Source organism: Aquirufa sp. Wall-65K1, from assembly GCF_054558475.1.
Map to the genome: position 1 here is coordinate 66,564 of NZ_JBPXKD010000008.1, position 57,671 is coordinate 124,234.

At 39.2% G+C, this 57,671-nt stretch carries 46 protein-coding genes and 1 tRNA gene (1 of these 47 only partly in view); 27 read left to right on the forward strand and 20 right to left on the reverse strand.

Translation table 11 applies throughout. The features are described 5' to 3' along the window. Positions 1-307 precede the first annotated feature (307 nt). The 9 genes from ACST15_RS11645 to ACST15_RS11685 all read right to left on the reverse strand — a co-directional run bounded on the left by ACST15_RS11645 (position 308) and on the right by ACST15_RS11685 (position 8,385). On the reverse strand, positions 308-514 hold the full coding sequence (locus ACST15_RS11645) for a DUF6132 family protein (RefSeq protein WP_459454830.1): 207 nt from the start codon (positions 512-514) through the stop codon (positions 308-310). Next, on the reverse strand, positions 492-740 hold the full coding sequence (locus ACST15_RS11650; protein WP_459454831.1) for a hypothetical protein: 249 nt from the start codon (positions 738-740) through the stop codon (positions 492-494). The genes ACST15_RS11645 and ACST15_RS11650 overlap by 23 nt, the downstream gene beginning before the upstream one ends. 4 nt (positions 741-744) lie before the next feature. Next, positions 745-1,026 carry a rhodanese-like domain-containing protein gene (locus tag ACST15_RS11655; RefSeq protein ID WP_459454832.1) on the reverse strand — a complete coding sequence of 94 codons (282 nt, stop codon included), beginning with the start codon at positions 1,024-1,026 and terminating at the stop codon, positions 745-747. 2 nt (positions 1,027-1,028) lie between these two features. Further along, positions 1,029-2,447 (reverse strand): MBL fold metallo-hydrolase, encoded by a 1,419-nt coding sequence (locus ACST15_RS11660; protein ID WP_459454833.1) that lies wholly within the window; start codon positions 2,445-2,447, stop codon positions 1,029-1,031. Between the two features lie 48 nt (positions 2,448-2,495). After that, positions 2,496-3,317, reverse strand: a complete 822-nt coding sequence (locus ACST15_RS11665) for a sulfite exporter TauE/SafE family protein (protein WP_459454834.1) — start codon at positions 3,315-3,317, stop codon at positions 2,496-2,498. A 202-nt stretch (positions 3,318-3,519) separates the two neighbouring features. Continuing rightward, the gene (locus ACST15_RS11670) at positions 3,520-4,905 is read right to left on the reverse strand and encodes an OprD family outer membrane porin (RefSeq protein WP_459454835.1); all 1,386 of its coding nucleotides are present in this window, start codon (positions 4,903-4,905) and stop codon (positions 3,520-3,522) included. 100 nt (positions 4,906-5,005) lie between these two features. Next, the gene (locus tag ACST15_RS11675; RefSeq protein ID WP_459454836.1) at positions 5,006-5,647 is read right to left on the reverse strand and encodes a Crp/Fnr family transcriptional regulator; all 642 of its coding nucleotides are present in this window, start codon (positions 5,645-5,647) and stop codon (positions 5,006-5,008) included. Between the two features lie 6 nt (positions 5,648-5,653). Beyond that, the gene (locus tag ACST15_RS11680) at positions 5,654-6,700 is read right to left on the reverse strand and encodes a Gfo/Idh/MocA family oxidoreductase (protein ID WP_459454837.1); all 1,047 of its coding nucleotides are present in this window, start codon (positions 6,698-6,700) and stop codon (positions 5,654-5,656) included. Between the two features lie 38 nt (positions 6,701-6,738). Next, positions 6,739-8,385 carry a carboxylesterase/lipase family protein gene (locus ACST15_RS11685; RefSeq protein WP_459454838.1) on the reverse strand — a complete coding sequence of 549 codons (1,647 nt, stop codon included), beginning with the start codon at positions 8,383-8,385 and terminating at the stop codon, positions 6,739-6,741. Positions 8,386-8,492: 107 nt separating this feature from the next. Between ACST15_RS11685 and ACST15_RS11690 the strand changes: the two genes are divergently transcribed. After that, positions 8,493-9,326 (forward strand): NAD(P)H-hydrate dehydratase, encoded by an 834-nt coding sequence (locus tag ACST15_RS11690; protein ID WP_459454839.1) that lies wholly within the window; start codon positions 8,493-8,495, stop codon positions 9,324-9,326. A gap of 76 nt (positions 9,327-9,402) precedes the next feature. On the opposite strand, the gene ACST15_RS11695 is transcribed toward ACST15_RS11690, so the two are convergent. Further along, positions 9,403-10,431, reverse strand: coding sequence for a sugar phosphate isomerase/epimerase family protein (locus ACST15_RS11695; protein ID WP_459454840.1), 1,029 nt, complete (start codon positions 10,429-10,431; stop codon positions 9,403-9,405). Between the two features lie 126 nt (positions 10,432-10,557). Then, the gene (locus ACST15_RS11700; RefSeq protein ID WP_459454841.1) at positions 10,558-12,099 is read right to left on the reverse strand and encodes a serine hydrolase domain-containing protein; all 1,542 of its coding nucleotides are present in this window, start codon (positions 12,097-12,099) and stop codon (positions 10,558-10,560) included. Between the two features lie 133 nt (positions 12,100-12,232). On the opposite strand from ACST15_RS11700, the gene ACST15_RS11705 reads away from it, so the two are divergent. From ACST15_RS11705 to ACST15_RS11720, 4 genes are read left to right on the forward strand one after another with little or no spacing between them, the layout of a single operon-like run. Continuing rightward, positions 12,233-13,825 carry an MFS transporter gene (locus ACST15_RS11705; protein WP_459454842.1) on the forward strand — a complete coding sequence of 531 codons (1,593 nt, stop codon included), beginning with the start codon at positions 12,233-12,235 and terminating at the stop codon, positions 13,823-13,825. Between the two features lies 1 nt (position 13,826). Further along, positions 13,827-14,045, forward strand: a complete 219-nt coding sequence (locus ACST15_RS11710) for a DUF6814 family protein (RefSeq protein WP_459454843.1) — start codon at positions 13,827-13,829, stop codon at positions 14,043-14,045. A 26-nt stretch (positions 14,046-14,071) separates the two neighbouring features. Further along, the gene (gene acs / locus ACST15_RS11715) at positions 14,072-15,979 is read left to right on the forward strand and encodes an acetate--CoA ligase (protein ID WP_459454844.1); all 1,908 of its coding nucleotides are present in this window, start codon (positions 14,072-14,074) and stop codon (positions 15,977-15,979) included. Position 15,980: 1 nt separating this feature from the next. Further along, positions 15,981-17,411, forward strand: coding sequence for an ATP-binding cassette domain-containing protein (locus tag ACST15_RS11720; RefSeq protein ID WP_459454845.1), 1,431 nt, complete (start codon positions 15,981-15,983; stop codon positions 17,409-17,411). A 129-nt stretch (positions 17,412-17,540) separates the two neighbouring features. Here ACST15_RS11720 and ACST15_RS11725 read toward each other — a convergent pair whose 3' ends face one another. Next, entirely contained in the window at positions 17,541-18,770 is a 1,230-nt protein-coding gene (locus tag ACST15_RS11725; protein WP_459454846.1) for a M24 family metallopeptidase, read from the reverse strand. Positions 18,771-19,119: 349 nt separating this feature from the next. Between ACST15_RS11725 and ACST15_RS11730 the strand changes: the two genes are divergently transcribed. From ACST15_RS11730 to ACST15_RS11815, 18 genes are all read left to right on the forward strand, one after another. After that, complete coding sequence (locus ACST15_RS11730) at positions 19,120-22,227, forward strand: SusC/RagA family TonB-linked outer membrane protein (RefSeq protein ID WP_459454847.1); 3,108 nt, start codon at positions 19,120-19,122, stop codon at positions 22,225-22,227. A 33-nt stretch (positions 22,228-22,260) separates the two neighbouring features. Next, entirely contained in the window at positions 22,261-23,772 is a 1,512-nt protein-coding gene (locus ACST15_RS11735; protein ID WP_459454848.1) for a RagB/SusD family nutrient uptake outer membrane protein, read from the forward strand. A 63-nt stretch (positions 23,773-23,835) separates the two neighbouring features. Next, positions 23,836-25,041 (forward strand): FG-GAP repeat domain-containing protein, encoded by a 1,206-nt coding sequence (locus ACST15_RS11740; RefSeq protein WP_459454849.1) that lies wholly within the window; start codon positions 23,836-23,838, stop codon positions 25,039-25,041. 105 nt (positions 25,042-25,146) lie between these two features. Further along, positions 25,147-25,890: a 3-keto-disaccharide hydrolase gene (locus ACST15_RS11745; RefSeq protein ID WP_459454892.1), complete on the forward strand. Its 744-nt coding sequence runs from the start codon at positions 25,147-25,149 to the stop codon at positions 25,888-25,890. 15 nt (positions 25,891-25,905) lie between these two features. After that, positions 25,906-28,644: a c-type cytochrome gene (locus ACST15_RS11750; protein ID WP_459454850.1), complete on the forward strand. Its 2,739-nt coding sequence runs from the start codon at positions 25,906-25,908 to the stop codon at positions 28,642-28,644. A gap of 14 nt (positions 28,645-28,658) precedes the next feature. Beyond that, complete coding sequence (locus ACST15_RS11755; protein WP_459454851.1) at positions 28,659-29,720, forward strand: aldose 1-epimerase family protein; 1,062 nt, start codon at positions 28,659-28,661, stop codon at positions 29,718-29,720. Positions 29,721-29,736: 16 nt separating this feature from the next. Next, positions 29,737-30,945, forward strand: a complete 1,209-nt coding sequence (locus ACST15_RS11760) for a class I mannose-6-phosphate isomerase (RefSeq protein ID WP_459454852.1) — start codon at positions 29,737-29,739, stop codon at positions 30,943-30,945. A gap of 22 nt (positions 30,946-30,967) precedes the next feature. After that, on the forward strand, positions 30,968-31,999 hold the full coding sequence (locus tag ACST15_RS11765) for a sugar phosphate isomerase/epimerase family protein (RefSeq protein WP_459454853.1): 1,032 nt from the start codon (positions 30,968-30,970) through the stop codon (positions 31,997-31,999). 21 nt (positions 32,000-32,020) lie between these two features. Next, positions 32,021-33,178, forward strand: a complete 1,158-nt coding sequence (locus tag ACST15_RS11770; RefSeq protein ID WP_459454854.1) for a Gfo/Idh/MocA family protein — start codon at positions 32,021-32,023, stop codon at positions 33,176-33,178. Between the two features lie 20 nt (positions 33,179-33,198). Then, on the forward strand, positions 33,199-34,692 hold the full coding sequence (locus ACST15_RS11775; RefSeq protein ID WP_459454855.1) for a sugar ABC transporter ATP-binding protein: 1,494 nt from the start codon (positions 33,199-33,201) through the stop codon (positions 34,690-34,692). 7 nt (positions 34,693-34,699) lie between these two features. Beyond that, positions 34,700-35,647: an ABC transporter permease gene (locus tag ACST15_RS11780; protein WP_459454856.1), complete on the forward strand. Its 948-nt coding sequence runs from the start codon at positions 34,700-34,702 to the stop codon at positions 35,645-35,647. Position 35,648: 1 nt separating this feature from the next. After that, positions 35,649-36,557, forward strand: coding sequence for a substrate-binding domain-containing protein (locus ACST15_RS11785; RefSeq protein WP_459454857.1), 909 nt, complete (start codon positions 35,649-35,651; stop codon positions 36,555-36,557). Between the two features lie 27 nt (positions 36,558-36,584). Continuing rightward, a complete protein-coding gene (locus ACST15_RS11790; RefSeq protein ID WP_459454858.1) occupies positions 36,585-37,838 on the forward strand; it encodes a glucuronyl esterase domain-containing protein in 1,254 nt (417 codons plus the stop codon). 54 nt (positions 37,839-37,892) lie between these two features. Beyond that, complete coding sequence (locus tag ACST15_RS11795) at positions 37,893-38,258, forward strand: hypothetical protein (RefSeq protein WP_459454859.1); 366 nt, start codon at positions 37,893-37,895, stop codon at positions 38,256-38,258. A 131-nt stretch (positions 38,259-38,389) separates the two neighbouring features. After that, positions 38,390-39,277 (forward strand): hypothetical protein, encoded by an 888-nt coding sequence (locus tag ACST15_RS11800; protein WP_459454860.1) that lies wholly within the window; start codon positions 38,390-38,392, stop codon positions 39,275-39,277. Positions 39,278-39,298: 21 nt separating this feature from the next. After that, positions 39,299-40,726 carry an amidohydrolase gene (locus ACST15_RS11805; protein ID WP_459454893.1) on the forward strand — a complete coding sequence of 476 codons (1,428 nt, stop codon included), beginning with the start codon at positions 39,299-39,301 and terminating at the stop codon, positions 40,724-40,726. An 11-nt stretch (positions 40,727-40,737) separates the two neighbouring features. Next, positions 40,738-41,262 carry a hypothetical protein gene (locus ACST15_RS11810; RefSeq protein ID WP_459454861.1) on the forward strand — a complete coding sequence of 175 codons (525 nt, stop codon included), beginning with the start codon at positions 40,738-40,740 and terminating at the stop codon, positions 41,260-41,262. A 191-nt stretch (positions 41,263-41,453) separates the two neighbouring features. Next, complete coding sequence (locus ACST15_RS11815) at positions 41,454-42,125, forward strand: TetR/AcrR family transcriptional regulator (RefSeq protein WP_459454862.1); 672 nt, start codon at positions 41,454-41,456, stop codon at positions 42,123-42,125. A 330-nt stretch (positions 42,126-42,455) separates the two neighbouring features. Here the strand turns inward: ACST15_RS11815 and ACST15_RS11820 are convergent, their stop codons facing one another. Next, positions 42,456-44,840 carry a zinc-dependent metalloprotease gene (locus tag ACST15_RS11820; protein WP_459454863.1) on the reverse strand — a complete coding sequence of 795 codons (2,385 nt, stop codon included), beginning with the start codon at positions 44,838-44,840 and terminating at the stop codon, positions 42,456-42,458. A gap of 159 nt (positions 44,841-44,999) precedes the next feature. Then, a complete protein-coding gene (locus ACST15_RS11825) occupies positions 45,000-45,317 on the reverse strand; it encodes a hypothetical protein (protein WP_459454864.1) in 318 nt (105 codons plus the stop codon). 368 nt (positions 45,318-45,685) lie between these two features. Here ACST15_RS11825 and ACST15_RS11830 point away from each other — a divergent pair, with 368 nt between their 5' ends. After that, a complete protein-coding gene (locus ACST15_RS11830; RefSeq protein ID WP_459454865.1) occupies positions 45,686-46,771 on the forward strand; it encodes a helix-turn-helix transcriptional regulator in 1,086 nt (361 codons plus the stop codon). A gap of 221 nt (positions 46,772-46,992) precedes the next feature. Here the strand turns inward: ACST15_RS11830 and ACST15_RS11835 are convergent. The 3 genes from ACST15_RS11835 to ACST15_RS11845 form a co-directional block, all read right to left on the reverse strand. Next, positions 46,993-47,065 (reverse strand) — tRNA-Thr (locus tag ACST15_RS11835). Positions 47,066-47,138: 73 nt separating this feature from the next. After that, positions 47,139-49,055, reverse strand: coding sequence for a DUF349 domain-containing protein (locus ACST15_RS11840; protein ID WP_459454866.1), 1,917 nt, complete (start codon positions 49,053-49,055; stop codon positions 47,139-47,141). A 20-nt stretch (positions 49,056-49,075) separates the two neighbouring features. Beyond that, positions 49,076-50,557 carry a glycine--tRNA ligase gene (locus ACST15_RS11845; protein WP_459454867.1) on the reverse strand — a complete coding sequence of 494 codons (1,482 nt, stop codon included), beginning with the start codon at positions 50,555-50,557 and terminating at the stop codon, positions 49,076-49,078. Positions 50,558-50,653: 96 nt separating this feature from the next. Here ACST15_RS11845 and ACST15_RS11850 point away from each other — a divergent pair, with 96 nt between their 5' ends. Both ACST15_RS11850 and ACST15_RS11855 read left to right on the forward strand, forming a co-directional pair. Beyond that, positions 50,654-51,619: a glycosyltransferase family 9 protein gene (locus ACST15_RS11850; protein WP_459454868.1), complete on the forward strand. Its 966-nt coding sequence runs from the start codon at positions 50,654-50,656 to the stop codon at positions 51,617-51,619. Beyond that, the gene (locus ACST15_RS11855) at positions 51,616-52,482 is read left to right on the forward strand and encodes a carbon-nitrogen hydrolase (protein WP_459454869.1); all 867 of its coding nucleotides are present in this window, start codon (positions 51,616-51,618) and stop codon (positions 52,480-52,482) included. The genes ACST15_RS11850 and ACST15_RS11855 overlap by 4 nt, the downstream gene beginning before the upstream one ends. A 196-nt stretch (positions 52,483-52,678) precedes the next feature. Here ACST15_RS11855 and ACST15_RS11860 read toward each other — a convergent pair whose 3' ends face one another. Then, positions 52,679-53,671, reverse strand: a complete 993-nt coding sequence (locus ACST15_RS11860) for a glycosyltransferase family 2 protein (protein WP_459454870.1) — start codon at positions 53,669-53,671, stop codon at positions 52,679-52,681. A 10-nt stretch (positions 53,672-53,681) separates the two neighbouring features. Continuing rightward, complete coding sequence (polA, locus tag ACST15_RS11865; RefSeq protein ID WP_459454871.1) at positions 53,682-56,534, reverse strand: DNA polymerase I; 2,853 nt, start codon at positions 56,532-56,534, stop codon at positions 53,682-53,684. A gap of 65 nt (positions 56,535-56,599) precedes the next feature. Between polA and pdxH the strand changes: the two genes are divergently transcribed. Then, positions 56,600-57,232, forward strand: coding sequence for a pyridoxamine 5'-phosphate oxidase (gene pdxH / locus ACST15_RS11870; protein ID WP_459454872.1), 633 nt, complete (start codon positions 56,600-56,602; stop codon positions 57,230-57,232). 165 nt (positions 57,233-57,397) lie between these two features. Here the strand turns inward: pdxH and ACST15_RS11875 are convergent, their stop codons facing one another. After that, on the reverse strand, positions 57,398-57,671 hold the 3' portion of the coding sequence (locus ACST15_RS11875) for a four helix bundle protein (RefSeq protein ID WP_459454873.1). The gene runs 80 nt beyond the window's last position; only the last 274 of its 354 coding nucleotides appear in the window; the start codon falls outside the window, past its right edge — the gene reads right to left on this strand; the stop codon is at positions 57,398-57,400.

The following is a 57,671-nucleotide window of genomic DNA, read 5'->3' on the forward strand; positions in this document are numbered from 1 at the left end:
ATAGAGTTTAGTTATTAGAGTTTAGTTATTAGAGTTTAGTTATTAGAGTTTAGTTATTAGAGTTTAGTTATTAGAGTTTAGTTATTAGAGTTTAGTTATTAGAGTTTAGTTATTAGAGTTTAGTTATTAGAGTTTAGTTATTACTATTAAATACTAAGTAATCAGTTTAAACTGTCTATTTTTTAAAAGAACTGAATGCACTAGCTGATTTGTTCTTTTTAATGTCCAGTGTTTAATTACATTTCTTTGTGTTTTGATTTTTATCATCTAACCACTCCACTAACCACTAATCACTAAACACTAACCACTATTCCTCTGCTGTTTTTTTGTTGGTAAAAAATCCACTAAAAATATAACCTAAGAAGGCAAAATACAAGGTACTGTTCAAAGGCTTGGATGTTAAAGGGCAAGTCCCCGTACTACATCCAATTTGTTGCCAATAGAAATACCCTGCAATTCCACCCAATAGGGAACCTAAAAGGGCTAATCGATTATTTTGAATGAACTTCTTCATATTCCGTTTCTTCGGTGTTTTTAGCGTTTGATTTTTTTGAATATGTCGGAACATTACATCCTTGAGCACCACAGCCCCAATTAAATACAGCTTGTATCAAAAGGACGCCAGCTAATAATCCTAAAAAGATTTCTCTGGTTTGGATGGATTCATATAGCGCATAGCCCCCCATAGTCAGGCGAGCTATACGCATTAAATCCCACGGTTGTTTGAGTGCGCTCCACATGGGCTTAGTTATTAGAATAAACCAACATATCTTGTAGGGCACCTCCATTGTATACGTCTTGGTAGCCCATTTGCTTAAGCATGGTCTGGGCTAAGCCTGAGCGATTTCCGCTTCGACAATACACAATGATGGGACCTTCCATACTTTTGAATTTTTCCAATTGATTTGGAATCGTTCCTAAAGGGATATTGATAGCTCCTTCATAATGCCCTTGCATGAACTCTCCAATTTCACGTACGTCAATGATATTGGTCTTGGGGTTTTGTATCAATTCTTGAATATTCATGATTACAATAAGGTTGATGGACAAACATAGTCCGTGATATGAAACTTCTCTGATTCTTTGATGGCTTTAAAGCCTCCATTAACATCCACTAAATTGTGGTATCCACGAGCTCTAAGGGTAGAATTGAAAATCATAGAACGATAGCCCCCTGCGCAGTGCACAAAGTAAGTTTTGTTTTTGTCGATCTTCAACATACTTTCATTGATGAAGTCCAAAGGTGCATTTTCCGCTTCTTTGACATGCTCGCTCAAATATTCTGAGTTCTTGCGGACGTCTAAAATCTCACCCTCACCAGCTGCAAAACGTTTTGCCACTTCTTCTGCTGTGATGGATTCAATGCTATCCACTTCTTTTCCTGCTGCTTTCCAAGCCTCAAATCCACCCTTCAAATAGCCAATGGTAAAATCATATCCCACACGGGCTAAACGGGTAATAACCTCTTCTTCACGTCCTTCATCCGTAATCAACAAGATTTCTTGCTTGATGTCTGGAATCATGGCACCTACCCAAGGAGCAAAGGAACCATCGATTCCGATGTTGATGGCATTTGGTACAAATCCTTTAGTAAATGTCTGAGGATCACGTGTATCTAAAATTAAAGCGCCTGTCTCATTGGCTGCTGCTTCAAAAGCCTCAGGAGATAAAGCATGTTGACCTCTTTCCAATACCTTATCTATACTGTCATATCCTTGGATATTCATCAATACATTCAAAGGGAAATAGGATGGAGGAGCCACTAAACCGGTTAAAACTTCTTTTTTGAATTGTTCTTTGGTCAATTCAGGATTCAAAGCATAGTTTGTCTTCTTTTGGTTACCCAAAGTATCCGTGGTTTCCTTACTCATGTTTTTTCCACATGCTGAACCCGCGCCATGCGCTGGGTAAACGATGATATCATCGGCTAATGGCATGATTTTATTTCGTAAAGAATCGAATAAATGACCCGCTAAAATATCTTCTGTTAAATCTGCCTTTACTTTTTGTGCTAGATCTGGCCGACCTACATCACCAATGAATAAAGTATCACCCGAGAACAAACTAGTTTCTTTGCCATGCTCATCAATCAATAAAAAGCAAGTACTTTCCATGGTATGTCCTGGTGTATGTATCACTCGGATAGTAGCATTTCCTAGAGGGAATTCTTGTCCGTCCGTAGCCGAAATACAATCAAAGGCACAGGCAGCATTGGGACCATAAACAATGGGAGCACCTGTTTTAGCAGATAAGTCAATGTGGCCAGAAACAAAATCCGCATGGAAGTGAGTTTCAAAAACGTATTTGATTTTAGCACCATTGCGCTCTGCCTTTTGGATATAAGGTTCAACCTCACGTAAAGGATCAATGATGGCTGCTTCGCCGTTATTTTCAATGTAATAGGCACCTTGTGCTAAACATCCGGTATAAATTTGTTCTACTTTCATTTCTTTAATAGTATGTTGTTTTGCTAATGTTTTCAATTAATTAATGACTTATTTTAAGGGGAAGGCTAATTGTTGAATGAGAATATATACACCCATAATTAACACGAACCATCCAAAGCCTCTTTTTAGTTTATCACTGTCTACTTTCTTACTGAATTTATCTCCAACAAATATGCCTGCTATGGCTAATGCTGTGATGGTTAACAGCAGGTTCCAATTGATTTCTTGATGTCCTAAATCACCGGTGAAACCAATCAGTGATTTCATAGCAATGATAAGTAATGAAGTTCCTACGGCCTGTTTCATGGGTAGTTTGGAGAGAACAACTAAAGCAGGAATAATCAAGAATCCACCACCAGCACCTACTAATCCGGTTAATAAGCCAACTACGCTACCTTCCAAAATAATCACTGGATAATTAAACGTTTGTTCTTTTAGTTCTAGTTCCTCTGTTCCTTCTTTTCCACAATTTTCACATTTGCCACGTATCATGGATATGGAAGCGGCAACCATTAAAATGGCAAAGAGCACCATCATTAAAATGGATTTGGTAATCAATAAATCCCCTATTTGAAATATATCTGTTGGAATTAATGGTACGATGAATTTGCGCGTGGCATAAACCGAAACAATAGAAGGAATACCAAAAATAATAGCCGTCTTTAGATTCACTAAACCTTGTTGGTATTTAGGAAAAGCTCCTACTAAGCTACTTGCTCCTACAATGAATAGGGAATAGGCCGTTGCTAATACAGGATTAATACCGAACAAGTAGACCAAAACTGGTACTGTTAAAATGGATCCACCTCCTCCAATGAGTCCCAACGAGATTCCAATGAGTAATGAGGCAAAGTATCCGATTATTTCCATGACTTATTTTTTCTTTTTTGTTGATACAAATGTCAGGCTATATTTTGGCCTTATTCGTGATTTTTATCACAGCAATGAAAATTATTTACCATTGAATTGGGAGCTTGATTAAGGTATGATAGAAGAAGGTGAAATCAGCATTATATGATTCATTATCAATGGATTATACATGGCTGTTGCCTTATGCTTATTGGTCCACAATTTACAAGGTATAATTTAAAATAACATTGATGTGACTCATGTTCACTTTGTTAATTTCGAATTTGTCAGCCAATTTACTTTCGTCTATTTGATTTTTGAGAACATAAATTAATGAAAGGGTCATTCCTTTCCACTTACCTTGGGGTTCAAAATTTAATTCCAAATTTGTTTGAGCGTAAGAAGGTAAAGCATATTTATTTAAGACAAAATCTTGTGTAGGAGGTAAATAAAAATATCCTCGTGCTAATTGTGTTCTTAGAGGAATTTTCTTCCATTGATAGGCCATTTTGGCTACAAAGGCATGGACATTTCCAAAACCTTCGTTTCTTTCCCTTGGTAAAAAGGTATAAAATGGATCTTTGCCCCATTCTCTTGGCATTAAATATCGTCCTTCGTTGGTGATTTGATTAAAATTGATGGATGTTTTCCATTGTTTATTTTCCCAACCAAATCTTGCCCCCCACGATCTTGACATAGATCCAGCTGTCATATATGTTTTAGATGGATCTGGATTTCCTCCTTGTTCAAGGGCATGTTGTTCTAAATATTGTATCCCACCTACCCATCGGCCTTTTAGATTAGAGGGCCATTGCCCATCTGCTTGTAGCATGTGAGTATTCATTACCCTGTCAACATACATATTCCAAAATTGAAAGTTGATGGTTTTTAGTTGTTTTAAAGTGATTCCTAGCATGGCAATTCCCTTTGATTCTATGTTGCCATAATAATTTGATTTATTTCCATCAGGATTAACCCCTTGTGGGTAAATACCCATGCTCTCTCCGATGCTAAACCATTGTGTCGTACCTCTGGGAGAAATGGCGCCCAGATAGCCCAATTCAATTTTTGTTTTCGATATTTCATTCCAATCTAACCAAATTCCAGAAAGCATCGTTGGCCTTAAACGCCCATCTTGCGCATTTACAAAAGGGCTATTGATGATTTGTCGGCCAATTTTTATATTCGATTTCTGGTAGGTATAATTCAAGTATAACTTTTCCAAACGAGATAGTATGTTGGTAGACAGCGGATTAAGTACATCAAATAGCCCAATTTCGTAGCGATTTAAAATTGGGAATTTAGGGTCTGGGCTTAAAGAACTTGAACCCAAATTGTACATCCATTGGCTACTAATTCCAAAACTAAAATTTTTCCATGCTTTGGTTTCGTACGAAATACCCATATTTAATCCATGTGCAAAGGCGTCATAATTGTCCCCAGAATTGTCTGTATTCATATAAAAATAGCGAACATTGGTGTGTATACTACCAGAGCTCAGTACTTTCCAAATACTTGTGGTATCTGTAGCTTCAGAATAAAATGAGGCATTCATTTTCCATGAAAAACTGAAAAATACGATGATGGTAATGAGGTATTTGTATGGCATATATTTAGTTTATGCCAACAAATTTCGATGTATTAACTCAGTAGGGGCGTGATAATAATCACTTTTAAAATTTGAATTAAAAGTTATATTATTATTAAAATTACATTTCTAATTTCAATATCTCCACCTCATTTTTATGCAATTTAACTAGGCCCTTTTCGGCTAATTTTTTCATGAGACGAGAGATTACTTCTCGTGAAGAGTTAAGCTCCAAGGCGATATCGGTAAAAGATGTTTTGATGAAATTACTTTTTAAGCTCTTTTGATGCTGCTTTAAATACCAAAGAAGCCTTTCATCTAGGTTGCGGAAGGCAATGTGATCGAGCGTATCTAAGAGCTCTTCAAAACGGGAGCGATACGTTTCTAAGACAAATTGGTACCAGGAACGGTATTTTAGGGCCCATTCGTCCATTAATTCAATGGGTATAGCCAAAACCTCCGTGTCTACTAAGGCTTTGGCCATAATCTGACTAGAAAGTTGTCTAGCCGCACAAGTCATAGAAATGGCACATGCCTCCCCTGGGTGTAAATTGTACATAAATACTTCATTTCCCTCATCATCCTCTCTGAAGACTTTAACGACACCATTTAAAACCAATACCGCCGAACGGATTTGTTGGCCCGTTTGCATCAAATAATCCTCTGCTTTAAACTTACGCACCAATCCTACCTGTTGTACTTTCTTGAGTAATTCAGGTTCAAATTGTTGAAATAATTGCTGGGTGGTAGAAGCAGTTGCCATGGTTTATTAGGAAAGCGAGATGATAGCTTGTTGACGATTACTCTCATAGGCAGCGTCTATAATGCGCATACTACGAATTCCATCTTCAACAGAAACGGCCGGCTTTTCGTTCCCAGCTAGGGTTTGATACACATTTTCAAAGAAGGCCATGTAGTCACCTGCTTCAGACGTTATGGTGCGTGGACTTTCTTCTCCATCCACCCAAATTTGGCCAAAATCCTTTTCCGAATCCTGACCCCAATTAGGAGTATTGGGTAAAATTGCTAATTGCAAATCAGCCTCTTGTCTATCCGAACGGGTTTTTAAGAAACTGCCTTGTTTTCCATGCAGTTGGAAGGATGGGACAGGCAGTTTTACGAAATAACCCGCCTTTAAGCGCACTCTTAAATCCGGATAATACAGTAGAATCTCAAAGTAATCATCTACTTGAGTGTTTTTTCTTGTTTTACGTAAATCCGCAAAAACGCGTTCAGGCATGCCAAATAAGGAAATTGCTTGGTCTATGATGTGTGGTCCTAGGTCGGTAACTACACCAACTCCTACTCCTGGGGTTTCTTTATGGGCTTTATAGGAAAGGTTACCATCAAAGCGGTCATAGTGAAATTCTGCTTCCACTAATTCGCCCAAAACACCTGATTCTTTTACTTTTTTTACGGTCAAAAAGTCGGAGTCCCATCGACGATTTTGAAAGACAAATAAATGCTTACCGGCTTTCTCTTTGGCAGCTTTTAACTGAATGGCTTCCTCAGCTGTGCGAGTAAAGCACTTTTCAACTAATACATGTTTCCCTGCTTCCAAACATGCCAAAGTATAATCAAAGTGAGTAGCGATGGGAGTGTTGACCACCACCAATTCAATTTGATCATTGGCCAAAATTTCTTCCAATGAATCATAGCTGGCTACTTCGGGATACCTTACTTGAATGTTTTTTTGAGATCTTTCCCAGCATCCGACTAATTTAAATCCTGGATGAGTAGCTAGGAATGGGGCATGAAAAACACGGCCAGACATTCCGTAAGAAAGTATGGCCGAGTGAAATATGTTCGATTGCATGAGATAGGTTTACGTTAGACTAGGTAAAAATAAGCAATTTATTTTTTACCTGAATCTTGATCTAAAAATTCATATCGGGCATCTTTTTCACCACGAATGACTTTAGACTCAACATCCAACAACATCAATTCTGGCTTAGCTTCGTTTTTTGCAGCTGGCCAGTTAGCTAAATTTGCTCCATTCGGATTCCATGTTTTGATGAAATTGGCAAAATACTCTTGCATGACCTGAGATACTTTATAATCTTCTGGTGTCCAAGCGTAGGTTAAATTAGTGGATAAATTCCCCAAGGCATATTCAATCTCCGCAGAGTGAACGGCTCCTTTGGGTTTGGGGGCTTTTGGTGCATTAGGGTCTCTTTTTACCACTCCACCCGCTAAGGCAGCTTCTACATCTTTTTGAACCATATCGGGTCTAGGACGGGCAAAATAATAGCGATATACGGGTTGTTGGCTATGCTTACGATGTAAATCAAACCATTTCCAAGTTGAATATCCAAGGAAGCGATCACCTGATAAGTCAGTAGCTGACTGTTCTGCTTCCTCAGCTGTTTTGGCCGGGTATAATTGTAAAACTTGATCTGCCTTTTCTTTGTAAAGTTCTTTAACTACTTCAGTGAAAACCTCTGGGCTAGCAGCTTTTCCTTTGGTAATAGCTCGGTAATTCATTTCTTCTGAATTCCAGCCAAGTAACAAAGGAACTTGAGCTTGTTCGCCGGCCTCAAATATTTCACGAACCGTTTTTGGCATAAAATACCCATCAATATTACCTGGGAAGCTTAAGGTCTTAGAATCAACCATTTTTTGATATAATTCATAAGTTGACATGGCTCTCAATTCTTTTAGCGAATTAGCGCCAATTTTTTTTGCCCAATCGGCACCAAATTTTTCGGAATCTTTTAAACTCATAGGGGCTAAGGTATTACTTAACCATCCTCCACTTTCACCGATGGCTCCTTGGAATAAGCCCTTTGAAAGGGGAGAAGCCATCTGAGCAGAAACGGCAATGGAACCTGCTGACTCTCCTGCAATGGTCACGTGGTTAGGGTCTCCACCGAATTGAGCGATATTAGCTTTCACCCATTTTAAAGCAGCTACCATATCCATGTGGCCATAGTTTCCTGATGCTTTATTGGGAGATTCTTGGGTCAATTCAGGATGAGAAAAGAAACCGAATAGGTTTAAACGGTAATTAATTGTTACCGAAACTATTCCTTTTTTTGCCATGGATTCTCCGTCATAACGTGGTTCAGAACCATCTCCTGCCATAAAACCTCCTCCATAGAAATAAACTAATACGGGTAATTTTGCTCCTGATTCAGGTTTTGGAGTCCATACATTTAGGTATAAACAATCTTCACTCATGCCATTACTTCGGAAACCCATGTCACCAAAAATGGGTGTTTGTACCGCTTTTGGACCAAATTGCTTAGCTTGCAAAACACCGTTCCAAGATTTGGGTTCTTGAGGAGCCTTCCAGCGTAAATCTCCTACGGGAGCTTGAGCAAAAGGAATACCTTTAAAACTTACAATTTTTGATCGAGTATCAAGTTCGCCTTCGACGATTCCGTTTTTGGTTTTAACTTGTACATCGATACTATAAGAGTTCTTGGGGCCTTGTGCATTCATAGTCAACAGGGATAGGCTGAAAAGGCAGCCTGCAGCTAGTTGTAAGATTCTTTTCATGTGATTAATTTCTTTATTGTATCAGTTTGTTACAATAGTAGTTCTCGATTACTAGAATTACAAATTTGGCTATAAATTTTATTATTTGAAGATAAAATAGAATAAATATGCTCAAGATTATTCAAGAAGATTGGGTGGAAAGTCACCGAAAAAATAGAGCCACGGATGGACATAAAAAAACCTTTGGTCATGTATGGGTTTTTGCTGGCAGCGAAGGCAAATTAGGCGCTTCTATTTTATGTTCTCGGGCTGCCTTGCGTGCTGGTTGTGGATTGGTAACGGCCATTATTCCTTCTGAAGGAATAATTCCGCTATTGTCGGCAAGTCCAGAAATCATGTATGAAGTCAACGAGGGTACACGGGTCTTTAAAAAACTGTCCATAGAGGCCAGTGGCTCTGCCATTGTTTTTGGGCCGGGCATTGGTGTAAGTGATGAGTCTGCTGAGCTACTACATTATTTATTGGAGCATGTTCAGGTTCCTTTGGTGATTGATGCAGATGGATTGACCATACTAGCTCAGCATCCGTCATGGTATGCCTTACTTCGGGAAAACCATATCTTAACGCCTCATTTGGGAGAGCTAAGTCGGATTTTAGGAAAAACAGTAGATGCGGATAGCGCTTTGGATGAAGCTGAAAAGTTTGTCAAGCATTATCCCGTTCAATTAGTCGTAAAGGGTAAAAACTCCCATATTTTCACTTCAGATGGAAATAAATTTATGAACAGTACGGGGAATGATGGCATGGCCACAGCTGGCAGTGGGGATGTATTATCAGGAATTATCGCATCCTTAGCGGCTCAGTCTTATCCTTGCTGGCTCGCTGCAAGCTTGGGTGTTTATTACCATGGGTTAGCAGGAGATCTCTATGCCAGCTCGTATTCGAAATCAAGTTTAGTCGCTGGAGATTTGGTGGAAATGCTCAAGCAAATTAACATGTAAAAATTTGTCGGTGGTATAAAACAAAAAACCCTGAATTTCAGGGCTTTTTGTAATGTATAAGTAGATTTGGGGTATATTATCCAACTAAAATGTTTTTCGCATAAGCGACACATTTTTTAACTTCTGAAACTGGGTCAGAACCTGCAGGGATATCATATTCTAATTCGATCGTAGCAGGGAATTTGTATTTCTTTTCCTTCATCAAAGTAAGAATCTCTTTTAAAGGAGTATTTCCTAGGCCCCAAACTTGATTTTGACCACCATTTTCTTTGTTCTTTCTGTCCTTGATGTGCATCGACGTAATGCGATCCGATTTTGATTCAATCAATTTCAATAAGCTTGCTGTCGTGTTATTGCCACCCGCTGCGATGTAGTGACCGCAATCCAAGTTCATGGAATTGTATGGCGACTGTGCTAAAGCTACGTCCCAAGCTGTATCAGTAGCCGTGGTGTGTAGGTGGTATCCAATGTACATTTTGTGCTTAGCACCCAAATCACCTAAGCGTTGTGATTGAGCTGGGTCAGTTGGTAATTCAATTGTCACCGACTTAGCGCCTAAGGCTTTAGCTGCTTTTAGTGCATATTCAACCTCCGCATCGGTATTATTTGGTCCTAGTGCGTTAGGTTTGAAGGCATAAATGCTAATACCTGCTTTGTCAAACATTTGTTTTACTTCTTTGAACTTATCCATGGATACAGAAGCTCTCCATTCTGCTACTTCTTTTTGGTAAGCAGCCATTTTAGCTCTTTGCTCATCCGTCATTTGTGGACGAGGTTGGCCAGGAGCTGGTGGGCCCATCATCGGTCTAGGATTTGGGTTTTTAGGCTTTCCTGCAAAATCTTCAGCAGCATCACCCATCAATTCAATAGCAGAAATATTACTGTCGATGCAATATTGCAATATTTGCTCTATGCTTCCTGGTAAACTACGGTATGAATAAGTGATAGCTCCGATCTGTACCCCAGCAAATTTTGAATCTGGTTTCGCAGCTAATAAAAGAGAAGAAGCATTGGCTTTTCCCGCCAAAAATAGGCCCATGGTAGCCAAGGATCCCGAAAGTAAAAATTGACGACGAGATGAGTTTTTTGGTAAATGAGTTGACATAGATATATGATTTAAATAAAATGTATGCTAAATGGGCAATAAATTGCTTTTGTACAATGTTAGAAAAAGTTTTCAATATTCTTATACGGCATACCCAAATTTGCGACGAGTAGCGGATTATGTGGGTTAAAGTTTTACATTACCACCTACTTTGATGGTATTTAGCCGATCAAAGGAGTTTTTCACCTCCATGGTAAATTGTCCATTTTCATATTGACAATTCCATACCCAATGATGCGGGCTTTCAAAAAAGCGTAAGGTGATTTCCAAAGAATTTTGACCTGTCCATCGATACGAGGAAGCTACCTTAAAAGGAGATTGTCCTTCCAGATTAGCCTTGGCGGCTCTTAATAAATAGGGGCCAGGCATTTCAGTACTACTCATCGCCCAGGTTGCATGTCCTACTGGAATTAGGTGCTTTTGTTGTTTGTTATCGATTAATTGAAGATTCAATTTTTCTCCTATCCACTCAAAGCCTATTTGCTCTAGGTTTAGCGCATTTTTCCCAAGTTGAATGCTTGGATTTTTCCATGAAGGGACTTGGATGGATTTGTCTTGGGCAGGCGCAGCTAATTGTAATTGCTTAAGTTTAGCTTGTAAATGCTTATGGGCTGAAGGATTGGCGGCTAACTTATTTTTCTCAAAGGCAGGTAAAAGATGTTTCCAAACCATGTTCAGGTCATCTTGTAAATCATGTGATTCTGAGGTGATGACCACAACAGCATCTTGCTCTGGCATCATGACAATGTATTGCCCATAGGCTCCATCGGCTCTAAATGCGCCATTTCTACAACGCCAAAACTGATAGCCATAGCCTTGCAACCAATCGGAATTGGCTTTTTTCTCTGCACTGGCACTGGGATCTTGTTCGATGTGTTTAGACGTAGCCTCATCTACCCAAGCAGCTGGTAAGATTTGTTTGCCATTCCATTGTCCATGTTGGAGGTATAATTGACCTAATTTGGCCATATCCTCTGTTTTTACGCGGATTCCCCAGCCTCCTGTGTTGATTCCTTTAGGGTCAACTTCCCAGTCTACCCCTTGAATTCCCAAGGGTTTAAAGAGACGCGGTCCAAGATAATCTACCACTTTTTGTCCGGTAACTTTTTGTATGATGGCCGATAGCATGTAGGTTGCTAGGGTATTGTATAAGAATTTTGTGCCGGGCTTATAGCTAATATTGGCTGAAAGAAAACCTTTTACCCAATCAGTTTGGGTAGCTACAACCCCACGTAGAGGCTCAACTTCGTGACCAACCGACATGGTCAATAGGTTTTGTATGGTCAAATCCTGTATGAATGGTTTATTGGCTAGTTCTTGATATTCAGGAAAATAGCTCATGACTTTATCGCTAACTTGGATTTTTTTCTCTGCCACGGCAAATCCGATGGCAGTGGATGTCCAGCTTTTCGATACAGAATACATGCTATGTTTTAAATTAGCTGCATAGGGTTTCCACCAAGCTTCTGCAATGACTTTTCCATGACGCAGTACCATGACAGAATGGAGTTCATGTTTTTTGGCATCAAATGAATCCACAAATTGCTCAATGGCAGCTGAGGAAACACCCTCGGCTTCAGGTGTGCTTCTTACTAAGTTTTGGGCTAGTAGGGAGGAGCTGAGGCATAAAATCCATGCCAGGGAAAAGAGAATTGATATTTTTTTCATAGTCTACTGTTGATATGCTAGTTTTTTGCAATTCTATTGTCTAAAGATTTCTAAAAATAATGAAATTATCAGTAATTTAGACTTTCGTGTCTGGAGGAGAAGGTTAGCGGAGATTAGGCATGCTTATCAACCTATGAAAACAACTATGTTACAAAATGAAGTAAGCGAAGGCTTTGATGAAAAGAAATTGCGCAAAGTTATTGCGGCATCTTCGGTAGGCACCTTGATTGAGTGGTATGATTTTTATATTTTCGGAAGCTTATCGGTCATTATTGCTACCAAGTTTTTCCCTTCAGATAACCCTACAGCCGCTTTTTTATCTACCTTAGCTACTTTCGCTGCTGGTTTTGTGGTGCGCCCTTTTGGAGCTCTTTTCTTTGGTCGTTTAGGGGATTTGTTGGGAAGGAAATATACCTTTTTGGTTACTTTATTAATCATGGGTTTTTCCACGTTTGCCATAGGTTTAATTCCATCCTATTCGAGTATTGGTTTTCTAGCACCCATTTTGGTTTTAACCTTACGCTTGTTGCAAGGACTGGCCTTAGGGGGTGAATATGGAGGAGCAGCAACTTATGTCGCAGAACATGCTGAACCTAATAAAAGGGGCCTACGAACAGCTTGGATTCAAACTACGGCTTCATTGGGTTTATTTATTTCTTTGTTGGTTATTTTAGCTACTAAGAAGTCGATGAGTCTTGAAGCCTTTAACGATTGGGGCTGGCGAATTCCTTTTTTGATTTCCATCGTCATGGTAGGAATATCTTATTTCATCCGTAAAAATATGGATGAGTCTCCTTTGTTTGCTCAGGCAAAAGAAGAAGGAAAGATTGTGGCGAATCCATTGAAGGAATCCTTTGGGAAGAAATTGAATTTTAAGTTTGTGCTCTTGGCGCTGTTTGGAGCTACCATGGGGCAGGGTGTTGTTTGGTATACCGGACAATTTTATGCCCTTTCATTTCTTCAAAAGGTGGCTAATATTGAATTTGAACAAAGTAATTATATCATTGCCATTTCTTTGGCAGCGGGTACTGGATTCTTTATCTTTTTTGGGTGGTTATCGGATAAAATTGGTCGTAAAGGAATTATGTTAGCCGGTATGTTGCTGGCTATATGTACCTATCGCCCGATATATCAGGCTATGTATGAACTAGCTGATGTTAATTTAAAGACAGAAAAACCTAATTCTCGACAAGTAAGGGCGGATTACCACATGATTGATGCTTCGGTGAATTTATCCAAAGTAACAAGAACGATTTATTCTTATACGGATGGTACTCAATTATTGGAGGAAAAAACAGAGAAAGTTTCACATATTCCATCTGTTCAAAGGGAAAAAGCAGTGTTGAAAAAAACGGTACATGTGGGGCAACATGCTTTTTGGATGTTGATTTTATTGGTATTTATACAAGTCATTTATGTGACGATGGTGTATGGACCCATTGCGGCCTTTTTAGTTGAAATGTTTCCTACGGCTATTCGTTATACATCCATGTCTTTACCTTACCATATTGGTAATGGTATTTTTGGAGGTTTACTTCCTGCAGTAGCGACTTACCTGGCCGCAAAAGCTAACTCAGCCAATGAAGTAGCCATGGCTGCTGGACAGGCAATTCCTTATGATAAACCTTATTTAGAGGGTTTATGGTATCCCATCATCATAGGTGGGGTCTGTTTTGTGATTGGATTATTATACATTAACGGTAAAGATCGGGAGATCAACGATTAGGATGAATAACATTAGACGCATTGCTGGAGCTATTTGGATTATTTTGGGTTTGGCAGCAGCCTATTTTTTGATTGTTGAACAAGCCATCCCTTTGTTTGCCAAAGGAGATATGGAAAGTTTGGTGCCTGCGATTATTTACACCTTTATTTTGTCGCCCATCATTACAGGAGGAATGTGTGTATTTGGCCTGTATGCCTTACAGAAAGAATATGACTTATAGAGTATTAGATTAAAAACAAAATCCGCATGAAATTTACGATAGAAAACTTTGAAGATTACGAGAAAGCGTACCAATACAGCGTAGAGAACCCAGAAGGCTTTTGGGGAGATTTGGCTGAAAATTTTGTTTGGAAGAAAAAATGGGATAAAGTTCTGGATTGGAACTTCAAAGACCCTAAGATAGCCTGGTACCAAGGAGCCACCTTGAATATCACGGAAAATTGCCTTGATCGTCATTTAGCAGACAAAGCCAATCAAGCGGCCATTGTTTGGGAATCCAATGACCCTCATGAGGAAAATCGTACCTATACCTATCAAGAATTATATACGGAGGTTTGCACATTTGCTAATGTGTTGAAGCAGAATGGAGCAAAGAAAGGGGATAGGATTTGTCTTTACATGCCTATGGTACCTGAATTAGCCATTGCGGTATTGGCTTGTGCTCGTATTGGCGCTATACATTCGGTAGTTTTTGGTGGTTTTTCTGCTCAGTCCATTGCCGACAGAATTCAAGATGCTCAATGTTCCATGGTTGTGACAGCAGATGGTTCACATCGTGGAAATAAAGAAATATTTTTAAAGCATATCATGGATGAGGCTATCATTACTTGTCCATGTGTCAAAAAAGTGATTGTGCTTGAGCGGTCTAAGTCGGCAGTTAGCATGATCAAAGGCCGAGATCTTTTCTGGAGCGCAGAAATGGATCGTATGAGAAGCCTTGGTCTGACTGAATGTCCGGCAGAAGAAATGAATGCCGAGGATCCTTTATTTATTTTATATACTTCAGGTTCAACAGGTAAGCCTAAAGGTGTGGTTCATACCTGTGGAGGTTATATGGTCTTTACGGCTTATACTTTTCAAAACATATTTCAATACCAAGCTGGTGAAATGTATTTCTGTACAGCAGATATTGGCTGGATTACGGGTCACTCTTACATAGTTTATGGGCCTTTAATTCAAGGAGCCACTAGTTTGATATTTGAGGGAATTCCTACCTTCCCGGATGCGGGGCGTTTTTGGGATATTGTAGACAAACATCAGGTTAATATATTATATACTGCGCCTACAGCGATTCGTTCCTTGATGCAATTTGGCTTAGATTATGTCAAAGACAAGGATTTAAGCAGTTTAAGGGTATTGGGTTCCGTAGGAGAACCTATTAATGAGGAGGCCTGGAATTGGTATAATGAACATATTGGTAAAGGGAAATGTCCGATTGTTGACACATGGTGGCAAACCGAAACAGGTGGTATTTTAATATCACCTTTAGCAGGAATCACGAAAACCAAACCTTGTTTTGCCACTCTTCCATTACCTGGGGTTCAACCCATGTTGGTGGATGAAAAAGGAGAGGAGATCACTGGAAATGGTGTTTCTGGTAATTTATGTATCAAGTTTCCATGGCCAGGTATTTTAAGAACGACCTATGGCGATCACGAGCGTTGTCGAACTAATTATTTCGCAACCTATGAAAACTTATATTTTACCGGTGATGGCTGTATGCGGGATGAGGATGGTTATTATCGTATTACGGGTAGGGTAGATGATGTGATGAACATTTCAGGGCACCGAATTGGAACAGCAGAGGTAGAGAATGCCATCAATATGTTCACGGATGTAATTGAATCGGCCGTCGTTGGTTATCCGCATGATATAAAAGGACAAGGTATCTATGCATACGTGATTATGGCTTCCACGCCTAAAGACCCTGTGATGGCACGAAAAGACATAGCTGCCACGGTTAGTCAGATTATTGGAGCTATCGCCAGACCAGATAAAATTCAATTTGTAACAGGTTTACCTAAGACTCGTTCTGGTAAAATTATGCGCCGAATTTTACGAAAAATAGCCGAGGGTGATATCAATAATTTGGGGGATACCTCCACTTTGTTAGATCCATCGGTTGTGGATAAAATCAAGGAAGAGCGATTGTAATATGGCAAAAAAATTGGCCGATATCCAACACTTGAGTGCTTCTTATGGGAGTACTCAGGTGTTGGATGATATTAGCTTTCAAGTACTTGAGGGGCAAAATTGGGCCGTTGTAGGTTCCATGGGTTCTGGAAAAACTAGCTTAGCAAAAGCCTTGACGGGGCGTTTGTTTAGGAAAGGTCAAGTTAGCTTTTTCCAAGATGAGGAAACCACTTCTAAGGTTTATTGGATAGAACAGCAGCATCGATTTAAGAATCGAAGTAATGTAAGTGATTTTTATTTGCAGCAACGTTTTAATTCACAAGATTCTGAAGATGCCTACACGATATTGGAGGAATTAGCGGAGGAGGATTCAGTAGCCATTCAATCTTGGCTAGAGGTATTTCATTTAAAGGCCCTGGAAAATAAACCATTGATTCAATTGTCTAATGGTGAAAATAAGCGATTACAGCTAGTTAAAGCCTTATTAAAGCAACCGGATTGGTTGATTCTTGATAATCCATTTTTAGGATTAGATGTAGAGGGTAGAGCTATTTTAAGTCAATGCTTGGCCAAATTACATGCTTTAGGTATTCAATTCATACTTATTAGTTCTGCGGTAGTTTTACCGGAAAGTATTACTCATGTGATGGTATTGGAGGCTGGAAAAGCGGTTTGGCAAGGAGATAAAACGACCTATGAACAAAAGAAGTCACACTTTATTACGGAAAGAGATCCCGGTTGGAAAGAGAAATTAAAGGATTTGATAGCCACTAAGGAGCGCTTTCCTCATTTTGAATGGGCCATTCAGATGAAAGATGTGCAGGTTAAATATGGGGAAAAAGTGGTTTTGTCTGGGTTCAATTGGGAGGTAAAGCAGGGCGAAAAATGGTTGATTTATGGTCCTAATGGCGCAGGTAAATCTACTATGCTCAGTCTGATTTCGGCGGATAATCCCCAAGCCTATGCGCAAAATTTGGTTTTGTTTGATCGAAAGCGTGGTAGTGGAGAAAGTATTTGGGATATTAAAAAACGCATGGGCTATGTAAGTCCCGAATTACATTTATATTTTAGAGCTCCTGGTACCGTTAGAGAAGTCATTTCGTCGGGTTTGTTTGATATCATGGGTTTAGGCAAAAGAATGAGTGTAGATCAAAGTGGACGAGTTCAGACCTGGATGGAAATTATGGGTTTATCGCATCTTTCTGAGAGGAATTTTCAACAAATTTCCACGGGCGAACAGCGAATGGTGTTATTAACTCGGGCTTTGGTGAAAAATCCACCTTTATTAATTTTAGATGAGCCCTGCCAGGGCCTAGATGAAGATCAAATACAGCATGTTAAATCCTTGTTAGACTTCATGTCGGAAACAGATGATTTTACCTTACTCTACGTTTCGCACTATGAAAGCGATGTACCTAGTTGTGTCACACAAAGAAAGAGTATGACCTGTTGATTATCAGGTTGTTGGGGATTTATTTGGCTTTTTTCCCTTAGATTTGTCAACTTTGGGAAAGTTGACAAATCTCTATGGAGTAGTGTGTGTGTGGAGGGGCGGATTTAGTATTATTAGAAATTTGTCTAATTATTGAAATGCTTGTTCAATGGATGGGCTAGGTTGAGAAAACCAGCGTGGGCCATCGGCAGTCATGTAAACGCAATCTTCTAAGCGAATGCCAAATTCTCCCGGAATAGCAATGGTCGGTTCTATACTAAAGCACATTCCTACTTGTAAAGGATCTTTATTCCCCTTTACCATATTTCCCCATTCATGTCCATTCATTCCGATTCCATGTCCTGTTCGATGCGGTAGACCAGGAAGGCGATATCCAGGTCCGAAGCCCGCATCTTCCAATACTTTTCGCGAAGCACGATCCACTTCCTCGCATTGTCTACCTAATTTAGCTGCGGCAAATCCTGCAGCTTGAGATTTTTTCTCTAAATCCCAAATTCTTCTTTGTTTGTCATTGGCTTTACCAAATACGATGGTTCGCGTGATGTCAGAACTATATCCACCTACCACACAGCCTACATCCAATAAAACCACATCTCCTTCTTTTAATATTTGAGCTTTATTACTCCCATGTGGAAAAGAAGTAGCTACACCCATGTTGACCAAAGCGAAATCATGCTGCGCACCTTGGCTTCGGTGGTATTGCGCTATCTTAGCTGAAACATCAGCAGGGGTCATGCCTTCCTTTAAACTGGCAATTCCAACTTTGATAGCCTCTACCGTAATATCATTCGCTTTTTGCATCAGGGCTATTTCGGCCTTTGATTTAATAATCCGACAAGGAATGCTAATCGGGTCGCCGCTTACCCATTGGAAAGCTGGCCCTGCTTTTCTTAAACCATCGAATATAAAAAAGCGGGTTCTTTCTTCCACTGCTATTTTTCCAGAACGAATCCCTTGGTCTTTTAGAAGCTGAATGGTCATGGTAAATGGATTTTCGTGTTCCTCCCAGGTTTGAACACGTTTACTCATGAGATTTATTTCACTAAATCTATCCTCTTCAAAAGTGGGGCAAATAAAACTCAGTTCCCCTTGGTCAGGAATGATAGCTAAAAGTGATCTTTCACTAGGATACCATTTTACCCCCGTGAAATATTCCATAGTGGTTCCCGCATCTAAAATGAGCGCCCTCATTTTATTCTTTAACAATAAGCTCTGCGCCTTCTCAATTCTTTGTTTTCTTTCTTCTAAACTAATGGGAATAATGGGTGAAGACTCTGGTATAGCTGTGGAGGCATTCGATATACTTGGAACAAGTAAGCCTAGGGTCGTGGATTGAAGAAATTGTCGTCGATGCATCATGTATTACTTGTCTAATTATGTTCTTTATGACTTTTTTTTAAAATAAAGGACAAAGATGCTAAGATTTTCATTCTGTGTCAGGGTAACAAAGCTTAAAATTTAAAGAGTCGGAAATTTTAAAGAAAATGCAGTTAAAGTACTATTTGGCGCATTTTTAATTACCACTAAATACATGAAATTGTACTTTTCTGATGAAATCTAGAAATTTTTTATTTTTTTCATAAGGATAGATAAGGACGGTTAGGGTATTGCTATATTCTAAATTTCGATAGTTATTAATCATGTTGCTTTAAAACTCAGCTTCTGAATTAATCTAAATCACACATTTTTAACCTTTAATTTTTTCTCTATGAAAAACAAATTTTACGATCTACGAATGGGAAATCGGACTGGAGGCTTGCTTCTAGCGCTGATTTTCTTTTTGTCCTCGGTAGCAATGGCACAGGCCCAGAATCTACGAGGTAAAGTAAGTGGTTCCGACGGGGAGCCTTTGATCGGTGCTGCCGTTACTATAGTTGGTACTACTCGTGGAGCTTCCACAGATGGTTCAGGTAACTTTGCCATCGATGTTAAAAACAATGAAACTTTACGTTTTAGTTCGGTTGGTTTTATATCCAAAGATGTAGTTTATTCAGGCCAAAAGACCTTGAATATTTCTTTAGCTGCGGACAATAAGACTTTGAACGAAATCGTAGTAGTAGGTTACGGTAGCCAGGTGAAAAAAGAAATCACAGGTGCCGTTCAAACAATTTCGTACAAAGAATTAAAAGATTTACCTGTAACTCAAATTGCACAGAAATTACAGGGTCAATTAGCTGGTGTTCAAATTAACCAAACAACAGGTAAGCCAGGAACGGGTATGAACGTACGTATTCGTGGTCAATTATCCGTATCTGCTGGTTCTGATCCATTATATGTAGTAGATGGTTTCCCTATTACAGGTAATATTGGTGCAATGAACCCAGATGAGATTGAAGATATTTCGATATTGAAAGACGCTTCTTCTACTTCGCTTTATGGTTCTCGTGCTGCGAATGGTGTGGTTTTGATTACTACGAAGAAAGGCAAAGGTGCTGGAATGACAGTAAGTTTTAATGCTTTTGCAGGAACTCAAAATGTGCCTATGAAAGGACGTCTTGATATGATGAATGCAGAGGAGTTTGCTACCTTCAAAAAGGAGTCTTATGAAGATGCAAAGCAGCCAGTGCCAGTTGAATTTCAAAATCCTGCTCAATACAGGGATAAAAATAATGACTGGTATGATGCTTTATTGAACAAAGATGCCCCTATTTCAAGTTATAATTTATCCATTACTTCCAATAAAGAAAAATCTAGAACCTCTTTAGTGGCTGGAGTATTACAACAAAAAGGTGTGGTTCGCAACACAGATTATCAACGTTATTCCTTGCGATTAAATTCAACATATGATATTTCTGATAAGGTAACCATTGGTTTCAACCTAGCTCCACAGATGGTTTATGATAATACACCTAGAACTGATGGTGACCGTGGTACAGGTATCTTATTCAATGCATTACATACTTGGCCAATCATGCCTATTTATGAGGCTGACGGTAAGACCTTAACTAAATTCAATCGTTTCCCAGCTAGTACAGGTAATATTTTTGCATATGCCAACTGGGTACGTTCGGCTGATGAATTAATTAATGAAACAACAACCACCAATTTGTTATCAAACGCATTTATTGAGTTTGAACCGATCAAAGGTTTGAAATTTAAATCTTCAATGAATGGTGAGATTTTAAGAACGAAGTTTTTCTACTTTAATCCATCGACTGCAACTTCTGCGATTAATGTGCCAATTCCAACCACGGCTTCATCCATTCGTGAGAACTTTGAAAATTTATCTTGGTTGAATGAAAATACAATAACATACTCCAAGACTATCAATGAAGATCATAAAGTGGAGTTATTAGGTGGTTATACCAACCAATATTTCCGTCAAGAGTCAACTCGTATCCAGGCGGATACCTATGCGGATGATCGTCTTCCAACTATTCAAGGTGCGATTAATATTGCAAGAGGAGGTACCAACTCTGGAGTTCAAGAGTGGTCATTAACTTCTTATTTGGCACGTTTGAATTACAATTACAAAGGCAAGTATTTATTTAATGCCGCTATTCGTAGTGATGGTTCATCTCGTTTTGGTGCTAACAACCGTTGGGGAACTTTCCCATCAGTAGGTGCTGGTTGGGTTGTTTCTGATGAAGCTTTTATGTCTGATTTACCAGTTGTATCATTCTTAAAGTTAAGAGGTAGCTGGGGTATTATTGGAAATAATAACTTAGGTAACTATACTTCTTATGCATTGATTAATAATACAGTCAATGGTGTATTTGGAAATACAGTTGCAACAGGTGCTGCAGTAAGTTCATTAGCCAATCCAAACTTAGGTTGGGAAACTACTCAACAATTAGATTTAGGGTTTGATTTAAACTTGTTTAATGATCGCATTAATTTTGCTTATGATTATTATACTAAGAATACTACTAACTTGTTGTATGCTGTTCAAATTGCTCAAGAATCAGGTTTTGGTAACTTCAATGATAACATTGGTGAGATTAAATTCTGGGGTCATGAATTTTCATTCAATACAAAAAATACGGTAGGGAAAGTTAAATGGACGACCAATGCAAATATTTCCTTTAACAGAAACGTAGTAGTAGCTTTAGCTCCGGGTATTGACCGTGTTTACGGATCTTTCCATATTACGAAAGTGGGTCAGCCATTTGGTCAATTTTATGGAGTTATTGCCGATGGAGTATATAAAAATGCAGAAGATTTAGCAAATAATCCTAAGGTTCCAGGACGTTCAACAGTGGGTAGTATCAAACTGAAGGATTTCAATGGTAATGGTGTTATTGATTACGGTGGAAACGCTGACGATAGAACCATCATGGGTAATCCATTCCCTGATTTTGTTTATGGTATTACTAATAACGTAACTTACGGAAATTGGGATTTCAACATCATTGGTTCGGGTTCTTATGGTAACCAATTATTAGTTCGTCACATTTATTCAACCGCTAACTTAGACGGTGTGTTTAACATGGTGGATGGTGCTAAATATCGTTTCCGTTCTGAAGCTAATCCAGGTATGGGTATGTATGGAACTACTGTTGGTGGTGGTAACGTAACAGGTATCGAGCGTGACTGGATGAACAGTCGTTTCGTAGCTGATGCTTCTTATTTTACTATTCGTAATATCACTTTGGGTTACACATTTGCTAAACCTACTAAGGTTTATAAGTCACTTCGTGTATATGCTTCTTGCCAACAAGCTTATGTGTTTACTAATTATTGGGGTGGACCAAATCCAGAAACAAGTGCACAAGGAAACGGTCAGGGTGACGGTGGTAACTTAAGTCCAGGTGTGGATTTATCTAACTATCCAGTACCAAGAACTTTTACAGTTGGTGCAAACTTCAACTTTTAATTAGCTAAATATTAAACTTTTATTTAGAAAAAAATGAAAAATAAAATCATATTAAGCTGTTTGTTAGCCATTGGATTATCAGGTTGCACAGCTGAATTTTTGGAAATAACTCCAGAGACAAGTTTAAGTTCGGTTACGTTTTTTAAGACCGAAGCCGATTTTACTCAAGCAGTGAATGCTTGTTATGTCCCATTACGAACTATTTACAATGACCGTTCGTATTTACTGTCTGAAATGCACTCTGATAATACGTATTATTACAGAAATACGGCATTTGGTGCAACTGAGCAGCAAGAGGATTTGGCTGATTTTTCGATTCCAGTATCGAATAATTTGACTACCAATACGCACGTATTAAATCAATATCGTCAAGATTATTTGATTATTGCTCGTGCCAATCAAATATTAGCTTTGATTGACAAAGCGGATTTTGATGCGGCTGCAAAGGCAAATTTGAAAGGACAAGCGCAATTTATGCGTGCTTTTGCCTACTTTGAAATTTATCGATATTTCAATAAGGGACCTTTGCAATTGACCCCCGTATCTAATAGGGAACAAGCTGCTGCTAAGCTTGGAACTGCAGATGACATATCTAAAATCATCATTGGAGATTTGACAGGTGCTATTGCTGGTTTAAAACCAAAATCGACGCAAGAGCCGGGACGTGCTACATCTGGTGCTGCCAAAGCTCTTTTAGCTAATTTGTACTTAATTCAAAAGAACTGGGCTGGTGCAGAAAAATTATGCAAAGAAATAATAGCTGAAGGTAGCTATTCATTGATGCCTGATTACAACAATGCATTCACGACGAGTACTTCGAATAAGAATAATGCAGAAAGTGTGTTTGAGGTTCAATATCAAGAAGGTGCAAATGGTTTTCAAGGATCATTCATGTATAATTTCTTGCCAAGACCTATGACTTCCGCTGAATTATTTACTCTAGCTGGTACTTCAAATCCTCAACCTCAGACAGGAGAGGGAAATAATGCACCTATGCCGGAGTTAATTAATTCATATGAAGCTGGAGACTTACGTAAAGATGCTTCTATTGGATATATTACTTGTTCAACAACTTTGTGGCAAGCAAAAACCTATCCTTACATCAAGAAGTTTGTAAGACCTCACGCATTGAATGGTAACCATGGTATGAACTGGCCTATTTTCCGTTATTCAGAGGTATTGTTATTCTTGGCTGAGGCTTTAAATGAGCAAGGAAAAACGGCTGAAGCAGCACCATACATGAATCAAGTACGTAAGCGTGCAGGATTGGCTAATACAACGGCTACTTCTCAAGCTGAATTCCGTACTGCTTTAATGAATGAGCGTCGTTGGGAGTTAGCTTTTGAAAATAAAAGATGGCATGACCTAACTCGTACAGATACGTTTAAAGAAAGAATAACAGCAAAAGGAAATGCGATCAAAGCGGACCCATTTGCACACTATTATGAAAGAGGATATACATTACGTAGTAACTCTTTCACCGTTATTGAAAAATATTATCCTCTGCCAGCTGATGAAGCAGCATTGAATCCTAATATTAAGTAATTTACAACTAGTTGAAATAGCTGTCCTAGGGTATCAGGACAGCTATTTTTTTCTCTTTTTTCTATGAAAACGTATTCATTTTACAGCCAAGTTCTTTTTTTAAGCCTTTGTTTTACAGGCTCAATACTAGGAGCTTCTCATATTCCGGATTTTAAAAAAGTGGTATTAAGTGCTACTTTTCTATCAGAAGGAGTTTGTGTGGGTGATGTAAATCATGATGGGAAAAAGGATGTCATGGCAGGTGCTTATTGGTTTGAAGCACCCAAGTGGACAAAGCATACCATCAGCGATGATGATATTCGTTATGATAAATCATTAAAAGTTTTTCCGAAAGACCATGTGTTTAAAGTGGACGAAGGATACAGTAATTCATTTTTAAATTTTGCCCAAGATGTTAACCACGACGGCTGGGTTGATTTGATTAAAGTGGGATTGCCAGGTGAAGCAGTTTTTTGGTTTGAAAATCCCAAAAACAAAGCTGAACTATGGAAAAAACATTTTTTATATGCCTCCATTGGAAATGAATCTCCGCTTTTTGAAGATGTCAATGGGGATGGATTGAAAGATATTATTGGCAACGATTCCAAGTCCAAGCAAATGGTTTGGTTGCAAGCACCTAACACTAAAAAAGATACTATTTGGAAAGCACACGTGATTTCCTCTAATCCTAGTCTTGGAACTCATAAATATACCCATGGTTTAGGTCATGGTGATATGAATGGTGATGGCAGAAAAGACATTATTTTCAAGGAAGGCTGGTGGGAATGTCCCAAGGATGTAATGACCAATGAATGGACCTACCATCCTTTGTCTTTAAGTTTTGATAGTGCACATATCATGGTGCTCGATATAGATGGTGATGGATTGGTGGATTTACTCAATTCATCAGCACATGATTATGGTATTTGGTGGCATCGTAGAACCGCCACTGGAGTGGAAACCCAAGTAATTCAAAAAGATTTATCTCAAACCCATGCCATGGCCATGGCGGATTTGAATGGAGATAAGCAACCCGATTTTGTGGTGGGTAAACGATTTATGGCGCATAATGGCAAAGATCCAGGTGAATTTGAGAAAGCCTTGTTGCGTTGGTATGAATTTAAACCAGGAAAAAATCCTAGCTGGATTAGTCATGACATTGATGAAGATTCTGGGGCAGGTATTCATATAGTCATAGAAGATATGAATCAAGATGGTTTAAAGGATATAGTTATTTCGAATAAAAAAGGCGTCTTTGTTTTTTATCATTATTCAAAGAAAAAGGCCTAAAAGCATATAAAACATTATATAAATGCAGAAATTTTCACTAATTTTTACCTATAATCTATATTACCTATGAAAAAACAATTATTGTACCTAGGCCTTGTGGGGCTGATGATTCCCTTTTTTGCGTTTCGCAGTCCCTCGGCAGGCCAACAGGACAAGCCTAAGGAAAAAGGATTCAAAAAAATCTTTGATGGAAAGAGCTTAAAAGGATGGGAGGGTGATCCTGCTTATTGGCGTGTGGAGAATGGATCTATTGTAGGAGAAATAACCCCTGCTACCGTTTTGAAAAGAAACCATTTCTTAATTTGGAGAGGTGGACAGCCAGCTGATTTTGAATTCAAAGCTGATGTTAAAATTACTAAAGCAGGAAATACTGGTGTGAATTATCGTTCTGAGGAATTATTACCTGATTTACCATTTGCATTAAAAGGGTATCAAGCTGACATCGATGGTAGTAACCGATATACCGGTCAAAATTATGAAGAGCGTGCTCGTACTACCCTGGCTTATCGTGGTGAGATTTCGGTGATTAATGAGCAAAAAGACCCAGAATTAAAGAATAATTTACGCACATTTGCCCAGAGAAATAACTGGACTGCTCGTCAAGTAAAAGGTTCATTAGGTAATTCGGATTCATTAAAGGTTAATATTAAATCAGAAGATTGGAATGAATTACATATTGTAGCTAAAGGAAATCACTTATTACACTACATCAATGGTGTTTTGATGAGTGATGTTACCGACTTAGATCAAATAAATGGTAAAGCTTCTGGTTGGTTAGGTATGCAAGTACACGTAGGTCCACCGATGAAAGTGGAATACAAAAATATTCGATTGAAAACTCTTAAATAAAACTCTATTAAATACATGAAAATGAGACCTCTAGTTAAACTTGGAATGGTGTTTGCAGCCGTGATTGCTTTAGGCAGTTTTGGCTACAATTCGCTCCACAAAGTACAGCCCGCTCTAGCAGAAGGGGCTAATCCTAAAACGGATAAGATTCGTTTACAACCCGGATTTAAAGTTGAACATATATTTAGCCCTTCGGATGCCAAAATGGGTTCTTGGGTGGCTATGTGTTTTGATGACAAGGGTAGAATGATTGCTTCTGACCAATATGGTGGATTGTTTCGTTTAACGATTCCTGCTATTGGTTCAAAAGACAATACTCCTAAAATTGAAAAATTGAAATTTGGTAAAGGAGCAGATACATTAGGAATCGGTAATGCACATGGATTATTGTATGCGTTCAATAGCCTATACGTAATGGTTAATGCGCGTGTTGCTCCGGTGAATCCTCCAGCAGCTCAAGCAGGTAGAAATCCTAATTTCGCGCCTAGTTATGCTCCACGTGGTAGTGGATTGTATCGTATCCAAGATTTAGATGGAGATGATCATTTCGATAAAATCACTTTGATGAAAGAATTCAAAGGTGAAGGTGAACATGGACCACACTCAATCATTTTATCTCCTGATAAAAAATCCATTTATTTAATCAATGGTAACCACACAGACGTACCTCCAATGGATGCGTATCGTTTGCCTAAAAACTGGCATGAAGATAATTTATTCCCTTTGATCAAGGATCCAAGAGGACATGCTAATGACCGTTATGCACCAGGTGGATATGTTGTTAATATTGATCCAGATGGTAAAAAATGGGAATTGATTAGTGCAGGATACAGAAATGCATTTGACATCGCATTCAACGAAGTTGGCGACTTATTTGCTTATGATGCAGATATGGAGTGGGATTTCGGTTTACCTTGGTACCGTCCAACGCGTATTAACCACGTAACTTCGGGTTCTGAACACGGATGGAGAACGGGTAATAGCAAATGGTCTCCTTCTTTACCGGATAATTTACCTCCAGTATTGAATATCGGTCAAGGTTCTCCTACAAGTTTATTGTCATTGCGTGATGCTAAATTTCCTGCAAAATACAAGAAATCATTGTTGGCATTCGACTGGACTTTTGGTATTGCTCACTTAATTAAGTTAAAACCACAAGGTTCTTCTTACACGGCAGATCGTGAAGAGTTTTTATCAGGTATTCCACTTCCATTAACTGACGGTCAAGTGGGCCCAGATGGAGCCTTGTATTTCTTAATTGGTGGTCGTCGTTTGGAGTCTGATTTGTACCGTGTTTCTTATAATGGTCCTGAAGAGGCAAGTATGAAGCCAGTAGTTTCTCAAATTACTCCTTTAAACGAATTGCGTCGCAAATTAGAGGTATTCCACAATGGTCCAAATCCAGCAGCAGTGACTACTGTTTGGCCGTATTTAAATAATCCAGATCGTTTTGTTCGTTATGCAGCTCGTATAGCTCTTGAGCATAATCCAGCTGACTCTTGGAAGGAAAAAGCCTTGAATGAAAAAGATCCTGTAACTGCCATCAATGCATTGATTGGTTTGATCCGTATGGATAAGCCAGAAAATAAAAATGCGATTAATGCTGCATTGTTAAAGATTGACAATAAAGGTTTCAATGAGGCATTGCAGATCGATTATATCCGTGCTTTTGAGTTAAATATTTTAAGAAACGGTTTACCAGATGCTTCTCAATCAGCCGCTATTGTAGCTAAGTTTGATGCCATGTATCCAGCTAAACAAATGAACTTAACTCGTTCATTAAGCCGTATTTTGATTACTTTGGAAGCGCCAGGTATCATTCCTCGTACTTTGAAATTAATGGAGACAAAGGATACTGCTTCCGTAGCAGCTTACCGTGCGGAAACAGCTACATCTTCGGCTGACTTAATCATGCGTAACCCTCAGTATGGAACGGATATTGCTCGAATGTTGGAAAAAATTCCACCAGCTCAGCAGACTTATTTAGCTACTATGTTAAGTGCGGCTAAAAACAATTGGACTCCAGAATTACATGATCGTTATTTTGCTTGGTTCCGTAAGGGATTTGAGTATCAAGGTGGACGTAGTTATGTAGGTTTCATTGATCGTGCTCGTAAATTGGCTTTGAAAAATGTAGCTGAATCGCAACGTGCTAAATATGACAAATTATCTGGAGCTGATTTATTAACAGCTAATGGTAATGATTTAGTGAAAGTAAATGCTCCGAAAGGTCCAGGTAAAAACTGGAAAGTAGAGGATGCTGTAGCTATTTTGGATGCACCATTAACTAACCGTGATTTCCAAAATGGAAAGTCGATGTTTGCAGCTACAACTTGTAGAAACTGTCATGCCGTAGGTTCTGATGGTGGTGGAAATGTTGGTCCAGACTTAACTAATTTAGGAACTCGTTTTTCTAAGAAGGATATTTTGGAAGCAATCATCGAACCTAATAAAGTTGTTTCTGATCAGTATGCTGCTTCTCAATTGATGTTGAGAAATGGTACTTCCGTAGTGGGTCGTATTACTAACCAAGATAAGGTTGCTTTCTACGTGTCACAAAACCCGTATGCTCCAGATCAGGTTGAAAAAGTATTGAAGAAAAATGTAACTTCTGTGAAATACTCTGGTGTTTCTCCTATGTTAGCAGGTTTAATCAATAGTTTAAATGCAGAAGAATTGAAAGATTTGATGGCATATTTAATGTCAGGTGGTAGTGAGAGCAATGCTATGTTTGCCAAACCAGCTGCGAAATAATTGAAGAGAAAAAGATGACGTATCCTTGGAAAGATAAAATATCCAATCACAAGCAACTCGGAGGCATTGAAACCTCCACTTTAGATAATGGAGCTGGTATAGGCGTTCGAATTGCTTGGATGGATACGGGAGCGGGATTTCGCTATAAAATAGTTCTAGATCGCGGCATGGATATTGCCGAGGCCTTTTACCAAGAGAAAAGTTTAGCATGGATTTCCCATGCAGGTATTACCAGTCCACAGCCCCTGTCAGACCAGGGGCTGCACTGGTTACGTACTTTTGGAGGAGGACTACTTACGACCTGCGGTTTAGACCATGTGGGAGGACCCGAGCAAGATGAGTATGGCAGTCGGGGTATCCATGGAAAAATCAGTAATCAAATCGCTGAAATTACGTCCATCGTACAGCCTGATATTCACTCAGGTCAGTTAGACATGAGTATTTCAGGTATTATTCGTCAACATGTCATTTTTGGTCCATGTTTGACTTTGAAAAGAACTATTTCTGGTCGACTTGGTGAAGCATTTTTAAAGATTGAAGATGAAATCATCAATGAAGGCAATATGGACGCCCCATTGATGTTATTATATCACTTTAATTTTGGTTGGCCTCTAGTAGATCAAGGAACAAAGATTGTAGCGGAAGGAACTTGGAAATATCGTTTTGAGGGAACTCAAGATGCTTTGATTTTCAAGGAAGGAAATGATTATAAAACTTGTCCAGCACCCTTGGATATCCATTTGGGTGGGGGAGAAGAAGTTGCCTTTATCGATGCAGCCACAGATGCCCAGCATCAAGTAGCTTGCGGACTTTACAATGAAAAGCTAGGACTAGGAGTCAAGATGTCTTACGACAAAAGGACATTGCCTAGTTTAACCAATTGGCAGCATTGGGGAAAGGATGAATATGTCACCGGGATAGAACCTGGAACGAACCCTCCCATAGGTCAAAAAGCAGCTAGGGAAGAAGGCTCTTTAGTTTTTCTAGCCCCTAGAGCCAGTAAGCGTTTTTCTGTGACTTTAGAAGTCTTAGATCAACAAAAACAAGCAGAGAAATTAACTAATTTTATACAATAAAAGATTGCCTATTCTTATGAAAAACAAAGCAGAAAAAGCCCTGGAGCAAGGAAAGGGCATATTGCGTTTAGCGCCAACTTGGGTACCAAGATCATTTTGTGTTCCAGGTCGTCGTATTAAATTGCATCCAGATGATTATTATGTACTCGGCGGAGTACGAGGAGGAATTGATGAGCGTTGGTTATCATCTACTACCCCTGCTAAAAATGGTCCATTAACCGGAGAAAACGAAGGTCTTAGTGCTGTGGTTTATTCTGAAGGTGGCAAGGAAGAACAAATCCTATTAAAGGATGTCATTGAAGAATTAGGTGGCCAAATTATTGGTGATCGTCTTTGGAATGAATATAAGTCTTGGCCTATGTATTCAAAGTTTTTTGATAACATGGGTCCTTTACCTCACCACATTCACCACAATGACGAGCATGCGGCTAAGATTGGACAATTAGGTAAGCCAGAAGCATATTATTTTCCTCCACAATTGAATAACCATGGAGGTGATTTTCCTTATACGTTCTTTGGTATTGCACCGGGAACCACCAAAGAGCAAATCAAAGAATGTTTACAGAACTTTACCAAGGGTGATAATAAAATCACCATGTTCTCTCAAGCTTTCCCATTAATTCCGGGAACAGGCTGGGATGTGCCTCCAGGCATGTTACATGCTCCAGGTAGCCTTTGTACTTATGAGCCTCAGAAAGCTTCTGACGTGTTTGCCATGTACCAATCTTTGGTTAATGAGGCGATCATTCCAGAGGAATTATTGTGGAATGGTACTCCAAAAGAAGAAATCGGTAATTATGACCAATTGATGGAAGTTATTGACTGGGACTTAAATACCAATCCTAATTTATTGGAAACTCGTTTTATGGCTCCAATTCCTGTAAAGGATGAGGCTGAAATGGCTAAAGAAGGGTATTCTGAGAAATGGGTTTGCTACCGTTCAGAGGCATTCTCTGCCAAAGAATTAACTGTATTCCCTTGTCAAACTGTTACCATCAAAGATGCCGCTGCTTATGGCTTAATCATGATGCAAGGTCATGGTAAAATGGGTGTTTGGAATATTGAAACTCCAGCCATGATTCGTTACGGCCAATTAACCAATGATGAGTTCTTTGTGACTGAGAAAGCGGCTCAAGAAGGCGTTGTCATCACTAACCATTCTTCTACTGATCCTATTGTGATGTTGAAGCACTTTGGTCCAAACAATCCTGATTTAAAATTATAATTGATATAAACCATTTGAACAAATGACACAAATAAATAATTATCCAAAATTGCATAATGCCACTTGGCCTGGCATCGTGGGTAAGGGTCCAGATTCCGAGCCAGTTATTTCTTTAGATCAAATGCTTGAAATGACTGCGGCCGCAGAAGTGGATGGCGTAAAATTTGATGGGGTGGATGTGGGTTTATTTGATCCGCATTTTGATATTAATTCGGGTAAGGAAGGCGCAAAACGCCTTGCCGATAAAGTAGCAGCTCATGGTTTAGAAATTGGTAGCTTGGTTGCTCCTATTTGGGGTGGACCTGCTATTGGCTCTAAGGCAGATCAAGACACTTTTGTTGACATGGTCAAAAAATCATGTGAAATCGGTCAAACTTTACGTGAAATGGGTATTCGTCCTAACGGTATTGTTCGTATTGATTCTGCCAGTGGTGTGTCTGATTGGGCCAAAGATCCAGTAGGTAATTCCAAGAAAATTGTAGAAACCTTTCAAAGGGCTTGTGATGTGGCAGCTGATTACGGCGAGCGTTTAGCTGCTGAAGGTGAAATTTGCTGGGGTGGTATGCACTCTTGGCGTCACATGGTAGCTACTTTGGAAGCCGTAGATCGTAAAAACATCGGTTTCCAAGCGGATATGTCACATACGTTGTTGTATACCATGGGTTATAATTCTCCGGAGGACCGTATCTTACCAGAAGGTTACGACTGGTCTGATCGTGAGGTGTTGAAAGATGCTTTACGCCAATTAACAGCGGCGCTTCGTCCTTGGACCATCGACTTCCATGTAGCTCAAAATGACGGAACAGTGCATGGAACAGGTAGTCACGATAAAACTGGTAGACACTGCCAAGCTACAGATCCTAATGGAAAATTAGTGGTGGCTGAAGATGCTGGATTTTGGTTACGCGATGAAAAAGGTGAATTGACCAAAGCATTCCAGCATATTTGTTGGGATGGTTGTATGTTCAGTAATGAAGTAATGTTACAACAAAAAACCTGGAATGACATTTTAGCTACCATGATTAAGGTACGCAATGCACATGGTTGGTCTTAAGATTTTGAAATATATTTGACAATGGAAAAGAAAAAATTAAGAATAGGATTGATCGGAACGGGCTTCATGGGAAGAACCCACTCCAATGGTTTTAACCGCATCACCAACTTTTTCCCTAATCTAGCTTATGAGCCTGTTATGCAAGCTGTTTGCTCTAGAAATGAGGAAAAGGTGAAGGCATTCGCTGAGCAATGGGGATATGCTTCCTACGAAACAGATTGGCGTAAATTAATTGCTCGTGATGATATCGATGCAGTAGATATTTGTACGCCTAACGATACTCACGCTGAAATCGCGATTGCGGCTGCGAAAGCTGGAAAAATGATTCTTTGCGAAAAACCTTTGTCCAGAACATTGGCTGAGGGTGAAGAAATGGTTAAGGAAATTGAAGCTTCAGGTGTCAAGAATACGGTTTGGTATAATTACCGCCGTCTTCCAGCTGTAACTTTGGCGAAACAAATCGTTAATTCAGGTAAATTAGGTCGTATTTTTCATTACCGTGCCAACTTCTTGCAGGATTGGACCATTAGTCCAGATTTACCTCAAGGGGGTGCCGGTACTTGGCGTTTAGACGTTGAGGCAGCTGGTTCTGGTGTTACGGGCGACTTGCTTGCACACTGTATTGATACTGCTTTATGGATCAATGGTGGAATCACAGATGTTTCTGCCATGACTGAAACGTTCATTAAAGAACGTGTTCACACAGATTCTGGACAAGTGCAAAAAGTTGGTATTGATGATGCTTGCTTGTTTCACTGCCACTTTGAAAATGGTTCTTTAGGCTTGTTTGAGTCTACGCGTTATGCTCGTGGACATAAGGCTTTATATACATTTGAAATCAATGGTGAGCATGCTTCTCTTCGTTGGGATTTACATGACCTGAACCGTTTAGAAATGTATGATCATGCGGATGATTCTATCGTGCGTGGTTGGAAGTCTATTTTGGTAACAGATGGTGATCAGCCTTACATGGATAAATGGTGGGTTCCAGGATTATCCATCGGTTATGAGCATAGCTTTGTGCATCAGGCAGCGGATTTCTTGAAATCATTGGAGACAGGCGAACCTTGTTCACCTACTTTCCGTGAGGCCTTACAAACTCAGAAAGTATGTGAAGCCGTGATTGATTCAGCGAAGCAAAAACAATGGAAGGATACTCATGTAGAGTGGCCTTGTTAATTAATTAAATGGAATGTAGGGTGGAAGGAGAGAAACCAGTACTAGAGCTCAGTCATGTATCTATTGCTTATTCGGGAACTCCCATCTTACATTCCGTTGATTTATCCTTATATCCAGGAGAAATCCACGCCTTAGTGGGTGAAAATGGAGCCGGTAAATCTACTTTAATGAAGACTATTTTAGGAATCATCTCTCCAGATAAAGGGGAGGTGATTTTTTTTGGTCAAAAACGTCAGCAGCAAAGTTTGAAACAAATCATGGATAGCGGAATATCCATGATTCATCAAGAATTAATGTTGATACCAGAATTAAGTGTTGAAGAAAATATCTTTTTGGGAAGAGAAAATGAATTGGGATTCTGGCCTTGGGAAAGGAAGAAAAATGCCCGATTAAAAGCTTTGGAATTGTTGGCGGATTGTGATATCCCCATGGATCCAAGTGCCCTAGTTAAGAATTTATCGATTGCCGAACAACAACTCGTGGAGATCTTGAGGGCTATCTCTCAGCAAGCCAAATTGATCTTAATGGATGAACCCACTTCTTCCTTATCTGAAAAGGAAATAAGCTTGTTTCGGCGTCTAATTAATAAATTAAAAAATGAGGGAGTTAGTATTTTATTTACTTCCCACAAAATGGAGGAGATATTTGGCTTCTCCGATCGAATATCTGTTTTACGCGATGGTTATTTAATATCATCAAAATTAAGGGATGATAGTACTGAGCAAGAGGTAGTCCAACAAATGGTAGGCCGGGAAATGAATCAATTTTTCCCTCAGCGTGAGGTGCTAAGAGGAGATTTGTGTTTGCAGGTTAAAGGCTTGGGTATTCCAAATTTATTTCAAGATATTCAGTTTGATTTACACCAAGGGGAAATCTTAGGTTTGGGGGGATTGGTGGGTGCCGGTAGGACTGACATCGGTAAAGCTTTAGCTGGACTACTCATTCCTCAAAGTGGAGAAATCATTTGGAAAGGTCAAGCCATCAAGTTCAAAAATCCTCAAGACGCCATGAAGCACGGAATTGGCTATGTCAGTGAGGATAGAAAGGAAATGGGATTTATTCCTGAGTTTTCGGTTCAACAAAATATAAGCTTGTCTTCTTTGTTGGATTTTCAGCGTTGGGGAGTGTTGAATCAAGCGAAAGAAAAAGAAATAGCCAAGGGGCATATATCGCGACTTAAAATCAAATCCAAGGGTCCAGAACAAGCGGTGATGAATTTAAGTGGTGGAAATCAACAAAAAGTGGTTTTTGGACGTGTTTTGCAACATGTCCCCGAGGTTTTAATATTGGATGAACCTACCCGAGGAATCGATGTGCAAGCCAAATTCGAAATTTATACCTTAATGGCTGAATTAAGTAAACAAGGTAAATCCATCATATTGATTTCTTCCGATTTGCCTGAATTGATGCACATGAGTGATCGGATTTTGGTAATATCCAAAGGAAAGCAAACCGCTACCTTACATAAAGAAGAGACTAGCCCAGCAGAGATTATGTCTTATGCTATGAAATAATATGCGTATGAATTTGAAAAAAATACTTTTTGGTAGTCAATCGGGAGGAATCTTTTTAGCCCTGATTTTAATGTGTGTTTTAATATCCACTTTGACACCACGTTTTTTAACCGATACCAATTTATTAGTCATTTTGAATCAAGTGTCCGTCAATGCCATTTTGGCCTTTGGTGTGACTTTTGTGATTATTTCAGGTGGAATAGACTTGTCCTTAGGGTCCATGTTGGCTGTGGCGGGTGTCGTGGCCGCATTATTTGCCAAATCAGAAGGTGGCAATGTTTATCTGTCCTTATTTATGGCCTTGGCAGTAGGGGCACTGATGGGTGCTTTGAATGGATTTACGGTCATCTTATCTAAAGTTCCGCCTTTCATCGTCACCTTAGGTACCATGACCATTGCTCGCGGAGCAGCTTTAATCATTTCATCGGGAAGGCCGGTTTCAGACTTATCGGAATCTTTTAACTTTCTGGGAAACGGAGACTTATTCGGCATTCCAATTCCCATCTTATTTTTAATAGGCACCTACCTTATTTGTCATTTCGTTTTGACACAAACGGTTTTTGGTCGCTACGTGACTGCCATTGGTGGAAATGAAACTGCAGCTTGGGTAGCAGGTATTCCTGTAGCTAAAGTAAAATGGTGGGTATATACTATTTGTGGCTTGTTTGCGGCTTTGGGTGGTATATTGTTATCTGCACGTATCAATACTGGGCAACCTAATGCGGGATTAGGATTTGAATTAGATGCTATTGCGGCCGTAATTATAGGGGGTACTAGTACTCGTGGAGGTAAAGGAAGTATGACAGGAACTCTTTTGGGGGTATTGTTCATTGGGGTAATTAATAATGGATTGGATTTATTAAATGTTTCAGCCTATTGGCAGCAAGTAGTCATGGGTGGAATCATTATATTAGCAGTTGTATTAGATAGTGTTTATCAAAAAATGAAACGTTAGCATGAAAATTAGTTTACGCATTTTATTTACTTGTTTAGTTATCTGCTTAGCCTGGGCCTGTGGAAATAAAGAAAGTGACGGTAAAAAGAAAATCGTCATAGGTGTTTCTATGTTAAGTCTTCAAAATGAGTTTATCCAAAAAGTGAGTGCCTCCTTGGAAAAACATGCCAAAGATGCCGATGTGGAATTGATTGTGGTGGATGCAGAACGCTCGGCTTTGAAACAAGTGGAACAAGTGGAGAATTTCATCAGTCAACAAGTAGATGCCATTATATTAAATCCTGCTGAATTTGAGGCAAGCTCTCCAGCTATTTTGCGAGCTAAAAAGGCGGGTATTCCCATCGTCAATGTTAATTCTTCTACCAAAGAAAAACCTGATGCATGGGTAGGTTCTGATGATGCAGAGTCCGCTAAAATGGCGATCGATTTTTTAGCCAAAAAATTAAATGGTAAAGGCAATATCGTGATTATTCAAGGCTATATGGGACAAGCAGCCCAAATAGATCGTGAACGTGGGGCGGTCGAAGCGTTAAAAGCATATCCCAACATCAAGTTGCTAGCCACTCAAACAGGAGAGTGGGATCGGGCTAAGTCCATGTCCTTGATGGAAAATTGGATTCAATCCTATGGAGATCAAATTCAAGGCGTATTTGCCCACAATGATGAAATGGGCCTAGGTGCTTTGCAGGCATTATTGGATGCGAAAAAGAAATCACAAGTTGTGGTGGTGAGTGTGGATGGAATCGGTGATGCAATCAAGGCTGTTGATGCAGGAACATTAGATGCTACAATCTTGCAAAATGCAGAGCAACAAGGGGCCCAAGCGATTGCCATGGCCTTGGATTTAATTAGTAAAAAGCCGATTAAAGACACTCAGGTCTTGATTCCGTTTCAAGTTAAAACTAAATAGATTTCAGCTTTTTAATCAACCTTCTCCATGAAAAAGTTCCTCTTTTTTTGTTTGATAAGCACCACGATTATGGCACAGCAAAAACCATTTGTAGCAAATTATGATGAAAGCAAAGTAGGTCCTATTACCTTGCCTGACCCATTATTGATTGGTTCTAAAAAAATAAGCAGTAAAGAAGATTGGGAGAATAATAGAGCCCAATGGTTGACCTTATTTGCTGATTACATGTATGGCCAAATGCCTAAAAAGTCAGTTAAGCAGACCAATAAGCTGATATCTCAAAAGGAAATTTTAGGTGGAAAAGCCATTCAGTCGATTTGGAAAATGGATTTTGCAGGAAAAGTTCAAGCTACCGTGGTGGTGATTTTGCCTAAGTCAAATAAGCCTGTTCCTGTATTTATGGGATTGAATTTCTGCGGAAATCAAACGATTGGTTCCGACGAAGGTATTCCGGTTTTTGACAAATATGTGGTTTGTAATAATGATCCTAAATTCATTAATAATATTTCTCAAGCCTCATCTCGAGGTGAATGGGCCAGTAGATGGCAAATTGAAAAAGTAGTAGATGCCGGATTCGGGACAATTACTGCTGCCTGTGGGGATTTTGAAGAAGATTTTGCTCAAGGGTATAAAAACGGACTTAGAACCCATTTGGCTGCTGAACTAGGCTTGAAAACAGAGGACTGGACAGCCATTGGTGCCTGGGCATGGGGATTAAGCAGGATGTTGGACTTAGCTCAAAGTATCCCACAAATAAATGCGAAAAAAGTTTTGTTACATGGACATTCGCGACTAGGTAAGGCTGCTTTATGGGCAGGTGCCAATGACCGTCGATTCGCTGCTATTATATCCAATGAATCTGGTGAGGGTGGTGCAGCAATCAGTAGACGAATTTATGGTGAAACCATTTGGCGAATCACGAACAGTTTCCCACATTGGTTTATCCCTAAATTTGCTAGCTATGCTGATCGCGAAAATGAATTGCCCTTTGACCAGCATATTTTGTTGAGTTTGATGGCTCCTCGTCCTGTATATGTAGCCTCTGCCTTTGGCGATCAATGGTCTGACCCGAAAGGGGAGTTTTTAGGCGCCAAAGAAATGGAAAAAGTTTATGCTTTATATGGGAAAAAAGGTTTGGGAAATATTGATATGCCTGGCCTAAATCAACCTGTCGGCAAGCTAATTCGTTATCATATTCGAGATGGTAAACATGATATCAATGCATATGATTGGGAGCAATATATCAAGTTTGGGATGGAGGAAATAGGAGTTAGGGATTAGTGTTTAGTGATTAGGGTTTAGGGATTAGTGTTTAGTGATAAGTGTTTTGTTGTTTTGAAATATAGATTCATTTTCTTTTTGCTTTTAGTGCCTGCTTTGGCTTTTTCTCAACAAGCAAAGGTGAAGAAGGCTTTGCCAGAAAAAAAGAATTCCCATTTACCTTATGCCTGTATTTTTGAGGATGGGGCATACCCTGCTACCGTCATTCAAAGGAATTCAATAAGCAAGGATTCTACTTTTTTTGCTCGAATTCCGGTTGAGATAGAAGGTTGTTTAGTCTTAGCAATTCGCTTTCCTAAAGGCTCTAAATTTCTTCAAGATACCCTACAAATCAATGACATAGATGATTTAGGGAATTCCATCATTCAAGGGAAAAATGGAAATTACTATGTCATTCAGGCCAAGTATGAGCCCCTGTAAAGGTGAAATGACTATTGGTTAATTGACATCTCTCCTTTTGGCTGGTATTGGAATTGTGCCCGAATATTCCTTCGTCTTTCTGTCACCATTTCCCTTTTTTACCATTAATTTTATAGTAATTTAAAACGCCTATGACTGTTCAACAAGTAGATGTAGCCATTAATGTTTATGGAAAACCTTATCAAACGGCTGTTAGTATTTGGTCTTTGATGAAAAATTCAGGACAGCATATTCAACACATTTATCTCACCTTAGAAAAAAGTCAGCCCGAAGGTTTTGATGAAGACTTATTGCGCTCACTATTGGAAGGTCTACCCATCATTTATTTCAAACCCAAATTTTTCTTTGGTTGGTGGGAAGGAAGGCGAAAAGGCTTACTCAATCAGTTGCTGCTTTATTTTAAAGATTATCGATATTCCATTCGAAGCCAATTTCCTTGGGAAAATAGTAAATCGAATTGGTTATTTATAATGCATAACGATATGCTTTTTAATGGTGATTTAATTGGGCACTATTTAAGTAAAATTGGAGATGCCGTAGGAATCGGTCAGGTTGGTCAATGCTGGAATTGTCCAGCCTTTGGAGAAAATTGTGACGGAGATCGGTATTGGGACTATCGTCCAACCATGTCTGAATTGAAAGAATTATACCAGTCTAAACCAGACGGAAGGGCGGTCAATCATGGTTTGGTCGAAGACGGAAAAATGAGCTGGCCTCTTCCAGAATGTAGATTAAATGAACATGCTGCTTTAATCAATTTGAAGATGGCACGTCCATTAACTAGTCCTAAAGGTTCCGTGCCTCCAATAGGTTTAAAGAATAGCTTGGATAATGGTATTCCTTGGTTTCAAGGTATGACCTTAAAAGGCTATAAAATGGTCAATGAATCGTATTTGCCCTTTGCTAAACATGCTTGGACCAATGATACCGATTGTGGACATGCGTCTTTATTTGATAAAAATATGTATGATCGAGAGGAGGAAATGGCTAAGTATGAATTGGCCAAATGGAAAGATTAACTTAATGGATCTATGAAAACTATGAAAAATGTATTTGTCTTATTGCTGTGTTGTTTTCATTTTTCTCTTTTGGCTCAAGAGGCAGATAAGAAAAAAGTTATACAACGCATCCAACAAAAGGAAGTTCAATATGGCCAAATGGCCAATCAAATCTGGAAATATGCTGAGGTAGGCTATAAGGAAAAACAGAGTTCGGCTTTGCTGCAAGAAGCATTAGGTAAGGCAGGTTTTAGCATTGAGCCTGGTGTAGCTGATATTCCTACAGCTTTCGTGGCAACTTTTGGACAAGGTAAACCCGTTATAGGTATCATGGGAGAATACGATGCCTTGCCTGGAATGTCACAAGATTCCATACCAACTAAACGCAGTTTAGGCGGTACTTCTGGTCATGCTTGTGGACATCATTTATTTGGTACAGGTTCTGTGGCGGCCGCTATAGCCGTGAAAGAGTGGATGCAGGAGACCGGTCAAAAAGGCACCATCAAGTTTTATGGTTGCCCAGCTGAGGAGGGTGGTTCAGGTAAGGTGTATATGGTGCGCGCTGGTTTATTTTCTCAAGCCGACGTGATGTTACATTGGCATCCCAACAACCAAAATGTGATTTCTATGAGTAATTCCTTAGCCAACAAAGCGGGGAAATTTCGATTTTATGGTTTATCCTCTCATGCAGCAGCAGCTCCTGAAATGGGAAGATCGGCGCTAGATGCTGTGGAAGCCATGAATTATATGGCCAATATGATGCGTGAACATATTCCTTCTTCCACGCGTATGCATTATGTGATCACCCAAGGAGGAAAAGCACCCAATATTGTTCCTGATTTTGCCGAAGTCTATTATTATGTTCGATCTCCAAATCGAGATATTGTGATGGATGTTTGGGACCGATTAGAAAATGCTGCGAAAGGGGCAGCCTTGGGTACGGGTACCAAATATGAAGCGGAGCTAATTGGTGGAGTATATGAAATGCTACCAAATGATCGATTGGCTACCTTGATGCATGCCAATCTACAATGGGTAGGCGGATATACTATGACCCCTTCCGAAATAGCCTTTGCCAAACAAATCCAACAATCAGAGGGTATGAAAGCTGCTGATTTAAGCAGCACAAATCAAATTAAAGGTTTGCACGAGGGAGATAATTTAGCGACTGGTTCTACCGATGTGGCCGATGTAAGTTGGACTGTGCCTACCATTGGTTTGGGTACAGCTACCTGGGTACCCGGGACTAGTCCACATAGCTGGCAAGCAGTAGCGGCAGGTGGTACATCCATAGGTCGGAAAGGAATGATGATGGCGGCTAAAACCTTGGCATCCACTGCAGTAGATTTATTCAAACACCCTGAATGGATAAAAGAAGCTAAGGCTGAGTTCGATCAAAGACGAGGCCCCAACTTTGTCTATAAATCGCTTCTTGGAAATAGAGCACCTGCACTTAATTACCGCGATTAATCAATTCAGTGATGAAATATTGGGGGGTTTTTATTGGGGTATTTTTGATTGGGTTGACTGCTAATGCACAAATTACGCCTGCTTTGAAGTTGGAGACAGATGAATATTCTCGCTATATCATTCCTGATTTGTCCAATGGGATGATTTTATTGGAGGCCCATCAAGATGAATTTCAAAGCCTGATGAAACAATATGGCTATCAAATTTTTCAAAGAGGATACGAATACGAATATTTATCACCGACGAGTAGGGTGAATCAAATGCGACTTATCCGAAAAGAAAAAAATCAAGTATATTTTTTACTTTCTCCTACCAATATCAATCTTTTAAATCGTTTAGAACAAGCCATTTTGGCCTCGAATCCAAGTATTAGGAAAGATTCCGATGGAATGACTTGGTATACCTTTCGCATGTCCACTCCCGGGAAGAATATTGATTGGCAGATTGGAATCAAAAAGGAAGCTGATAAGGAGGATCGAGTAGGTAGAACTTGGGATATTTGGTCCAGCACCATTATTTTTAGCCGTAAATCGTAATAAAACAAAAAAGCTCCCATTCAAAAAATAAGAGCTAATTGCATTCCTGTGTTCTATAATTGTCTTGGTAACTTTCGTGGTTGGTATTTTGTTTTAATTTATTTTAATTTTTTAATAATGTATCAAAATTATACATTGTACTTGAAATAAAAAAAATATTTTTTATTTTTGAAAAAAATTATAATTTAATCATGAAAATATACCAAAGAAAAGGGGAGAGGAGTCGTGAAAATATAATTTTAGTCGCTTCAGAAGTATTAAACACCTACGGTTCAGCCATTACGATTGATGAAATTGCCCGATATACTGAAATCAGTAAGAGTAAAATCACCAATCACTTTTCTACGAAAGAGGCATTATTCATAGCTATTGCTGATCTCTATATTCATGAATTGCAACAGTATTTTGATACCATCCAGTTTTCTGATTTCTTTAATTGGAAAGAGTATATAGGTATGTTGTCCGATATCATGGACATCCAATTTAAATACCGTAACTCCATCATTTGTATCTGGACAGCTTCCTTTAAAGATGAGAATTTTATGGTTGAGCTGAAGGAATCATTTAAGCTTCGTAAAAAAAGAATGATTTGGCTTTTTGAAAAATTAGTTAAAGAAGGTTATTTGCATGATTCTGTTTTTGAAGAAAAAAACTTTGAGATTTTTTATCACCAACATGCTATTCTAGGTGTTCATTGGCTCAATACTTATTTATTATTTGACTTCCAAAAAAGTTATCAAGAAGTCAAACCTACGTATTTGGCAGGTACTATTGAGATTTATAAGCCTTATTTAACAGCGAAAGGTTTATCTGAATTTGAAGCTCTTGATTTAAAATCTTTTTTGTCAGAAAGGAAATCTTAAAAAAAGGTTAAGTTAATTTAGGAAACCGCATCCATCCTTGATTTTTTTTGATAGCATAAAAAAGCTCCCATTCAAAGAATAGGAGCTTTTTGTATCCCTGTGTTCTATAATTAATTTTTTATTTTGCGGTTACGTATTTTGTATATTAATCTAATTGATTTGTTCTCAACGATTAATGTATCAAAATTATACAATGTGATTTAAATAAAAAAATTATTTTTTATTTTTAGTCAAAAATTTATACTAATACTTTATAAAGTCATGTATTTTTACAATAAAATACTTCTTTATGCTATTATAAGCCTTGCCACGATCCAATTTTGAAAAAGATTAATAGCAATCCATACCTATAGGAGCCCCATCTGGGATCACTGGGCTAGCTTGTGCTTTCCAATCCGCAGGATGAATTAAAGCATCTTGAATATATTGCTGCATGTACATAGCAAATGGATTTGATGTAGCTTTTTTACTGAAATATTGCTGCCATTTTTTAAGACCCGCCTGAAGCTCCATTTTCGCTAATGCTGAGAGGCTAGGTGCTTGCCAGGTATTTAATAGCGCTTCACAAATTTTAAAGTTAATGGTTTCTTGGGCTGCCATTAAATAGGGTTCAGACCATGATTTCTCGATAGTATGCTGACTGATGATTTGCAATAGTTCGTTTAATCCTAAATTTTGGACATCTATCGCATGATTTTGTTGGATTCTCGAAATCCTATCTGGATGAAACAAAAAATCCAAGGTGAATTCGGCGGCTGTTTCAACGGCCCCCAGGGCATCAAACGTTAGGCCAGTCTTACTTTTAAATGATTCCCTGGTCCTAGGAAATCCGAATGCCCTTGGTGGAAATAAGCTTAGTTTTTCTTTGGGTATGGCTATTTCATTGGCTTGTAATGTCCTCATTAATTGCTGAAGCGCCTCTAGCTGTAAGGCTTTACTGGCCGGTTTTAATACTAACTCTTTTCCTCCTTTGATGGCATAATTATATTCATAGCCCCCAATCATTTTACTAACTGCTTCGGTTTGATAGCGGTGCATGAAATACAATGGGACAAACATGTCTTCTAATTTGGAATAGCTTTCACCCTCCCGCATGTTGTCAACAGAAAATTGTTTAATCGCTTGATTTCTAATGCCTAAAATACGTTGCAATTCATCTACTATTGTGCTGCCATTATCCCATAAATGGGCATAAATATGGGCACCTCCTGGATTTCGGGCATCAAAATCAGTAATAAACCTTAAGCCTTTTTCGTAGGCTTTATCTAATATTTTTGGTAATTCCGCATCTGTATGCTGGCCGTAAGCATAATCCACTGATACTTTATCCCATTCTCCTATATTACGATCATAGGCCTTACTTAAATCGATTTCTTTACCTATAAAGGCCACTTGGGGATGCGGATAATCCATGACACTCGAATTTGCTCGGGCACTAGCAGCATAATTATGCGCAAATCCAAGAGTATGCCCTATTTCATGGGCGGATAACTGACGAATCCTCGCTAAAGCCATGTCTAACATGGCTTTGTTGTTTTGATTACTTTTAGCATAAGGCGCATTCATGAGGGATTGGGCAATCATAAAATCCTGTCGAATACGTAAACTACCCAAACTTACATGTCCTTTGATGATTTCGCCAGTTCTTGGATCTGAAATACTAGCCCCATAACTCCAACCTCGGGTTGAACGATGTACCCATTGTATCACGTGGTACCTTACGTCCATAGGATCAGCATCATCAGGAAGCATTTTTACTTGAAAAGCATCTTTATAGCCAATGGCCTCAAAGGCTTGATTCCACCATCGACCACCTTCTAAAAGCGCTGAACGGATAGGTTCAGGTGTACCATTGTCCAAATAATATATAATAGGCTTTACGGCCTCGCTGACGGCTAATTCAGGGTTTTTCTTGACTAATCGGTGACGAGTAATCCATTTTTTTTCAATGGATTCTGTCACCGGACTAGCATAATCCATAAAACTAATGGCATTAGAACCTGACCTCGGATCATACACTCGTGGTTGATATTGATTGTCGGGCAATTCGATGAATGAATGATGCTCCACCACAGTCACATAATCTGGATTGGGTGCAACCGAACGAATTTCAGCTCCCGTTCCGTTTCCGGAAAAGGTAAGTCTAGCTTCAAATTCCGAATTTTTAGGAAAAGATTTAGTTCTTTCTATTAATAAGGAGCTTCTCGATTTGTCTAATTGATAGCTTCCTTGTTTGGCTCTTGTCAAGGTTTTTAATACCCCATGGGCATCTTGCAATAAAAAATCTGTAGCATCGATGAGGTAATTTCCGTTTTCTTGCCCTTCTATTTTAAACCCAAATAGGACAGATTTGGCAAAGGCTTGTTGGACCGACATTTTTTCTAAGGCATTGTTGGTGTTTGCCCTGTACTGATAATTGGGTTGAATGAGAAATATTTTATTTCCCTGTTTCTCAAAAAATACCACTTGTTCATTCCCTAATTGACCTCTATCCAAACCTAGGTCATTGTTTCCCACCCCTTGACTTAAAGAATAGACGTATAAAAACTCTTGATTGAGTTTATCTACCGACAAATAGATTTTGTCTGAATTTTCATCGTAATAAAAATTGAAAAAACCGGAATAAGCTTTCATGGACTTTAATTTGTCCATGATTTGAGCTTGAATGGAAAAACTAATGAGTAAGAGAATAATAAGCGGACGAAGTTTATTCATTTGGATGAATTTTTAGAAAGCCATTCTTTTAGGTATCTCCAGAATGTGCAGGTTTGATATGAAGTTTCCATGGAATTTGATGCAATATCTAAAATTCATAGGAAAAATCACTTGACATTCATGGCATGATCCTCATTTTTACAAAATCCATTGAATATATCAATGAGCAGTTACCTTTTTTTCCTCCAATTCAGAGAAGAGGTTTAGTCCACAACCCAGTATTAAATAGCTAATATGTGCGGTAACCAAGAGCGAATGGTATCCATCGCTAGGACTAGGGCCAAAAAGTTGGTAAGGTGCTAAGATCAAATAAATCGACAATCCTACCATAAAAAGGATCATGGTGAATAAACCCATTCGGTATTTTTTTAGGGTGCTGCTTGACCAAAGGGCCTTGGCTACGCCTTCCGTAGCATAAAATACAATCCAAATTAGTACTAGGCTGATCATCAATGATTTAAGTAGTCTGTTATTCATGGTATTTTCTTTTTGTTTTGATACCCAAATTTCAGACCATAAGTCGCCAAATCTTGGCGGTTTACAATCAAATTGATATATTTACCTATAAATAGTTGAATAAAATTCATGACTTATTCCATTTCCCCCCAATCCCTAACCCCAAATCCCTAACCCCCAATCCCAAATCCCTAACCCCTAACCCCTAATCCCTAATCCCTAATCCCTAATCCCTAATCCCTAACCCCCAATCCCTAATCCCTAACCCCCAATCCCTAATCCCTAATCCCTAACCCCTAATCCCTAATCCCTAACCCCTAATCCCTAATCCCTAACCCCTAACCCCTAACCCCTAACCAATCCCTAATCCCTAATCCCTAAATATTCCCATGCTTCCTCCATCAGATCGACTAAAAGAAATCAACAATTTATTTTTAAGAAAGGCTTTTCAGGTGAATTACCTTCAAGTGAATCAGTATTTACTTGATCAATATGATGTGAGCAATTATTCTGAACGAAGTTTTAGTCGAGATATAAGCAGCTTAAAAGAATTATTGAAAGAGCGTTATCCCAGTTTGGAAGAAGAGCTAGGGGAATTGATTCGATTTTCTCGTTCGCAGGCGTGTTTTTATTATGTTCGACAAGACATTTCGGCTTTTCCTTCCTTTTCTGAAAATGAATTGAATCAATTGGCCTCCGTGATTGATTTAAATCAACATTTGTTTACTGACGGAGCAGGGCAGGGGATAGTCAACAAGTTGAGGGCTATCACCTTAGAAAATAATTTGACGAATTATCATGAAATCAATTTTTGGCCGAGTATTCAGTTGATTAAAGACGGAGAGAGGTCGGGTTCAGATAAAATTAAAGTGATATTAGAGGCCATTGCTGCCAAAGAGGCCTTGGCATTTTCCTATCAATCTTTGTCGCAAAGTTCCCGACCTAAACCTTATCAAGGTATACCTTTGATGATCAAAGAGTATAATAATGGTTGGTATACCGGGTGGTATGTGTTGATGCAAGAGGTAAATTCAACAGAGAAAATCGTGAAAACGAGTATCAATACCTTGCGCTTATTTGCTTTGGACCGTATGGATGAGTTAAAAAATTTATCGCAAAAGTTTAGCTTACGATACGCCCCAGATTTTTATCCTCCAGACTATTTCAAGAATATGCTGGGGATTTTACGGAATAATCTGATTTATCCAGACTTAAAGCCTGAATTAGTACAAGTAAGGGTCTTGAAATCTAGTTGGATTATCGATTATTTAAGTCAATACCCGCTTCATGCTAGCCAGACCATAGAACCCATGAAAGAAGATCCTAGCATATTGATTATTTCATGGAATATCGAAATCAACCTGGAGTTGGAGAGTTTTATTTTAAGCTATTCCCAAGAAATAAGCGTGATATCCCCAGATAAGCTTCGTAAGCGAATGAAGGAAAATTTGCAAAGGGCGCTGTTGGGGTATTAGTGGTGTAATCTGCAAAATAGAGGTCTTTGAAATAATCCTATTTTCAAAACGAACAATATGAAGATGAAACTAATTTACTTCTTTTACCTACGATGATAACAAAAAAGCCCAATAATTCTGTTGAGCTTTAATGAGCCTCCTATCGGGACGACGCGGAATGCAATTCCAATGACCTACTGATTACAAACAAAAAAGCCCAACATTTCTGTTGAGCTTTAATGAGCCTCCTATCGGGATCGAACCAATGACCTACTGATTACAAGTCAGTTGCTCTACCAGCTGAGCTAAGGAGGCTTGAATTGGGTATGCAAAAGTAAGCATCTAGGCTTAAATTGGCAAGTGTTGCCCAAAAAAACTTATATTTTTTTTAATCTTTTTTCAGTTTTTCCAATTCCTTTTGAGCCTGCGCAATCTTCTTTTCTACCTCGGCACGCAATTTATCCGCCCCTTTTGATTTAGCGAAAAACTCTAAGTTATTGGTTAACACAGCAATATCATTTTCCAATGCCTGGATCTTCTTTCGGCTATCTCCCGAATGACTTTTCCGCTCATCCGAACCACCACTCGTTTCAGCTGGCAATGATTTAAGCTCAAATCCCCAAGCAGCTAATTGCTCCTTTGGTTGGGTTCTAGCCAAATCAATCACCGCATTCCAAGTATTGCGGAATTTTTCTTGTACCTCTTTGACATTTTTACGCGGAACAAAGCCTATCGCATCCCATGCTTCTTTCTTAGCCTTTAAATTGGCCAATAAACTTGGATCCTTTAAGATTGCTTCTAAATCAGCTAAAATAGCTTGTTTAGCCAGCAAGTTTGCTTCAAATTCCTCATCTTGAGCACCTTTACCTTTGCTGCGCTTTAAATTGAAATAAGCATCACAAGCGGCCTTGAATTTGGTATATACCTGATCCTTTTGTTTCTCTGGTACATGGCCTATTTCTTTCCACTTCTTTTGCAAATCAATCACCTGCTGGGTAATCTCTTGGGTTTCTGTCCCAACCGCTACAATGCCCTCTACCTGCTCAATTAACAATAATTTGGCAGCTAAATTGGCTTTTCGTTCGGCATCAATCTTAGCAAAAAACTCACTTTTATGCTTGAAGAATAATTTCAGGTCCGACCAAAACTGATGGCTCACTTCCTTGCCACCCTCACGAGGTAATCCCCCTTTCAATTTAGCCCATTGATCCTGTAAGGCTAAGACCGCTTTACTGGCTTGATTCCATTCAGCGATACTGCCCGACTGGAAAGTAGCATGGTGGTGCATCAAATCGGCTAATTCTTTCTTAATCTTTAAATTTTCTTCATAAACGGCTTTTTGAGCTTCATTGACTTGTCTTTTCTGTTCAAATAAGACATCCAATGATTTTTTAACTCGCTGCCATAAGGCTTCATTTTCTTCTCGGTGTGCCGGGCCAATATGCTTGTATTCCTCAAACAATTCCTCCGCATCCTTCATAAGCTTTTGTAAAGGTGCGTTTTGTTTGACCAGTTCAGCTAGGCTTTCCAGCTTCACAGCAATGGTTTCCTTAGCTTGTAAGTTTTTCTTACGATCTAATTCCAACAACTCAAAGAAAATACTTCTGTTACTGTAAAAACGATCCACTAGGGCATGGTAACTCTGCCATAAGGTTTGATTCATGGGCCCTTGGACACTGCCTAAGGTTTTCCATTCATCTTGTATTTTTTTGAAAGCTTTAAAACTAGCATTGACGTGGGCTGGATCCGAATTGTCATCCGCATCTACCAAGGTGCGCAATTCATTGATCAAACGAGTTTTGCCTTCTAAGGCTTTTTCACGTACTTTTTCTAATTGTTGGAAAAAGTCTTGCTTGGCTTTTTTAATGCTGTGAATAGCCGAATCGATTTCTTGAGTTAGGTTGTCTCCTTTGTAGGTAAATCCTTCCTCAGAACCTTCATTGGTTGCTTTGAAACTATCTAAAGCTGATTGACGCTCGGCTTGTTTGATGTTATCCCAAGATTCCTTAGCTTCTTTGATTAATTCATCTACTTTTTTATACACGGCTGGCCCCGCATGATGCTGTACCAAGTCTTTTAGTTTCCCAAAAAAGCGATGCAAATGCTCTTTTGAATGTCCGTCTTCCAATATGGGATATTCCACTGATTTATCATCTGTGTGGAAAATGGCTTCGGTAGGACTACTTAATTCAATCTCTGCACTGCTTTCAACTGCTTTTTCTGTATCCTCCAAGGGGGCAACAGGGGTAGGGTTGACTGCTTCTGCAGAAATCTCTTCAGCTTTTGGGGTCTCTTCGGTCATCATACTCATCGTTGTTTGCGTGTTTAAACAAGTAATTTTTCAAAAATACGCTCCATCGATACAGCATAACCTAATTTTTCTTTAAGGTCTGCTATAGAAATGCGCTCCTGACTCATTGTGTTGCGATCACGTACGGTTACCGTATCGTCTTCCATCGTTTGGTAATCAATCACCACACAATAAGGGGTTCCTATTAAATCCTGACGAGTATAACGCTTTCCAATGGCGCCACCCTCATCGTAGGTAGTATTAAAGGCAAATTTCAGTGAACGGTTGATTTCCTGAGCTTTTTCAGCGAGACCATCTTTTTTCACTAAGGGCAATACCGCCACCTTGATAGGGGCAATTGCTGGGTGTAAATTAAGGTAAATTCTTTGTTTTTGTTGATCTCCTTCACCAACTATTTCTTCTGTGTAGGCATTACATAAGACAGCCAAGAACAAACGGTCAGCTCCAACCGATGTTTCAATCACATAAGGAATGTAGTTTTCGTTGATTTCTGGATCAAAATATTGTTGTTTTTTTCTAGATAAATCTTGATGTGCTTTCAAATCAAAATCTGTTCTAGAGTGAATACCTTCCATTTCTTTGAAGCCAAATGGGAATTCATATTCAATATCCACTGCGGCATTGGCATAATGCGCCAATTTCTCATGGTCATGGAATTTCAACTTCGACGCAGGTAAACCTATGGCCTGATGGAATTTCATACGTACTTCTTTCCATGCAGCATACCATTCCATTTCTGTACCAGGGCGAACAAAGAATTGCATTTCCATTTGTTCAAATTCACGCATGCGGAAAATAAAGTTTCTCGCTACAATCTCGTTACGGAATGCCTTTCCTATTTGAGCAATACCAAACGGAACCTTCATGCGGCCCGTTTTTTGTACATTCAGAAAATTAACAAATATTCCCTGTGCTGTTTCTGGACGTAAATAAATTAGGCTGGCATCTTCGGATACGGCTCCCACTTGCGTAGAAAACATCAAATTAAATTGACGCACCTCAGTCCAGTTAGCTGTATTGGATATAGGGCAGGTGATGTTTTCATCGATGATGAGTTGCCTAACTGCTTCTAAATCTCCTGCATCTAAAGATTTGGCCATTTTTTGTAGGAGGGCTTTGCCAACTTCCTCTTTTCCTTCTGCCTCATATTGGGCTGCACGGTCCTCTAATAAAGTATCTGCCCTGTACCTTTTCTTGGAATCTTTATTGTCGATCATCGGGTCATTGAATGAATCCACGTGACCGGAAGCTTTCCAAGTTAGGGGATGCATGAAAATAGATGCATCGATACCTACAACATTATCATTTAGCATGGTCATGGCTTTCCACCACACCATTTTTAAATTATTTTTTAGTTCAACACCATTTTGGCCGTAATCGTACACTGCCTGTAAACCATCATAAATTTCTGAGGAGGGAAAAACGAAGCCATATTCTTTGGCATGCGATATAATATCCTTTAAAGCTGAGGCGGTGTCTTGTTTTTTATTTTCCATTAAAGCAATCAAATTAGGGCGCAATTTACCGAAAAGAATGAAAGTATGAGGCTTGGCTATTGAATTTTCTTAATTTTACGGCGCTATTTGCGACCAATGGACAAAATTCTCTGTATTCGTTTTTCATCTTTAGGTGATATTATCCTAACAAGTCCCATCATTCGGGCCTTGAAACAACGATATCCGCAAGCAGAAATTCATGTGGTGACCAAACAAGCCTATGCCAATTTGTGGGATGGAAACCCTTACGTTCATCAAGTGCATACTTACCAAGGTAGCCTTTGGCAATTAGCCTCTTCATTGCGAAAAGTAGGTTTTGATGCGGTCGTTGATTTGCACAAAAATGTACGATCCCATCTTTTATGCCTTTTATTGGGTAAAAAACCTTTTCAGATTGACAAGTTTACTCGAGAGCGCAAGCTTCTGGTGAAAAAGAAAATCAACCTTCTCCCTAAAAAGCATTTGGTCGACCGTTATTTTGATTCCTTGCATGAATTGGATATTCATTCGGATGGACAAGGACTGGATTATTTTATACCTGAGGGGCAGGCGGTTAAACCTACTGATTTTGGAATAGAGGGGAAATATGTTGTGTATGCCATTGGAGCTCAATATGTTACCAAGGTGTTGGCTTATCCCAAAATGATTGAATTATGTGATAGGATAGAAGGAAAGCTAGTGTTAATTGGGGACAAATGGGATGAAAATTTTGGATATCGATTATCCACTTTGTTTCCAGATAAGGTGATTAATTTGTGTAATAAAACATCTGTGGCGGCATCTGCCTCGCTAATGCAACAAGCCGAATTTGTCATAGCTCATGATTCTAGCATGATGCATATTGCAGCTGCTTTGAAAAAACGATTGTTTGTATTGTGGGGTGCGACTCACGCAGATTTTGGTTTTTATCCATATCAAACTGAGTTTACGTCCATTGAAAATACCGAAATTACTTGTCGGCCCTGTTCCACCCAAGGAGCAAATTATTGTCCATTGGGACATTTTGACTGTTTAAATAAGATTTCTTTAGACCCCATTATTAGCGCTTCTCAAAAATTATGAAAAACGTATCTTTTGCCTTAGTTCAATTGTCTGTTTCAGAAAATTTAACTGAAAACTGGAATAAAACTATGCAATCCATTCGTGATGCCGCTGCAAAAGGGGCGCAGGTGATTTGCTTGCAAGAATTATTTAAATCGATCTATTTCTGCTATGAAGAAAATCCTCGGTTTTTTGAATTGGCGGAAGCCATTCCAGGGCCTAGCACAGATGCATTAGGGGAATTAGCTAAAGAGTTGAATGTGGTGATTATCGCCTCTTTGTTCGAGAAAAGAGCGGCCGGTTTATATCATAATACCACAGCCGTAATTGATGCAGATGGTGCCTATTTAGGTAAGTATAGGAAAATGCATATTCCGGATGATCCGGGGTATTATGAAAAATATTATTTCACCCCAGGAGATTTAGGTTATCAGGTGTACCAAACAAAATTTGCTAAGATTGGGGTTTTGATTTGCTGGGACCAATGGTACCCCGAGGCAGCTCGTTTGACGGCATTGAATGGAGCTGAGGTTTTGGTTTATCCAACGGCCATTGGTTGGGATTTGGAAGAGAAAAATGGGGAAATCAATCGGGAACAATACCAGGCCTGGCAAACGATTCAACGCAGCCATGCGATTGCTAATGGCATTCCAGTAGTTTCGGTGAACCGGGTGGGTATAGAAAATGGACAACAATTTTGGGGTGGGAGTTTCGTCTCCAACGCATTTGGGAGGGTAATGTATCAAGCACCGCATGACCAAGAAGAGATTGCTGTGTTATCAGTGGACGTAGAATCCAGCGAGTATTATCGTAAAACCTGGCCTTTCTTCCGCGATAGGCGAATAGACTCCTATAGTGAAATTGTTAAAAGGTTTGGGGAGTGAGAATGGAGAATTAAGAATGGAGAATGGAGAATGTAGAATGTAGAATGTAGAATGTAGAATGTAGAATGTAGAATGGAGAATGGAGAATGGAGAATGGAGAATGGAGAATGGAGAATGGAGTATGTAGAATGGAGTATGTAGAATGGAGATTGTGGAGAGGAGTAATAAAAATTCTACATTCTACATTCTTAATTCTTCATTCCAAAAGATCCCCCAAAAACATCAAATACGGTGCTAGGGCTTCTGAGTCCATATCCTGGAAGCGATGGTAATGACCACCTAGAAGATTATGAAGTGTAGGTTTTAGTCGCTTCCAACGAGCTTTGGGTAGATGTCCTCTTCTTTCTAAATATTCGATTTTGGTATCTAATGGCTCTAAAGAAAGTTGTGGATTGCTTGCCAGCATGGCTTCCCTAACTTGACAAAGGAATGCCCAGCTTTTCTGGTAGGGAGCTAATTTATCCTCATGAGAGCGACTCATTCGATCAACCATGGTAGGAGGTTTTCCCTCTGAACCTTTGACGCCTACTTGCTGCTCTGAATGCAAACGGTAGTGAACATAGGTAGCTGGAATAAAATCAATTTTATTTTCTGCTGCTGCCATTATTCCCAACCAAGCATCATGTAAGAAGGAGTCTGGAAGTGAACTAGGGAAGGGGCATACTCTTTCAAAATAGGACTTTCTAATTCCCATGGTACATCCTGTTACCCGATTTCCATCTAACAGAATTTCAAGGGATTTACCATTTTTCCATTCTTGTTGCTGCTTGGGCCGAAAGCGAAAAGATTGCCAGAGTTGCTTTCCTGAGGTTTGACCAAATTCATCTACCAATAAGGCATCAGTAAATATGGCGTCTACTTCTGGATGTAAATTAAAATAGGTATACACGCGCTCCAGCTTTTGAGGAACCCAATAATCATCTTGGTCAGCGGGAAAAATAATGTCACCCTGACAAAGCGACATGGCCTTTTCGAAGTTACGATAGGTACCTAATCTTGTAGGGTTTTTATGAATTTTAAGGGGTAATTTATCGGAAAATTGTTCTAAAATAGCCAGCGTTTGATCAGTAGAGCCTTCATCGCAAACGATGATTTCATCGGCTTGCAAGGTTTGATCTACGAAGCTACTTAGTTGTGTTCTTAAAAACTTTTCCCCATTACGGGTACATAATGCGATGGATATTTTCACAATTTAAACTTTAATGGGCCTCCAACCAATTTGCTCCAACTCCAATACCCGTTTCAATGACTACGCCCAAATCAAGGGCTGAACACATGATTTTGTCAATTCTCTCACGAAGGTAGCCAATTTCATTCACATGAGCATCAAATACAAGTTCGTCATGTACCGTCAATATCATTTTCGATTTTAGATTTTCTTTCCACAAAAAGTCTTGAATTTGTATCATCGCTACTTTTATCATATCTGCAGCAGAACCTTGAATAGGAGCATTGATTGCATTTCGCTCAGCAAATCCACGTTCATTCATATTAGGCGAAAGAATATCCTTTAAATACCGTCTTCTTCCTAATACTGTTTCTACATAGCCCAAATCCCTAGCTTTCGCTATACTTTGGTCCATATACGACTTTACTTTGGGGAACTCAATGAAGTATTGGTCGATAATCTCTTTGGCTTCTGTTCTTGAAATACCAATTTGTGCAGCTAAGCCAAAGGCAGACACACCATATATAATTCCAAAATTGACCGTTTTGGCTTTCCTTCTCATATCCGAACTTACCTCTTCCAATGGAACTTGAAATACTTTCGCAGCAGTTGCTTTATGTACATCCAATCCCTTATTGAAGGCCTCACACATGGATTCATCCTGGGAAAAGGCCGCCATGATCCGCAGTTCAATCTGAGAATAATCGGCAGAAAGTATTTGATATTCCTCATTTCTAGGAATAAAAGCCTTCCTAATTTCTCTTCCCCTCACTGTGCGGATCGGGATGTTTTGCAAGTTGGGGTCCTTGGAAGATAATCGACCAGTAGCAGTTACGGCCTGCATGAAGGAGGTGTGAATTCGGCCTGTTTTAGGTGATATCAATTGAGGTAAGGCATCCACATAAGTGGACTTCAGTTTTTGTAACTCCCTGAAATCCAATATCAAAGAAGCTATTTTGTGTTCTCCCTCTAATTTGGAAAGAATCTCTTCCCCAGTCATATATTGACCAGTTTTGGTCTTTTTAGCCTTGGGGTCTAATCGAAGTTTTTCAAATAATACTTCGCCTAACTGTTTAGGTGAAGCGATATTGAACGATTCACCTGCTAATTCAAATATCTGTTTTTGAACTTCCTGGGAATCTTTTTCCAGGGTATTCGACATGTCTTGTAAAAAGGGAATGTCCAATAACACACCCTCTCTTTCAATAGTAGACAAAACCCTTGCCAAAGGCATCTCAACCTCTTTAAATAGCTGAATGGTTTTATCGTTGCTAGCCAGTAACTTATCTAAATGGGGCTTAATTTGCCAAGTGATATCGGCATCTTCAGCCGCATATTCTTTGACTAATTCCACATCCACATCACGCATATTGCCCTGTTTTGCCCCTTTTTTGCCAATTAACTTTTCAATGGACATAGGTTCATAATGCAAATAGCTCATGGACATGGCATCCATATTATGGCGTTTTTCTGGTTCAATCAAATAGTGGGCCAACATGGTATCATAGGTTTCACCTTTGATTTCAATGCCATAATTGGCCAGGACGCTCATATCGTATTTGATATTTTGAGCAATTTTTTGAATGTTTTCATTGGCAAATAACTCTTTAAACAAGTCAATTTGCTGTTGACAGGCTGCTTTATCCTCAGGAAAAGGGATGTAAAAGGCTTCTCCCTTGCGATAGGCAAAAGACATTCCCACTAAATCCGCATCGATTGCATTGATGTTGGTCGTTTCTGTATCAAAACAAAAGGATGATTGTCTCGCCAAATAGGAAATCAAGCCTTTGATTGCCGCTTCACCTTGAACTAGGTGGTATTGGTGCGGGGTATTTTCTAGGGTATTGAAGGACTGATAGGATGATGAGTCGTCCTCATCGTTTGAATCACTTTCAGCTGAAATAGCTGGGCTAGGCGATGCAGGGCTAGGACTACCAAACATATCCATTTGATTGGCCGCTACTTTCGGACCAGCCTTTGTTTTAGGAGCTGCTGGTTCAGAAGTGGGATCTTCACCCAAGATTCTTTTTCTCAAAGTTCGGAATTCCAACTCCTCTAACAATGGCTCCAACAAGGCTTTATTGGGCGGTGTATAAAGTAATTTCTCCTCCTCATATTCAAGCGGAACCTCACATAAGATTCTAGCCAAATGCTTGGATAAAATACCTTGCTCTTTGAAATTAACGAGGTTTTCTTGTAGTTTTCCCTTCAGCTGATCCGTATTTTCTAATAGGTTTTCCAGAGAACCAAATTGCTCAATGAGCTTTTGAGCTGTCTTTTCTCCTACACCTGGAATGCCTGGAATATTATCTACTGCATCACCCATTAATCCTAGCATATCGATTACTTGATCTACATGCTGTATATTCCAACGGGCACAAACTTCCTCTGGACCTAATATTTCAACGCCTTTACCCATGAAGGCAGGCTTATACATTTTAATTCTTTCCTCGACCAATTGCCCGTAATCCTTGTCAGGTGTCATCATGTAAACTACGATATCCGGATTGGCTTTAACCGCTTTTTTGGCGATGGTTCCAATGATGTCATCTGCCTCATAGCCATCCATGATTAGGAGCGGGATATCCATGGCTTCAACCAAACGTTTTACATAAGGAATGGCAATGGTAATGTCCTCTGGCTGAACCTGCCGCTGTGCTTTATAGGGAGTGTATTCCACATGGCGAAAAGTAGGAGCCGAAGTGTCAAAGGCCACACCCAAATAATCAGGTTTTTCCTTTTGGATAACTTCTAAAATGGTGTTTGTAAAGCCAAATACGGCACTGGTATTGATTCCTTTTGATGAGATTCTGGGAGTTTTAGCAAATGCAAAATGGGCACGATAAATCAAGGCCATTGCATCAAAAAGGAATAATTTTTTCATATATTTAATAATTATTAGATAGGCTTATGGAGCCTAAACAAAGATAAGGAATAAATACTCGAATTATGAATTTAGCAGCCCTAAGAGAAAATTATCAAAAAGGAGAATTGTTAGAAAGTAAAGTCCACCCAAACCCATTGGAGCAGTTTAAAATCTGGTTTAAAGAAGCTCAAAATGCAGAATTACCAGAGCCTAATGCCATGTTTTTAAGCACTTTGGGAAGGGATATGCGTCCATCCGGTCGCATTGTTTTATTAAAATATGTTGACCGAGGTTTTTCCTTTTTTACGAATTATTTTTCAAGAAAAGGGCAAGATATGGCGCATCACGACAAAGCTTCCATCACTTTTTTCTGGCCCGAATTAGAGAGACAAATACGCATAGAAGGGCATGTAGAAAAAGTAGATGAAATGTTATCGACCGAATATTTTCAGTCTCGTCCAAGAGCTTCGCAAATTGGAGCTTGGGTTTCTGAGCAAAGTGCCAAAATTCCGAATCGTGAATTTTTAGAGGAGCGTTACTCAGCATTAGAAAAACAATACGAAGGGCAAGATATTCCTAAACCCGCGCATTGGGGAGGATATGAATTAATTCCTGATTACATGGAATTTTGGCAAGGTCGCCCTTCACGCCTTCATGACCGTGTGGTTTATGAACTGCAGGATGGAAATTGGGAGAGGTATCGGATTGCGCCGTAATACAGTCTTTGCGGTTTAGGGATTAGGGTTTAGGGTTGAGGGATTAGGGTTTAGGGTTGAGGGATTAGGGATTGGGGTTTAGGGATTAGGGATTAGGGATTAGGGATTAGGGTTTAGGGATTAGGGATTGGGGTTTAGGGATTAGGGATTAGGGATTGTGTAATTTTACTTAATACCTTTGGCCTTTTTAATTATACTTGTTAGAATTTTTATGATTTCAATTCCATCCGATGTATATATTCTAAATTCTTCAATTTTTAAGTAATTTGATTGGTACAGTAATTCCAACCAATATAAAGATTCATTGATTTCTTTTTGGGCTATGGCCATTTTATGAATAAAATCGGGTTTGGATTCTGCATATTCGGCCTCTCTTATCATGGCACCTACGCTAGTGGAACTTCTAATAAATTGTTTCGAGAGTATAAATTCTTTTCTC

What these genes read in the sequence shown, in the direction of transcription:
- ACST15_RS11710 (WP_459454843.1), top strand. Translation starts at nt 13,827, where the DNA reads ATGAATAACATTAGACGCATTGCTGGAGCTATTTGGATTATTTTGGGT.
- ACST15_RS11650 (WP_459454831.1), bottom strand. Translation starts at nt 740, where the DNA reads ATGTGGAGCGCACTCAAACAACCGTGGGATTTAATGCGTATAGCTCGC.
- ACST15_RS11660 (WP_459454833.1), bottom strand. Translation starts at nt 2,447, where the DNA reads ATGAAAGTAGAACAAATTTATACCGGATGTTTAGCACAAGGTGCCTAT.
- ACST15_RS11825 (WP_459454864.1), bottom strand. Translation starts at nt 45,317, where the DNA reads ATGAATAACAGACTACTTAAATCATTGATGATCAGCCTAGTACTAATT.
- ACST15_RS11730 (WP_459454847.1), top strand. Translation starts at nt 19,120, where the DNA reads ATGAAAAACAAATTTTACGATCTACGAATGGGAAATCGGACTGGAGGC.
- ACST15_RS11810 (WP_459454861.1), top strand. Translation starts at nt 40,738, where the DNA reads ATGAAATATTGGGGGGTTTTTATTGGGGTATTTTTGATTGGGTTGACT.
- ACST15_RS11700 (WP_459454841.1), bottom strand. Translation starts at nt 12,099, where the DNA reads ATGAAAAAAATATCAATTCTCTTTTCCCTGGCATGGATTTTATGCCTC.
- pdxH (WP_459454872.1), top strand. Translation starts at nt 56,600, where the DNA reads ATGAATTTAGCAGCCCTAAGAGAAAATTATCAAAAAGGAGAATTGTTA.
- acs (WP_459454844.1), top strand. Translation starts at nt 14,072, where the DNA reads ATGAAATTTACGATAGAAAACTTTGAAGATTACGAGAAAGCGTACCAA.
- ACST15_RS11745 (WP_459454892.1), top strand. Translation starts at nt 25,147, where the DNA reads ATGATTCCCTTTTTTGCGTTTCGCAGTCCCTCGGCAGGCCAACAGGAC.
- ACST15_RS11850 (WP_459454868.1), top strand. Translation starts at nt 50,654, where the DNA reads ATGGACAAAATTCTCTGTATTCGTTTTTCATCTTTAGGTGATATTATC.
- ACST15_RS11805 (WP_459454893.1), top strand. Translation starts at nt 39,299, where the DNA reads ATGAAAAATGTATTTGTCTTATTGCTGTGTTGTTTTCATTTTTCTCTT.
- ACST15_RS11735 (WP_459454848.1), top strand. Translation starts at nt 22,261, where the DNA reads ATGAAAAATAAAATCATATTAAGCTGTTTGTTAGCCATTGGATTATCA.
- ACST15_RS11765 (WP_459454853.1), top strand. Translation starts at nt 30,968, where the DNA reads ATGACACAAATAAATAATTATCCAAAATTGCATAATGCCACTTGGCCT.
- ACST15_RS11780 (WP_459454856.1), top strand. Translation starts at nt 34,700, where the DNA reads ATGAATTTGAAAAAAATACTTTTTGGTAGTCAATCGGGAGGAATCTTT.
- ACST15_RS11675 (WP_459454836.1), bottom strand. Translation starts at nt 5,647, where the DNA reads ATGGCAACTGCTTCTACCACCCAGCAATTATTTCAACAATTTGAACCT.
- ACST15_RS11770 (WP_459454854.1), top strand. Translation starts at nt 32,021, where the DNA reads ATGGAAAAGAAAAAATTAAGAATAGGATTGATCGGAACGGGCTTCATG.
- ACST15_RS11760 (WP_459454852.1), top strand. Translation starts at nt 29,737, where the DNA reads ATGAAAAACAAAGCAGAAAAAGCCCTGGAGCAAGGAAAGGGCATATTG.
- ACST15_RS11790 (WP_459454858.1), top strand. Translation starts at nt 36,585, where the DNA reads ATGAAAAAGTTCCTCTTTTTTTGTTTGATAAGCACCACGATTATGGCA.
- ACST15_RS11740 (WP_459454849.1), top strand. Translation starts at nt 23,836, where the DNA reads ATGAAAACGTATTCATTTTACAGCCAAGTTCTTTTTTTAAGCCTTTGT.
- ACST15_RS11785 (WP_459454857.1), top strand. Translation starts at nt 35,649, where the DNA reads ATGAAAATTAGTTTACGCATTTTATTTACTTGTTTAGTTATCTGCTTA.
- ACST15_RS11820 (WP_459454863.1), bottom strand. Translation starts at nt 44,840, where the DNA reads ATGAATAAACTTCGTCCGCTTATTATTCTCTTACTCATTAGTTTTTCC.
- ACST15_RS11750 (WP_459454850.1), top strand. Translation starts at nt 25,906, where the DNA reads ATGAAAATGAGACCTCTAGTTAAACTTGGAATGGTGTTTGCAGCCGTG.
- ACST15_RS11855 (WP_459454869.1), top strand. Translation starts at nt 51,616, where the DNA reads ATGAAAAACGTATCTTTTGCCTTAGTTCAATTGTCTGTTTCAGAAAAT.
- polA (WP_459454871.1), bottom strand. Translation starts at nt 56,534, where the DNA reads ATGAAAAAATTATTCCTTTTTGATGCAATGGCCTTGATTTATCGTGCC.
- ACST15_RS11815 (WP_459454862.1), top strand. Translation starts at nt 41,454, where the DNA reads ATGAAAATATACCAAAGAAAAGGGGAGAGGAGTCGTGAAAATATAATT.
- ACST15_RS11680 (WP_459454837.1), bottom strand. Translation starts at nt 6,700, where the DNA reads ATGCAATCGAACATATTTCACTCGGCCATACTTTCTTACGGAATGTCT.
- ACST15_RS11845 (WP_459454867.1), bottom strand. Translation starts at nt 50,557, where the DNA reads ATGGAAAATAAAAAACAAGACACCGCCTCAGCTTTAAAGGATATTATA.
- ACST15_RS11665 (WP_459454834.1), bottom strand. Translation starts at nt 3,317, where the DNA reads ATGGAAATAATCGGATACTTTGCCTCATTACTCATTGGAATCTCGTTG.
- ACST15_RS11720 (WP_459454845.1), top strand. Translation starts at nt 15,981, where the DNA reads ATGGCAAAAAAATTGGCCGATATCCAACACTTGAGTGCTTCTTATGGG.
- ACST15_RS11645 (WP_459454830.1), bottom strand. Translation starts at nt 514, where the DNA reads ATGAAGAAGTTCATTCAAAATAATCGATTAGCCCTTTTAGGTTCCCTA.
- ACST15_RS11690 (WP_459454839.1), top strand. Translation starts at nt 8,493, where the DNA reads ATGCTCAAGATTATTCAAGAAGATTGGGTGGAAAGTCACCGAAAAAAT.
- ACST15_RS11800 (WP_459454860.1), top strand. Translation starts at nt 38,390, where the DNA reads ATGACTGTTCAACAAGTAGATGTAGCCATTAATGTTTATGGAAAACCT.
- ACST15_RS11655 (WP_459454832.1), bottom strand. Translation starts at nt 1,026, where the DNA reads ATGAATATTCAAGAATTGATACAAAACCCCAAGACCAATATCATTGAC.
- ACST15_RS11670 (WP_459454835.1), bottom strand. Translation starts at nt 4,905, where the DNA reads ATGCCATACAAATACCTCATTACCATCATCGTATTTTTCAGTTTTTCA.
- ACST15_RS11705 (WP_459454842.1), top strand. Translation starts at nt 12,233, where the DNA reads ATGAAAACAACTATGTTACAAAATGAAGTAAGCGAAGGCTTTGATGAA.
- ACST15_RS11755 (WP_459454851.1), top strand. Translation starts at nt 28,659, where the DNA reads ATGACGTATCCTTGGAAAGATAAAATATCCAATCACAAGCAACTCGGA.
- ACST15_RS11840 (WP_459454866.1), bottom strand. Translation starts at nt 49,055, where the DNA reads ATGATGACCGAAGAGACCCCAAAAGCTGAAGAGATTTCTGCAGAAGCA.
- ACST15_RS11685 (WP_459454838.1), bottom strand. Translation starts at nt 8,385, where the DNA reads ATGAAAAGAATCTTACAACTAGCTGCAGGCTGCCTTTTCAGCCTATCC.
- ACST15_RS11830 (WP_459454865.1), top strand. Translation starts at nt 45,686, where the DNA reads ATGCTTCCTCCATCAGATCGACTAAAAGAAATCAACAATTTATTTTTA.
- ACST15_RS11695 (WP_459454840.1), bottom strand. Translation starts at nt 10,431, where the DNA reads ATGTCAACTCATTTACCAAAAAACTCATCTCGTCGTCAATTTTTACTT.
- ACST15_RS11725 (WP_459454846.1), bottom strand. Translation starts at nt 18,770, where the DNA reads ATGATGCATCGACGACAATTTCTTCAATCCACGACCCTAGGCTTACTT.